The sequence below is a fragment of the Verrucomicrobiota bacterium genome (assembly GCA_027622555.1).
Taxonomy (GTDB): domain Bacteria; phylum Verrucomicrobiota; class Verrucomicrobiia; order Opitutales; family UBA2995; genus UBA2995.
This window is the reverse complement of record JAQBYJ010000015.1, coordinates 1-57671: the sequence shown is the minus strand read 5'-3', so window position 1 is coordinate 57671 and position 57671 is coordinate 1. Positions and strand designations below refer to the sequence as shown.

Here is a 57671-nt window from a genome sequence, read left to right as displayed (position 1 = left end):
ATCGAAAGTCCGTGAAGCACAACAGCGACTAACTCCTTCAAATATTTATCTTTGGAGTTTGTTTGTTCGAGCTCGCCGAAAGCAGCCCTCACGGAGGCAGTCCCCGCGTAATAGCGAAGCGTTCGTGCCGCTTCGTAAGCGACGGAGGAATCCGCATCCTTGAGTAAGGGTAATAAACTCGATGGTTCTTCGATCACTTGTTTGCTCAAACCAAGCAAAGCCTCTGCTCTCACTTCACTGGCTTGATTGGAATCCAAAGCAATTTCCCGAAACCGTTTGCCAACCTGGGGTATAGCGACCGAGGCCACCTTTTCTATGGCTGCTCTCAGGACCGCTTCTTCGTTGCTGAAAAGGAATTCCACGGCTTCTTCTTCCTTGAGACGTTTCACCGCTTCGGCTCTGACGAGTGAGGAAAGCCTTGGATTAAGGGCCAGTTTCAACAACAAGCGAGGCTCCAACTCACGGGGCACTTTCTTGGAACTGTAAGCTTTCTTTTTAAACGCTTCGATAAAGGTCTCATTCACCATCTCCACCGCTGCGAGGTAGGTATTGAACAATCGTGCTGTTACTTCGCCGGCCACCAGCACTTCATCTAACGCCGGCCTCAGCGAAACTTCCAAGGTTTCGCCAGCCCACATTAAAGCAAGCAAACGCACATCCATATCAGGATCGGCTAAAGCATTTCTGATCAAGTGATGGTCCGCTGTTTTGGTCCGCCGTAATGCCAGGAAGGCACCCAAGCGCACCAGAGGATCAGAATCCCCACTGAGTTGAATGGCCAGGGACTTTTGCTCTGGTTTCGACAACCACAACTCTCCTCGTTGCCGCACAAAGGGATCGGCGTTTTTAAAAACGCTATGGATGGATTTACGGGTTGGTGCTACTTGCCTGACCACTTTTTCCTGCTTGGGTATCGGAAGTTTGGAAACTCTCCATATCCGACCTTTGCCGTGGTTCGGGTAGTCCACCAGCATCCAGTCGCTGATGAAGAGGTTTCCTGCGCTGTCCTGATCCAACGCAACTGGCCGAAAGTTTTTTCCGCCTGACATGAAAATCGATTTCTCGACCTGATTGTTTTTTAAAATGTCATGCCGCTCGATGGTGTGCTCGTTCCAGACAGAAACCAAAACAGAATGCTTTCCCCTCGGAGAAACATCGATCAGTCCGGAGGGTGCTTCGCCCGTACCGGACAAAATAGGTAAATGCCCGGGAAAACTCCCGTCCCAACCCTGAAAAGGATGTCGCCCATCTCCGCCGAACATGTGCTTGTGCCCGTAGTCACCCCCTTCAACTATGCGAACCAGCCGGTTGGGTCCGCGAGCATCGGGGTCATTGTCGATGAGCAGCAGATTCCCTTTGTGATCGAACTTCAAGTCCATGGAATTCCAGAACCCGGTTGCCCACTCCTGAAGTTCAGTGCCGTCCGCCCTGGCACGCACCACATTGCCTCCATCACCGTATCCTTCAACAACCGAACCGTCCTTACCTTGAATTCGATAATATTCTCCGCCCACATTGCCGCGTGAAATAAAGAGACGATTTTCATCATCGAAAGTTATCCCAAGCCAACAGCCGTGTGGATTGCCCGCCTTGGTTTCCAGTTCTAGAATTAATTCAGGACCGTCACAGACACCATCACCGTCGCGATCAGGAAGCGCATACAGGGACCAGGCACAGAGAACATACAAGGTGCCATCTTTGGAAAATGCCAGATTCATGGCAGCTTCAAAACCTTCAGCAAAAACGAAATTCGAATCAGCTACACCATCTTTATCCTCATCTACAAATACTTTGATGACGTCGCCAGTAGGCCCTTTGTAATTATTTGGACGATTATGGGTATGCGATTCGATCACATAGATTTTATCGTCATCACCAACCACCATTCCAACGGGGGTAACAATGTCGGGATCCTCGGCAAACAGGGTTAAGGTCAATCCCGATTCGTGAACCTCAGGCATTTGGGCAGAAACGAATACACTACGATTCAAAAGAATCAAAAGCCCGAACAAGATTGAAAGGCGGCTGGAGATGAATGATGGCATTAGAATTTGAATACAATGATTAACTCTCGTATTTCTTAAACATTTCATAGCCTGCTCGAAGATCCTCTTCCAGAGTTTCTTGAACGATGGGTGGAGCCTGTTCGACAACCAGGTAGCCCTGATAACCATGCTCAATGAGTTTTTGAATCATTCCATTTAAATCGGTAATACCCTCTCCAAAACGAACTGTTTTGTAGGTACCAAACGTCTGACAATCTTTTAGATCCACATGCACTATTCGGCTGTGGAATTTTTCTATGACCTCCGGTATCCGCACGGCTGCTCCGTCGAAGTGTCCGGCGTCCAGACACATACCCACATAGGGAGAGTCGATCGCTGAAAATACCGCATCATAATCAGCTACATTCTCCAGGTTGTTGTTGGCGTGGTTTTCCACACAAATCAGCATCCCCATTTCTTCCGCAGCTGGTGCCAATTCCTTCAAAGTACCAATCACAGCTTGAAGTCCGCCATTGGTCCCGCGTTTCGACCCCGTAAATTTAACACGGTTGCACCCTAACATTTGGGCAGCCTGCATACACCAGAGTTTATGAGAAACATCAGGTGCTTTGCCGTCACCAAATCCATTTCCCTGAACTGAAATAGGAATCAGTCCTTTTTCTTTGCAACGTCTACCAATACTACGAATACCGTCCAGAGTGAGTGTCCTGGGATACCAGCAATTGAATTCAATATTCTTAAACCCTATTTTCGGAGCCAAGTGGAAAGAGGGCTCGAAGTTTTCATCGCCGAATCCGTCCATACAAATCGTTGCAATGGCCAATTGGATGCCACCTATTTCGGGTACATTTATGGGCGAAGCTGCTGAAGCCTGGGTTCGAAAGGTACTTGTTAAGGCTGCTCCACCCAGAGTCGCGGTCTTGAGAAAAGTTCGTCTGTGCATCATGAGTAGTGGAGCAAGTGAGCTGAACAAGCTATGGACTATTTGAGAAAGGAATCAAAAAACTTCAGCACCCGCTGCTTAACGGGAGCGGAGACGAATTGAGGTCCACCGTGGCCAGCACCCACAACTATCTCCAATTCGGAGTATACTCCGTGCGCCTGAAGTTCTTCATGTAAACGAGTGCTTTGGGAAACGGGAACTCCTGGATCCTCGTCGCCGTGCATGATGAGGAAGGGGGCATCATCACTACTTACATTGTGCAGGCCGCTTACTTGTTTTGCCAAATCCGGACAATCCTTGACCGTACAGCCAAGAAGCTTCGCTCCATTGGAATTTGCGACATCCTCTTCAGTCCGACCGTTGCCAACATTGTTGGGTGGCATGCTTAGAAGATCGGTTGGACCAAACCAATCGCAGACGGCTTGGACACGACTGGAAACTTTTTCATTGGGATCATAAGGCAAGGTTCCCATAAGCGCGACCAGATGTCCGCCGGAAGAACTTCCCCAGGCGCCAATCTTCTCGGGATTCAAATGATACGTTTCGGCATGGGACCGTAGCCACCGGACCGCATTTCGACAGTCATTGATCTGAGCGGGCCACATGGCATCATGAGACTGACGAAAATCAATGCTGGCTACCGCATACCCATGTTCCGCTAGGTATTCAGCTCTGGGCTTTTGCTTACTCCCGTTCATCCAACCTCCACCATGGACCCAAACAACCACCGGCAGTGGCTTGGCAGATTTTTTGTTTGGAAGATACAGATCTAAACCCTGAGGCTTACCTTCTCCATCAGTATAGATAATGTCAGAAATAACCTTATAGGATTTCTCAGGAGCCAATTGAGAAAACCCAATCAGAGGAATCACGAGGATTAGGGTAATGAGACGAAGATTCATAGATCATCAATATCCTGCACCAGGAGGACGGCTTCAATTCATTTCTGTGTAACACAAGGGAGACACAATGAGATTTCATTCAACCACTGATCACGCTGATTAGCACCGATACTTTTCAATCCGATTATTCGGGTTAAACCTTACAGTTACTTCAGATAAGCCGAAGCCTTTGCATTTCCAATATCAAGATTAGTTAAGAACCTTTTTTTTATCAGCGTTCATCAGTGCGATCAGCCGTGCCGTGTCGTAGCCTTGGCGAAGATTGGTGATTATTCTCTAAACTTAATCTGAGTTTATTTGAGTTCATCTGTGGTTGTTACCCTTACCACTCGCACCAGTCTTTACGCCAACCCTTGACCTCTCTAACAACTAAACTCAATTTGGAATCACACTATGGACGACAAACCGAATATCATTCTGATCAATTGCGACGACCTGGGCTACGGTGATTTAGGTTGTTACGGATCCACCAAAAACAACACACCCCACTTGGATAAACTGGCAGCCGAAGGAAAGCGGTTTACCGATTTCTACATGGCATCACCCGTTTGCTCTCCTTCGCGAGGAGCTATGATGACGGGATGCTATCCACCACGGATCGGCTTTGGTGAATTCAATGGAGAGATTGTCCTTTTCCCAGGTGATAACATTGGCATAAGCAGCAAAGAAACTACAGTCGCCAGCCAACTCAAAAAAGCCGGTTATGCGACCAAGATCATTGGGAAGTGGCATTGCGGAGATCAGCCCGAATTCCTGCCCACCCGCCATGGCTTCGACGAATACTTCGGCATTCCCTATAGCAACGACATGGGTCGCCAGTCCGACCGGCCAACGCGCCCTCCTCTTCCCCTCCTTCGAAACGAAACGGTAATTCAGGAACAACCTGACCAGAGGGGAATCACCGAGCGTTACACGGACGAAGCCCTTCAATTTATAAACAAGAACAAGGACCAGCCTTTCTTCCTTTATCTGGCTCACATGTATGTGCATGTGCCCCTCTTCGTACCCAAGCAATTTCTTGAACGCTCACGCAACGGTGCTTACGGCGGAGCGGTTGAATGTATTGATTGGAGCACTGGTGTCCTGATGGATCATCTGAAACAAATTGGACTCGATGAGAACACGTTGATCATCTTCACCAGCGACAACGGTTCACGAGCCCGTGATGAAGGAGGCAGCAACTTACCCTGTCGAGGAACCAAGGCAAGCACGTGGGAAGGCGGGCAGCGAGTCCCCTGCATCATGCGCTGGCCGAAACGTATTCAAGCATCCACCACTTCCGAAGCCATAACCAGCTCCATTGATTTCTTTCCGACCATCTCCAACCTCCTCGGAGTACCCATTTCACCTGAAAGGAAAATCGACGGCGTGGATATCCAGGACCTCATGTTCGACGACAATTCTAAAGCTCCACGAGATACCTTTTACTACTATGCTCAAAACAATCTGGACGCCGTAAGAGTTGGAGATTGGAAACTTCATTTTCTAAAAACGGGTGAACCAGTAAATGAGTTATACAACCTCCGTGAAGACGTTGGTGAAACGAACAACCTTTACGACGCTCATCCTGACATCGTAGCAGCCCTGTCCAACAAAGCTGACGAAATCCGCGAAGACATCGGTGACGCCGCAACCGGAACCATAGGCAAAAACAATCGCCCGATCGGACAGGTCGAAAACGCCAAACCGCTGACCGAATATTGTGAAGATCACCCCTACATGATCGCCATGTACGACTTACCCGACATGCCGACAATGTCTGGTTAACTCTAAGATAAGCCGCACGAATTCCGAGGAACAATCATACGGATGCCAACGATCATTTCTTTTGTCCTGTGTCACTATTATGATCATAAAAGCGCTATTGATTTTCGTGCTGATAGCAGCCGCTGAAACCATTCATGGTATTCTACGGATTCGCTATTTGAATCGTCCACTGGGTGATCGACGTGCGCGCCAAGTTAGTGTTTTCACTGGTTCAATCATTTTGAACGTTACTGCGTGGCTGGCGATTCCCTGGATTGGCGTGAGTACCTTGAGCGACTGCGTGGTGATTGGTCTTTTGTGGTTAGTATTGATGCTGACCTTTGATATTGGACTCGGGCGACTCTACTTCAAATTCTCTTGGAAGCGCATCGGAAATGATTTTGATCCGCGCAAAGGGGGATTTCTTGGATTCGGAATGGTCGTTCTGTTTTTTGCGCCTATCTTAGTCGCTAAACTTCGCGGCTTAATATGAGAACGCAGCCTAAACTTTCCGTTTCCATTGAGCTTTTCAAAGACGCAGGCTGCGACGAAAACGATCAGCAAAAAATTTTGTATGGTTCAGGTATTACTACATCTATTGAATATTGTGCAGCACACATCTGCGGGTATAAAAACATAAGACTCTATGATGAGTCATGGCAGAATGGGATTCCACCAACTCCCTACCAATTGAGATTAAAAAAACCAGCCGATATATGGACGTAACAGAATTACCATTCAATCAATTCGTAGGAATTAAGAAATGCGAAACGAAACCAGATGGCATCTTCGAGTTATCCGCAGACCCAAAGTATTTGAACCATGTTGATACCGTTCATGCGAGTGCTCTGTTCGCTTTAGCAGAAGCTTCAAGCGGTCAGTTTCTATCAGAGCACCTGGAAGAAGCTGAAGAGCGAGTTGTCCCCATCTTACGGCGAGCTGAGATTAAATATAAAAAGCCGGCTGAAGGGTACCTTTATACGAAGGGCGCTTATAAAGAAGACGCCTGGAAGTTGTTTCATGAATCATTTGATAAGAAAGGACGAGCCCTGCTCTCATTCCAGATTGATGTGTTAAATGAGGAGGATGCGGTAGTTGCTTACGCAATTTACGAATGGTTTTTTACAGAAAAAACATAGTAATTATGCAAAATAAAATTGAATGCACGGTACCCGTTCTTCCGGTAAAGAGCTTAAAAGATAGTATAAGATTCTACACAGATTCCTTAGGGTTTCAGGTCGACTGGGGTGGCGAAGAAGGAAAGCTGATTGGTTCGGTTTCCCGAGATGGTTGCACGACTATGCTTTCGGAAATGCATGGAGAGAAAAAGCCCACTTACGTTTGGATCGGGTTAACCGATGATTCCCTGTTTGCTGAGTATATGAGCAAAGACATCAAAGTAGTCCAAGAGCCCCTCAATCAAACGTGGGCATACGATATGAAAATCGAAGATATCGATGGAAATGTTCTTTGGCTAGGAACTGCGCCGAAGACGGACATTCCATTTAGCGATCAGGCTGATGGTTAACTTGCGTTGGTCAATGGAGCGACGACAAAAGATCACAACTACAGATTGCTCAGATGGAAAAAAATACTGTAACAGTTTCTCAACCACGGATGGATACTCCACGACTCAATGCAAGAAAGCCTGACAATGAGAAGGAATTTTTGAACACAAGCAAACAGAGATAACGGAGTCCGAGCCGTAATGCGACAGCCACTTAGACAAGTTCAGAAATTATATCTCAGCCAAAAAATGGCCTTTTCAGTAAACCTCTGTTTCCTCAGTTGCTCCTGTTCAAATCCTATCATTCCTCAGTCTAAAATGAGAATAACCATTCGAGGCACATGTAAGCAGCAGTGTAAAAACTTTTCTCTACCCTTGCTGAATGGCTGTGGTGTGATCAAGTGGTTTAGCCGCCAGAAGTCTTCTCTACAGAATCTCTTTTGGCATTAGCGTTATAGATGCGCATGCCGACGTAGTACAAAACGAAGGCAGTCATCAATATTAAGATCATCCACTGGCGAACCTTTGCTATACTTTCAGTCTTTGAAATCGGATTGCCCATGTTCCTTCTCCAACACCAAGCGGACAAATAGTGGTCAGCTACGCTGTCCTCGATTTGGTCACATGGCTACTTTGAAACTATTCATTTCTGTTCAGCTAAAGTTCATAGATTTCTGCTTCATCGTGATATATTCTGATCAAACATAAGCCATATTTGAACACTTTTACTCGTCTAGGACCTTTTGTAAATCTTCGCATGTTAGAATCACTGGGGATTAAATCTGCGCGGTATTCTAAATATACGCTTTTATAGATACTCTTCTCTGTAGAGTAGAGGTATGAAAACAGAAATTTGTTCTTTTCAATTCGTTGCACAGTCCAGTCGCCAATATGGATCTGGGAACCAGAATAAACTGGCTTTTCTTTGAATTGGGACTTCGTTAGATCCACACCTTGGAAGTTCTGATTCTCCTCTATCGTTTTTTCCAATACTTCGACTAGGTGTGCAGGACGGGCGAAGTGCTTGAGATGCTTCTCTTCTTTTTTCGCTTCAAGTTTACTTTTTCTTTCGGCTTCCTCATCGATTACGTAAAACAGACCCATGACGGTTGTTGTTGCCCATAAGAAAAGGATGGCTAGCAAGGTTTTCATTCAGCCTATAGTACTAAAATATCCCGCACTTTTCGCACGAATAACAGAATTGAGATTGAGGGTTGAAATTAAGAATGACATCGCAAAAACCTAATAAATTCGGGGGCTCCAGAAGGGGCAAGGTGAAAACTTAAAGGATAATAAATCCGGAAAATGCCGGAAAATCTGAATTCAAAAAACGTGAGAGGTTAGCCAATTAAGAATCTTAATTAATAACGCTTTATTGCCCAATTAATTGGTAATTAGCTTAACGAGTCGAACGCGTGTTACCACCTGTGTTGTAAACGCTACCGTCTTGGGAAGTGTAGGGATACTGGCGTGAATCACTGAAAGCACCTTCGTAGTTATTAGAAGGTGGGGAACCGAAATTATTCGAATATCTTCGGGACTTCTGGTTGAAAGCAAATTCAGCTTCGTATCGGGGGACCGCTAATACACTGAATAAATCAACAAGTTCTTGCTCCCGGTTGTAATTCACTTCGAAAGAATGCATCCCGTAAATAAAAACCACGAGTAATTGGTCACCGTGTTTTATATGTATCTGGTTGGCAATTTGAGCCAATCCGTCAATTTCGTCGATGGGGATTTTGATCACTTCTTTCTTCCCAGCTGAGTGCAAGTTTCCTTTGGCAATACTCAGCTCATCTTTCGTAACGGCAATAATACCCGGAAGCGTGTTGAAATTCTTCGTCTGCGTTTCGGGGATATTCCTTTACCCGCAGTAATTGAGAAACTGTATGCCTGTCAGTTCCACTTGCAGAGGATCAGCGAGTCGTGGGCCGTGCTCGTTTATCGCTAAAGGCTTGGTCACACAGCCCGATGAAAAGACCAGTAAGGGAAACGAGAGAATTGTGAGAGGTATCTTCATGCTGAAGTCGGTAAGGCTCCAGACCATCAAGAATCAGGTCTTTTGTCAACGACGGGGATGGTCATGCGATCCGTGAAAAATAAGCGATAGCCACATAGATTAGCGTTCATTTTAAAGAAAGCGGAAAGACCTCACCACAAAAGTTCGCGACCCAGCTCGCTCCTACCTATGCCTCAGGTTAAAACCGACTTCGGCCGTCTTCGATAATCTTCGCCAATTGGGTCTTCATGCGTTCGAAAATGTCCGGATGCACAGCCGCCAGGTTGTTTTGTTCGCTGGGGTCACTGGCGAGATTGTAGAGACGGTATTGAGCGACCTCGGAATTTGCCAGACGGTTAGTTACGACGACATTTCTGGCTTTGCCGGAATCGTGGCGCTGTAGCTTCCAATCACCGACTCGAAAACCAAAATTACCGCCGTTGCCGTTGTCTTGTTGGAGAAGATGGTCACGTCCAGGGGCACCCTTCTGTCCTAACAAGGCTCCGAGCACATTAAGACTATCGAGGCTTTCATCCGAGGTCAGTTCGACGCCGGCCATGGCTGCGGTGCTGGCGAATAAATCCACGGTGCAGACTACTTCGTCGGATACGCCGGGCTTGATGCGCCCAGGCCACCAGGAGATAAACGGGGTGCGGGTGCCACCCTCGTAGACGGAATATTTTCCTCCGGTAAATGGTCCATTGGGTGAATGGTCACCGTTTTGCTCAACGGCTCCATCAACGTAACCATCATCGAGAACAGGGCCATTGTCGGAACAGAACACCACCAGGGTATTTTTATCCAGGTTCAAGCGCTTGAGTGTTTTGATCAACTCACCGACACACCAATCCAACTGCACAATGGCATCGCCTCGAAAGCCAAGCTCGCTCTTGCCTTGAAATCGTTCATGGGGCATGCGCGGGACATGGAGATCGTGTGAAGCAAAAAACAGAAAGAACGGATTATCCTTATTCGCCTCGATCCATTCCACCGATTTTTCCACCCACATGTCGGCAAGATCTTCATCGCGGAACCGTGCGGCATGCCCACCGGTGTAGAACCCAATACGGCTAATACCATTGTGAATGGTTGAATTGTGTCCATGCGACCAATCCATCTTCAGCGTCTCGCGATGAGTAATACCGGTGGGATGATCTTCGGAAGGTGTTTTGTTTCCGACCCAGAGCGGGTCCGCCGGATCGAGATTGAGGACCCGGTGGTTTTCTACATAAACCTGCGGAACCCGGTCATTGGTGGTGGGTAACAGGAAATTATAATCGAAGCCTATCTCTCGGGGCCCCGGATTTAGATCGCCATTCCAGTCGGGGCCTTCGGGACCGCCCAGGCCAAGGTGCCACTTACCGACAACCGCTGTTTTGTAGCCGCCCTTCTTTAACATGGAAGCGATCGTGGGTGTTTCCGGCTGGATGAGCGCAGGACTGCTGGGAGCGGCAATACCATGGCCCTTCCCGCGAAACGCGTAGGTGCCAGTTAGAAATGAATAGCGGGTCGGCGTACAGGTGGAGGCAGAACAATAGCCACTGGTAAACTTGATTCCCTCCTTGGCGAGTTGGTCGATATGAGGAGTCTGAACGCCGGTAGCCCCATAAGAGGAGATGTCTCCATAGCCCAAGTCATCAGCCATAATAACAATGATGTTGGGTTTATCTGCTCCGTTTGTCAGAACGACAGCTACTAAATAATAAAGGGAGCAAGTGAGTAGTTTCTTAAATGTCATAGGTAAGTTGGAAGTGACTTTTCAATTCAATCAACCTTGCTTATAACGGGCTTTGTTAAATCATCACAAGACAATCCCTTTCCAGTTACCTCACCCGAGTTCAGCATGTATTTCAGAGAAAATAATCCCATTCCCGAAACCTTTTGGTCCTTTGAAACGAGCGAAACCTTCAAGGCCTGTTCTCTTTGCGGCAAGGATCTTATCGGGGAAGGCAGTCAATACCTGATCGAGAAGGCATTTAAAAAAACGGAAGTCATTTTCGAGTATGCCATGTGCTTCAGTTGCCGAGAGAAAACAATGGAAGATCTTTCGGAAAAAAGCCTTGAACGGATGGCTCATTACTTTGACGAACATGTAGACCTGGAAGAACGCAGTAAACAACTAGCCGAAGTAGATAGATCATCGCTGGACGCCTGGATTTCGCATTGTATTATCAAAGGAACGCCCATCGAAGACTCCGCCGAGTATCACATTTGTGGAAACTTCACGGGGCTGAATCTTATACTGGATATTTTGCCCTACGCCTTAAGCCACGAAGCAATGGAGGAAATAATAGACCTGCTTTCCCCGGAAACGTTGGGTGTTTTTAACGATCTCTCAGACAAACTCTTTGGCATAGATATGCCGAATAAAATTTTGATTCTGTAAACGTGCTCCTGAAAATCTCCTGTCAGTTTGAAAATTACCGCACTCTGCCGTTTTACTTCTGGTCAAAGCGGCGACTGATTTCATAATGCGCCCAAGATGAACACTATCTCTTTCATCACTGCCAATTTCGTCGCACGCGAAGTAGGCTATGAAATCACCGAAGGCTGGCATCAAGGCAACAATGCTACCAACGACTACTTCCGTTCAATCGATACTTTCCCAAAACGTTTCGACGCGCTTTTAAAAGAAATCAAACAAATAGGATTTGCTTCGATTGATCTTTGGGTTTCACACCTGCACTGGGCCTGGGCCACCAAAAAACATACCAAGGTCGCGAATTCTCTTATTTCAAAACATCGTTTGAAAGTGGCAAGTATGGCGGGACGCTTTGGTGCCACACGCCTGGAGTTCGAAGCGGCTTGCCAGTTGGCCAATGCGATGGAAGTTAGAACTCTCACTGGCACGGCTCCTTTTTTAAATATCAACCGTGAAGATGCTGTTTCGATACTGCGGAAATACCGTTTGGAGTTTGCCATCGTGAATCAGCAGGAAACATCCGCCGAGCAGCTCCTCAATAAAATAGGTTACGACAATCACGACATCATTGGTGTGGCGATCGATACTGGCTGGTACAGTATCCTGGGGGATGGATTGTTCGACGCCATCGAAGAATTGGCTCCCAATTTGAAAGTGGTTCAGCTGAAGAACTTGGAAAGGGCGGATAGCGGTGCAACCAGTAGCTATCATAAAGGCGGCGTCCCTATTGAAAAATGTGTCGAGAAGTTGAAAGAAATCCGCTTCAACGGGGCCATATCAGTCGAACATTATCCCTTCGATAGAAACCCCTGTGAGGAATGCCGCCAAAACCTGGAGCTTCTGAAAACCTGGTTGAAGGAATAAAGCCGCACCGTCCTACTCATTTATTTAATCTTACAAAGATGAAAAATTTCATAGCCCAAACTTTTTTAACCGTGTTTGCGTTACTACTTGTTTCTTGCAGTGAGCCGAAGAATCCCGGTGTGTTGGTCACGGAAGGATTGCTCGATTACGATTTCACTATGGTTCAGGGTGCAAAACCCGAAACAGGCAAACCGCTGGTCATCGAATTCTGGGCAACCTGGTGCGGACCCTGCCACAAGCTGTTTCCTCACCTCACCCAATTGACTGAGGAACTCGAAGGTACCGGTATCCAATTCGTGGCAGTGACCAATGAATCCTTCAAGTTAACCCAAGAATTTGTTCGGGTGAGACAACTCAAATACCCGATCGCGGTGGATATTCAAGACCTCTACGGACGCGCACTCAACGTGAGCTACATACCCTACGCTGTCATCGTGAACGTGGAAGGCGAAATCGTTTGGTCCGGTCATTCAGGGAAGCTATCCAAAGAACGGATTGAGAGAGAGTTGATGCCGAAGAAGGCTACTTCATCTTAGGGGCTTATACTCAATATTCAGTGACGTTATCTATTCCACTTTTCAAAAGTTCGCGACCCCCTTTTGTATTCTTCGTGCCTTTGTGGTTCGTAATTCTTCAGAAAGTAGCCCCCCTATGTGAACACCTCTTTTCGAAGATCTCTAGCGACCATAAATCCGGAATTCTTCAAACCACGCATCTGCCTGGCTCCCGATTTTCGACGCTCACTAAACATCTTCGGATGCGATTCGAATATTTGATTCACATACTCTTTTGAACCAAGAACCATTCCATCGGTAAAGTAACGAATCTTGAGTCGCAGCACCTGCGCCATCGGAAGCTCACCATCTTGCTCAACAACTTTTTTAACCGCCTCTCGGTCCATTGCCTTTTGCCCCTGTTGGGAAGTAGTGGATCCCATCAGAAATAGGATCTTCCGATATTCAGACAATGCGGTTTTGGTTGTTTTCACATTAAGAACCCGACACAACCCAGCCTGTGCTTCGGCATTACCTGTCACAGCTTCAGAATACCCACAATAGCGGTAATCCTTCGGATCTTTCGCCAATCCTGCTCTCACTGGATTCAGGTCAATGTAGGCAGCCACTGTTCTCAAACAAGCTGCTGTGTCTTCAATCAATACGCTTTTAAAACGTTCAGCCCACAAGGTTCCATAACGCTGATGACTTTTGTTGTACCAAATGCTAAATCGTTGCTTTAACTCCTTCATAAACAACGAAACATCTCCCATTCGCGCAACAAGCTTCTTTCGTTCAATCTCCGCCTCTTCACCTCCCTTATTTAGCAAAGCTTCCAAGGTCTCCACCTTCCCTTTGTCTTTACCATACAACAGCCTAAACCGCTCTACCAACTCAGCATCTTTGGGTATCTGCTCGTGTGGCACTCTTACCAACACATGAAAGTGATTCGTCATCACACAATACGTCAGGATTTCAACACCGCAAAAACTTGCCATATACCGTATCTGCTTCCGCAACACCTCCTTTGCCGTTTTATCCAATAGCATCGCTCCCCCAACAACCCGGGTCACGCAATGATACACTGCGCTCTGCCCTTTTACCTTCAATCTCGACGATCTCATAACCCAAAAATCTCGCGAACAAATAGAAAGCTGTCAATCATATAAATAGCCTGTCCCTTAATTATATTACCAACTGGAGCGGGTTGACTTTGGGAGAAAACGTAAGCCGTCGATGCGGAGTTCGCGAATAGAGTCCCAAAGATGAGGGTGGATGTCAGTCTCTTCATAAACGGTTTGATTTAAAATTATGCTTCGGTTGCGAATGGTTTAAACTCTTTTCAATGAAAATAGTTTTCCCGAGCGGGGTATTTATTACAGAAATCTTCAATTTTTTGGATGAAATTGGAAAAACTCAGAAGAGCATTTCTACCTTAAACCGTATATCTCACACAAAAATTCAGAAACCCCTAAAAAGTCATTGCCCCTGAGAAGAAATCCTTTTCTTAGTAAGAACTTATATGGATACATCCCAACCACCGTCCTCAGAGGAACTCGCCGCAGCGATTCAGAGGTTGGCAATAGAACTGGCAGAGGCCTATCCGGACCCGGCCAATCTGGTCATAGTAGGAATCGCGCGTGGAGGAATAGAACTCGGGAAACGTTTGGCAAAGAGTATTGGAGAACGACTCAAGCATGAGTTGCCATACGGCATCGTTGATATTTCTTTTCATCGAGATGACCTTTCTTCCAATCCGGTTCCTAATATCATGTCATTCGCCAATCTTCCGTTTGATGTGGAAGGGAAGACCATTATCCTGGTAGACGATGTCATATTTTCAGGCCGTAGCATTCGAGCAGCACTCAACGAAATTTTTGATCAAGGCCGACCCGCCAAAGTTTCCCTCGCTGTATTGGTTGACCGAGGTGGACGAGCACTGCCAATAAACCCCGACTTCACCGGACTAATGGTTAAGGCTAATCCCAATCAACATGTAAAAGTTGTGGTGAATGACAATCCTGACACACCTGACACAATTTCAATAGCTACCTAATACCTACTATGGAATGGACCCGCAAAGATCTGATAGGAATCGAACCACTTAGCAGGACGGAGATCGAAACTATTTTCCACGTATCCTCGGCGTTTAAAAGGACCTTGGCGCGAACTATTAAAAAGGTTCCCGTCCTAAGAGGAAAAACAATCGTCAATCTTTTTCTTGAGCCCAGCACACGAACACGCCTGGCCTTCGAGATGGCTGCAACTCGCCTGAGTGCAGACGTGATCTCCATGAACGCGGACGCCAGTAGCTTCGTAAAAGGCGAGACTTTGAAGGACAGCGCAAAAAATATCTGCGCGCTCAATGCGGACATGATCATCCTCCGCCATTCAGCCGCCGGCGCTGCGAAATACCTGAGTGAAATTATAGACATACCGGTGATCAATGCCGGGGATGGTTCTCACGAACACCCTACCCAGGCACTTCTGGATGGTTTCACTCTGCTTCAACATTTTGATAGCCTGGAAGGTAAGAAAATTACCATCCTGGGAGATATCCTTTTCAGTCGGGTAGCCCGGTCCAATATTTTCTCACTCACAAAAATGGGCGCAGAAGTAACCGTTGCAGGTCCCGCAACACTGGTTCCCTGGACATTTGAATCCATGGGAGTAAAGGTAGTGCACGATTTGAAAACCGCCCTCGTCGACGCGGATGCCGTCATGCTCCTTCGCATTCAAAACGAGCGGCAATCCTCGACTCACTTTCCATCGTTAGGTGAATACACGAGCATGTTTGGTCTGGATAAAAGACGAGCTGAATGGCTCAAACCGGATGCCATCATCATGCATCCCGGACCTATAAACCGGGGCGTGGAAATTGATTCCGACCTTGCTGATTCGGATCGATCCGTGATTCTGGAACAAGTCGCCAATGGCATCGCTACCCGGATGGCCGTACTTTACCTTTGCACAGGCGGTTCAATAACCGCGTTGGAGAATTCTGCAGAATGAGCATCACACGTATAATCAAAAACGGCAGGATAATAGATCCCAAGAATTCAAGAGATGAGATCGCCGACCTTTTCATTAAAGACGGGATAATTGTAGAAACCTTGTCCGAGAATGAGATAAAAGAGGCAGTCATCACCGATGCATCCGGTTTGGTTGTTTGTCCTGGATTGGTGGATGTGCACGTGCACCTGCGTGAGCCAGGCCAGACCCACAAGGAAACCATTGAAACCGGTTCCTGGGCAGCAGCGGCTGGAGGATTTACGAGCATCGTTTGCATGCCCAATACGAGCCCACCAGCCGATACAGCGGGAACGATTCAATATATGTTGGACGTGGCTAAACGATCCGCCGTGGTTCATGTTTACCCAACCGGTTGTATTACCCAAGGGAGACTGGGAGAGAAACTTGCGCCGATCGGGAGTTTGAAACGTGCTGGCGTCGTTGCCATCACGGACGACGGTGATTGCGTGCAGAACAATGAGGTCATGCGACGAGCGCTCGAGTATTGTAACATGTTTGATCTTCCCATCATGGACCACTGCCAGGATGCGGCAATGACCCGAGGCGCGGTCATGAATGAAGGCGAATGGTCGATCCGACTGGGACTGAAAGGCTGGCCAGCAGCAGCCGAGGATATTATCGTTGCTCGCAATGCTCTGCTTTCTGAGATGACGGGTGCTCATGTCCACATGCAGCATATCAGTTCGGCTGGAGCCGTGGACGTGATGCGGCGAGCGAAAGGGAGAAACGTGAACGTGACGGCGGAAGCTACGCCTCACCATTTGGCTCTAACCGATGCGTGTATTAAGGATTACGATACCAATTGTAAGATGAATCCTCCGCTCAGGACTGAAAAGGATCGGCAGGCTCTGATCGAAGGAATCAAGGACGGCACGTTGGACATTGTTGCAACCGATCATGCTCCACATACGAATTACGAAAAGGACCGCGAGTTCGACTATGCACCCTTTGGGATACTGGGCTCGGAGACTTGTTTTGCAGTCACTCAACAGGTTCTTTGCGGAGAGGCTGGCATGCCACTGAATGACGTAATTGCCTTACTGACTTATAAACCCGCTGAATTGATTAAACTTCCCGCAGGAACGCTAACACCTGGAGCAGTTGCCGATGTTGTTATTCTCGACCCTCAAGGTACCTGGAAAGTAAATGAGGAAACTATTTTCAGCAAGTCGCAGAACACACCATGGTGGGGCGATGAGCTGACGGGCAAAACCATTCAGACCATTGTTGCTGGGAAAACGGTTTTCGAATACGGAAAGATCGTAGGGTAGCTAATTCCATTTCCATGCTATAGCAAAACTACCGAGATCAAGACGGCTCGTGTTGGTGTCTCGAAACGGCGATCAAGCCCTGCCTAGTCAGCTGCTTCAGCAGTCAGTTGTTCCGCCTCGAGCTCAGCTTCGGCTTTTTGAATCAAGGTTACTTCATCCAGGAATTTTCGAAGCAATTCCGGAATACCTTCCTCACTCAAACAAGAAATTGGTGAAACAGCAACTGCGTGCCTTTTTGAAAAGGCTTTCAAGTTTTTGCTGGCCGCGTCTTCGTCCATCTTGTTAGCCACAACCAGTCTTGGTTTTTCCAATAATGCGGGATCGTAGTTCTCCAATTCGACCATAAGCTCTGCATAATCGTCGGCCGGATCTCGACCATCTATGCCAGCCATATCGACAATGAGACATAAGAGCTTGCAACGTTCAATATGTCGCAAGAAACGGTGGCCAAGACCTCGATTTTCGCTAGCGCCTGAAATGAGTCCGGGAATGTCAGCCAAAACCAGTCGTCGATATTCTTCCTTGTACTCAATGATACCAATGTGTGGATTCAGGGTAGTAAAAGGATAGTCGGCAACCGTCGGATGCGCCCGGGTAATCAGGTTGGTCAGTGAAGATTTCCCCGCGTTGGGAAATCCGACCAAGCCGATATCAGCTATGATTTTCAAGACCAACTTGAATTCACCTTGTTCTCCATCCGTACCAGGGTTGGCTCGTCGAGGCGTTTGATTAACCGAACTCTTGAAATGTGTATTGCCCCACCCTCCTGAACCGCCTTTGCAGATAATAAATTCTTCTTCGTGGGCCAGAAGCTCTTTGATGTGCATACCTGTGTTCTTATCGATGACGACTGTGCCCAATGGAACCTTTAGTACTTTGTTTGGCCCTCTTTTCCCATTTTGATCCGATCCTCGACCTTGTCCACCTGGCTTTGCCTTGTGAATGGGCGTATAGCGGAAGGCAGTTAAGTCGCCTACATTCTCATCAGCCAGAAGCACTACATGGCCGCCATCGCCTCCATCCCCGCCATTGGGACCTCCAAAAGGAATGTATTTTTCTCTCCGAAAACTGATACAACCGTCTCCACCTTTACCCGAAACCAGGGTTACGACTACCTCATCTATAAACATGGCGGCCTAATGGAGCGGAGAAAGGGGTATCAGTCAAGCAGCGTGATAGCTGCCAAATATAACAGCTCAATTCTGAAATATTGAAAATCTTCTGCCGAAAGTTGAGCTATGGTAAATAATGCCAAGCTGGGGTTTGGCGTTCCCAGGATCACCGAGCCCCAACTCGCCAAACTTCCTGAAAATATCACCGCTATCTACACACTTGAAGTCTTCGGTGTCATAATAAGACTGTGATACGAAGCATTTCTTCATACATACCGATGTCATGAGTGACTTAAAAACCATCCAAAAACACATTCGAGCATTGGCGAATCCGGTCATCGCAGAACATTCGAAACGTTTTTTCAAAACCGGTCCGGGAGAATATGCGGAAGGAGATGTCTGTCTCGGCGTCCGTGTGCCCGTGGTCAGAGAAATGGCGAAACGATTTGCGACCACTCCCTTGATCGAAGTTTTCGAGCTACTGGAATCCGAGTTTCACGAAGAGCGTCTGTTGGCTCTCATCATGATGGTCAACCGTTGCAAAAAAGGAACAAACGAGGAACACAAACTCATTTACGATCATTATCTTAGCCATACCCATTTGGTAAACAATTGGGACCTGGTGGATTGTTCGGCCCACTATATTGTGGGAGGATATTTATTGAATCGCAACCGAGGGCCTCTCTACCAATTAGCGAAATCAACGTTATTGTGGGATCGAAGAATTTCGATGGTAGTGACCTGGATTCTCATTCGAGAAAACGATCTGGCGGATGTGGTAAAGCTGGCGGAAATTCACTTAACTGATACGCACGATCTGATACACAAGGCGGTAGGCTGGATGCTCCGCGAAATGGGCAAAAAGGATCAGACTCTTGAGACTCAATTTCTGGACAAGCATTATCAGAATATGCCGCGGACCATGTTGCGTTACGCCATAGAAAAATACCCGGAAAAAGATCGCCAAGCTTATCTCAAAGGAATGCGATGAGAAAATGATTTTACCCCAAAAATTCTCCCCAAGCTTCAAACGATTAATCGTAATCCTAACACTTTTCAGTTGTTTAACTCCGGGTGTTTGGAGTCAGCGCGACCAATCGTTTATTAACTGGGTACATGAAACACCCGCTGCTAAAGATCTCCCAGTACCTGATTACTACCTGCACAAAACGTTTCAGTCCAAGTCCGCCGGACAGAAAGTAGGTTACTGCATTTATCTGCCTCCTGATTACGCTGCCAACTACAGCAAACGTTATCCGGTCATTTACAATCTTCACGGGAACGGCGGCAATGAATGGAACCGGACTCAGGAATCCACGGTGTTGCATGAAGGGATTTTGGATGGACGCTGGCCGCCAATGATCATGGTATTTCCGAACGGCGGGAAATCCACTTTCTACAAAAACTCCTACGACGGAAAGCTTCCGATTGAAACAATGTTCATCGAGGAGCTGATTCCGCACATCGATAAAACGTACCGGACGATCGCAACACGCGAAGGTCGCTGCATCGAAGGATTTTCCATGGGTGGTCGTGGATCAACCCGACTGGCAATGAAATACCCGGAGATGTTTTGCTCACTCTTTTGTCAGGCCGGAAATGTACCACGCATTTCTGAGGGTTTCGATCCGAGTTCTCCAAACGTCTATCCCAATTATTACCTGGGGCCAAACAAGCAGGCCTACATCAATGATGACGCATACCTGTTACTTGAAAAGAATCTGGAGCAAATAAAGAAGATGCGGATTTTGATAGCTTGCGGAACTTTAGACGACGGCCACATCGTAACGATCAGGGATTTCCACCAGGCGCTTCTGGACAATGGGGTAGACCATACCTATTGGGAAATGGAAGGGCTTAAACACGAACGCAGTCGGTTTATTAAAATCCTTTCCCCCATCCTCTATGATTACCACGTGGAATCACTCCGACTTGCCGGAAGCTTGAAATAGATAAAAACCTAAAGCTCTATCTCATCCCCGGTAGCCACTAAAAGATACAGCTGGCTGAGATTTCTCTTCGCAGAAGTTGCAAGGTAAAGAGACTCCACTTCTTCCAGAGCTTTCATCGCTTGCAAGGCTTCCAGTGGAAGACCTTGACCCGCATAGATACTTTCCTGGCTAAGTTCATAAGACTTTCGCGCGCGGTCGACAGCTAGTTTAAGAAATTCCACCTGTTTACTCGCTGCACGGAATTCGCTTAATGCCAAGCTGACATCGGCAACGATGTCTGATTCGGCCTGCACCTGACGGGCTTGAGCCTCGCGAAGACGAGATTGCTGTGATTGTTGTTTCGCCCAACTGGTAAAGCCGAAGTTCTCCAACTCCCAATAAAGAGCCACTGTCGATTCGTTTCTGCTTTCCCTAGATGCAGGAGACCCGGATTGGCGTCCCTTGTAGCTGGTATCCGAATAGGAGGCACCGAGTTTTGGAAACAGGAGACCCCAGGATTTCTGGTTGAGCTGGGCTTCTTCAAACTCAACCAAGGCTGAGTACCGTTGCAACTCCGGTCGATTTGACAAAGCCTTATTGATTAGAGAATCGAGCTGAGGTTCGCCGGGAAACAGGTCAATGGGAACAATCATGCTGTCGACCGGTTCAAGAACCACATCTTCACCCAAGCGAAGAAGTTGAACCAAACGCACAGAGGCAGAAACAGTTCCAACCCGAGCGGTTTCGACTTTGTTCATTTGAATGAGCGATTCAACAGCCGCCCGCTCAGCATCAGCCTGTAATCCTTCACCAGCCTGAGCAAAGTCATCTGTTACTTTGGCCAGGTTGCTGGCATTTTTAGCTGAATCTTCGGCAATACTCAGCATGCGGTTTGCCTGAACCAAATCATAGTAAGCAGCGGAGACCTTGAGCGTTGTATTCAAGCGAGCTTGCGCCTCTTCAGCTCGCGCTGCCTGAAGTTTTTGCTTGGATGCTAAAGGGCGAAAGATTCCTTCTGCCAAATCAATCTCCAAGGCCAGGCCAGGTTGTGGAGCCAAGCCGGAACCTGTGGTGGGCAAACCAAATCCACGAGAACTTGCCTTCCGGTCCACATCAATAACGGAGCCGTTTGTGTTTTGCAACAGACCATCCTGATTCGAAGAACTAAAGCCTGCCCGAACCGTGGGCAACCACTGATACCAAGCCATATTTTGGTCAAGCTCGGCCTGCTTTACGCGCTCCAATTGGATAGCGAGCTCGGTGTTTTGTTCGTGTGCCAGACGAAGTGCACTCGTCAGATCAATCTTCATGACCTCCGCCTGTATTGAACATGTCAATATACTCGAAGCGATGAAACCGATTAGGGAAAGAGAAGCAGTAAGTGTTTTTGTTCTCATGCTAATTTAAAGTGCAGGTTGCGATTGAAGGTTCAAAGCAGGGGTCTTTTTAATCAGAGCAAAGACACAGGGAATCAGCACCAGCGTTAACACCGCCGAGACCAGCATACCTCCGATAACGGCCCGAGCCAGAGGAACCATCGCCTCATTCCCGGGCAATAATGAAAAGGCAAATGGAGCCAGTGAAGCGATCAACGTGAGCGAGGTCATAATGATCGGTCGCAGACGAATTCGAGCGGCGATGTAAGCGGCTTCAAACGGAGTTTTCCCTTGTTGCAGTTGTAAGTTCGCAAACTCCACCAACAAGATACTATTGTTCACAACAACACCGATTAACATGAGAGCACCCATGAGGCTTTGAATATTCAGATTGGTGTCAGTTAAAAACAGCATCAGGATAGCGCCCGCCATAGCCAAGGGAACCGCCAGCATAATGATCAACGGATCCACGAAAGATTTGAACTGAGCCATCAGAACAAGAAAAACCAGCAAACAAGCAACAATGAGTCCGAATCCTAATTTGGAAATGCCTTCACGCATAATCATTACCGGCCCCTGTAAGGATACGGTTACGCCCGGAGGTAGCACCACATCCTTTAGCCGTTTTTCAACATCCTTCACGACAGAACCAAGGTCACGGTCTTCAACATTGATGTAGACATTGTTTACTCTGGAAATATCGGCATGGGCAATTTCTCCAGGAATATTTACGCGTTTGAGTGTAGCGATACTGGAAAGTGGAATTGTTGACGGGCCTTCATCTGTTTGAATACGCAAAGGCAGGCTACGCAACTCATCCAACGAATCCGCTTCGTTATCGCCCAGCTGAACCCCGATAAAGAAATCCGTCCCCGAATTGGGATCGACCCAAATCATCGATTGAATACTGGCACTGGAACCATAGGCCGTCAGAACATTCTTTGCGACCTCCTCCTGGGTCAGTCCGTAAAAAGCCGCCTTCGTCCGATCCACTTCGATATCGAGCTGCGGATAATCGAGCATCTGAGCGATCTGTATATCCACGGCTCCAGGGATACCCTGAACCGCAGCTTCAATCGCTTCAGCAGCGTCTCGACCCGCATCGAGTGAACCCATTTTAATTTCGATATCGATTGGGGCTGGTGCACCTTCGTTCAGGGCTGCATTTACAATACCACCGGTTACAAACAAGAACTTTTCCTGAGGAAATTCTTTGGCCCATTTTGCCCGCAGCTCTTTGACATAATCCAAGGTGCTGGAAGACCGACTTTCGTTAACTAAATTGACAATAATGTACGCTGTGTCGGGTCCGGAGTTGGAACTGAGGATCGTGGAAAATCCAGCACCCTTCCCTACCGGCATTCCGATATTGGAGATGATGGACTGTACTTCTCCTTCAGCGATAGTCTCTTTGATGGAATCCTCAATCTGCGCCACCAACTCCTCCGTCTTTTCCAAACGGGTTCCCGGAATCGTTTTGATGCGGACTTCAAACGTGCCTGCATCCACATCGGGAAACAATTCACTTCCAAGGGCCGGAATCAAAAGAAAACAACCGGCCGTGGCACCAACAATCGCGGCAACCGTGAGAAAGCCTCCGCGCATGGCTTTGTGTAAGGTGCCGGCGTAGAAACCACGAGAGCTGTATTCGGCATCATCCGATTGACCTGTGGCTTCACTTTTATTCTTTCCCAGAAATCGTGCGCAATAAGTGGGCGCGACCGTCATGGCGATAAAGTAAGATGCGGCAATGGTAATAACCGCCGCCAGAGACAAGGGAAGGAATAGGAACTTGATCATTCCCGACAGGAAAATCGCCGGCACAAAAACAGCTAATGTGGTAATTGTTCCCGCGAGCACTGGAGCGGCAACTTCCTGAGTCCCATCACCAGCAGCCGTCATGGCATCTTTGCCCATTGCGCGATGGCGCATGATGTTCTCCACGACCACAATCCCCGCATCGACAACCGTGCCAACCGCTAAGGCGAGTCCACCGAGAGTCATGACGTTGATTGTTTCGCCAGTAAAAAAGAATCCAAGTACGCCGATCAAAATCGACAAAGGCAACATGAGCAATATCGCAATAGATGCCCGCAGCTTGCGCAGAAAAAAGACGACGATGATCACGACCAGAATTGCTCCCAGGATAACCTGAGACTTCAAATTGGATATGGCAGAACGGATATAGGTAGACTGGTCACTCACCAGATCCACCTGAGTGACTTCGGGAATTTCACCCCGAGCCTTCATGGCGGGAATTTCACTGGCAATACCTTCACGAATTCGATCGACCACCTGGATGGTATTTTCACCCGGTTCCCGAAGAAGCGGCACGTAAACGGAACGACTTCCGTTGACACGGACGATGTTGTATTGGAGTTCGGCGTCATCCTTGGTTTCGCCGAGGTCCCTGATAAATATTGGCTGCCCGTCCCGCATGGCTACGACTACGTCGTCGATATCTTTGGTCGTTTGTAAGGTATTTACCGGGTGAACCTGATATTCAAAATCTCCAATCTTCAGACTACCACCTGCCATGACCAGATTCTGACGAGCCAAGGCGTCGACCACGTCCGTAAAAGTCAGATTGTGTGCTTCGAGCTTGGAAGGCTCAAGGTAGGTCATGATTTGACGGAATTTTCCACCAAAAGGGTGAGGAATCTGCACGCCCTTCAGACCACCCATTTTATTTCTGACAGCATAATAACCGATGGTATACAGCTGAGACTCGCTTAACCCTTCACCTGAGATAGCGCCCAGCATGACTGGCATATTGGAAGGCTCGCTACGCATGGTGAACGGAAACTCAATACCTGGTGGCAAGTGGAAAATATCGCTCAACTCATAGTTGAAGATATCGTTCATCGCCGCGGACGCATCAGCTCCCGCTTCAAAAGTTACCTTCAACAATGCGGCGCCCGGCATGGTGCGAGACTCGATACGTTCGCGTTTACCGGCCAGGGTCAAGGCACGTTCCACACGGGAAGTTACCGACTTCTCCATCTCCACGGTCGGCAGGCCGCGATAGGAGAAGTAACTCATGATCACCGGTTTTTTGAAATCCGGTAGAATATCAGCAGTAATCTGCGGATAAACCGCAACACCGAGAAAGGATAATCCCAAGACAACGGCCAGAATGCCAAATGGATTTTTAAGGGCAAATTTTACTAAGCTCATAGTGCTAGGTGCTTATTGTGAAGATTGCGTGCTAATTGGCAGTAACGGTGGCTCCATCTTTCAAACGCCCCAACATACCATTGACCACCTGCTCGCTCCCGGAAAGTCCGGAAAGGATTTCAACCCATTCTCCGTGATCGAGACCAATACTCACTACTTGATGCTTCACCGTGGAACCCGAAACAATATATACGTGAGAGGGACCCTGCCCAAATCGAACGGCTCCTGCGGGTAATACCAATGCACCTGCTCGTTTTTCCAAGCTGATCTTCGCTCGACCATAAAGGCCGGACATAAGCTGCCCACTACTATTATCCAAATCGACCTCGGCTTGCATACGCTGAGTGCTACCGTTTAGCGCACCTGTGGTACGAGCAATTTTCCCTGAAAAAATCTTACCAGGAAAGGCATCAAATTCCAAATCCACCGCATCACCAACATCCAACCAGACCGCATCGCGCTCTGGAACATGCGTAACGACCCGTAGTTTGTCGACTTGGGCAACCCGAATCAGTGTCTGACTGTTGCCCATGGATGACCCGGCAGAATAAACAAGATCACCCGGATCCACGGCACGGTAAGTAATGATCCCATCAAAGGGTGCAACCAGGGTGGAATAGGATATGAGTGCCTGTACTTCAGCAAGTCGGGCGGTGGCCGTTCCCAACCGGGCTTTGGCGGCGGCGACTTCGGCCTCACCCGCAATGAGGCGGTTCCTCGCTTCATCTCCCGCTTTTTTAGTAACAGAACCTTTTTTAACCAGATCCTCAATGCGGCTGGTTTCGGACTTCACAGCGGTAAGATTGGCCTCAGCCGCTTGAACACCTGTTGCATATTCGCGCTCTTCAGCTTTAAGCGCGTTGAATTGCTCATCCATTTCTGGAGCGGCGATGATCACCAAGGCTTGGCCCTTCTTTACTTTAGCACCGATATCCACCGGAACGGATTCGACGTAACCCGTCACCTTTACACCTAGCTCAGCTGAGTAAAAAGCCTCGGCGGTTGCCGGCTGGGTTGTCTCGCGGACAAGATCGCGACGCTCGGGTTTAATGGTTTTCACATTCGTGGCCGATACCATGAATACCGGAAGAATGAAGGACAAAACGAGGACAATGGTTCTTAGGGAAACAATCATTTGGGTAGTGCGTCTGTTAGCCCCAGTATTTATAGAAAACCGGGGCATTGATTTGTAAAAACCCTGCACATTTATTGTTGAAAAATAGAAGCGCAAGCCTGCAGGCGCAGAAGGTGGCCATTAAATGCAAATAGCCCCGAAAACTTTCAGTGAAGCAAGAAATACATCTATGGATTTGGTCTTTTAAAGCAGACTGAGGCATCTCCTGGATTAGGAGAAAACGAAGGTCCCATTGGCAAATTCAAAGTCACCTTTTCCGGAAAACCAAACTTCGTAACACGCCTGTAACATTCCGGACACAGAACTTTAACAATAGAGAACTATACATGGGATTTGGAGTGTGTTCTCATTTTGCAGAAATTGAGAATTAACCCTCAATCCTGATGTTCCGGTTCAATAGACACTTAAAATTTAAACCCGGAGATTGAATAATACTGCAACCTATTCGTACCGCATAAATGAAAAAGATAATTGTTATAACCGCTGCATGGCTGGCGCTCACTCAACTGACAAGCCAGGCGAACGTGGATCCTGACCTGCCTGTCTACACATCTGTATCTGGAGTATCGGGAAATCTGAATTCCGTAGGATCGGATACCCTAAACAACCTGATGTCACTATGGGCTGAATCGTTCCGCGCCTTTTATCCCAATGTGAATATCCAGATCGAAGGTAAAGGCTCATCGACAGCTCCTCCGTCACTCATAGAAGGAACCGCCCAAGTGGGACCCATGAGCCGAGGAATGAAATCGGTGGAAATAGATGCTTTCGAACATAAGTTTGGTTACAAACCAACTCAAATTGGCGTTTCGATCGATGCATTGGCGGTATTTGCTCATAAGGACAATCCGATCAAAGGACTAACCATGAAGTCGGTAGACAGTATCTTCTCCAACACTTATAAGGCTGGCGGGACGCCGATTGAGAATTGGGGAAGTGTAGGTCAAACAGGCAGTTGGGCCGATCGAAGCATCAGTCTGTATGGTCGTAACAGTGCTTCCGGAACGTATGGCTATTTTAAGGAAGTAGCTCTTAAAAAAGGTGATTACCGAGAAAGCGTGAAAGAACAACCTGGCTCCTCCGCGGTTGTCCAGGGAATCGCAACTGACCTTTATGGATTAGGATATTCCGGGATTGGCTATAAAACCTCTGGCGTAAAAGCACTGGCACTGGGAGAAAGCGAATCCACTATGTTTGAGCCTTCATTGGAAAATTGCCTTTCGGGGGATTATCCACTCGCACGTCTTTTATACGTTTATGTGAACAAACGCCCCAACGAGCCTGTGGACACTTTGACCTACGAATTCATTCGGTTCGTCCTCTCCAAGCAAGGACAGGAAATCGTGGTAAAGGACGGCTACTTTCCTCTTCCAGCATCCGTTGCGGGCGAAATGCTGAGGTTTCTTAAATAGGAGAATCCGTTCAGCGCAAAACCAGGATTCGCCTAATTTTCCTTATTTTAAGTGACGTTCAGCTTGGGTGACAAAAGCGGAGGATTTTTTTCTGGTCTAGAAGAATGATTCACGATGTAACCCTTGGTAAACTCCATCGAGAATCGGCAGTTGACCGACAAAGATGAAAAAAAAGACGAAAAAAAAGTCCAACCCTGACAAAGTTCCAAAACGGTTCCGCGTAACAAAACGGATCCTTTGGCTAGACCACTTCATGAACCATTTCATTGTGGTGGGCGGCGTCGCGGTTATCGCAGCTGTTATGGGAATTTTTATTTTCATCTTTGTTCAGATTCTTCCTCTTTTCCAAGGTGCCAAAGTCAAGCCCCTCGCCGAACATCCTCTAGTGGACTCGATAAATGAAATTATCGATTTCGATCTAGATGAATGGGCCGAGTTGCCAGTGGTCATCCGCAAAGATGGTTCCGTTCGGTATCTGGACCTTAAAGGCGATCGAGGTTCGATTGAACACAACGACGTATTTAACCCCGGCGAATCCCTATCCACCCTCAACTACAATTCGTTGAAACGACTACTCGTGGCTGGCTCGGAGTCTGGTAAATTTGCATTTTCAAAGCTAAACTACCGCTCTCAATTTGATACAGCCTCTGTCAGAACCATTCATCCGGACATTGAAAGCTCAGACTGGTATGTGCTATCAGAAAAGGGCGAATCCATTAAATTTGTCGATTATGGTGAAGGCGCCTCCAACAAAATGGCCGCAGGCATATGCGTGGATTCTAGCGGTGAGCAACATGTCAGGGCAGTAACACTCGAACAAAAGCGGTCCCTGTTTGGCGGTGGAGGAAACATCACGGTTGGTAAACGCTTTGACCTGACACCCGACATCGATCAGGAAATACAACAAGTGGACGTTAGCTCGAACGGAGATCTCATCCTGGTAACATCGACTACGGGTGAAGTGTTCTTATTTGTGTTTGAATCAGGAGAGCTCAAGCTAAGGCAACGCTTTTGGCCCTTCGAAGGCCTGGATGATAAACGAGTGCATAGTGCGGATTTCCTTATGGGCGATGTTTCAGTCGTTTTTTCCGGCACAGGTGGGGAAAATCGAATTTTCAGTATGTCGTTGGATTCTGGAAAAGGACAGCGGCTCTACTCCATGACAAAAGAGTTCGACCCATTACCGGAACCCTCCATTGATTATTACCCCGGCATTCGAAATAAGAGTTTTTTGCTTATGGGAAAGAATCATGCGTCCCTTCGCTACAGCACCACAGAGAGCATTCGCTGGGAGCAAGATTTCGATTTCGATATTGCACGAGGAGTCATAGGCGAAAAATACGACAAACTCGCTTTGTTGGACACTACCGGTATCTTGCACCTGTTTTCGCTACAGGATCCCCACCCTCAAGCAGGCTTAAAGGCCTATTTCGGAAAGATCTGGTATGAAGGCCAGCCCGAGACTGATTATATATGGCAATCAACTGGAGGAACGGACGACTTCGAACCAAAACTCTCGCTTGTTCCGCTTATCCTTGGCTCACTCAAAGGGACGTTTTATGCCATGTTATTTGCAGTTCCCATTGCTTTGCTGGCTGCCTTGTATACATCGCAATTCCTTGAACCGAAATTAAAGAATTTCGTGAAACCGACCATGGAGATCATGGCCTCACTACCGTCGGTAGTACTCGGATTCATGGCCGCACTGTGGCTCGCACCTCTGGTAGACACCCAAGTGCCATCGTTTTTGCTACTGGTGATCGGAATCCCCTTATTCACCTTCATTTTTGGATGGGGATGGTTGAAGTTACCCAAACAGGTTCGCATGAAGATTCCTCCGGGATTTGAATTTCTGATAATCGCTCCTTTTCTTTTAATCGTTTGCTATGCCTGTTGGAATCTGGGGCCGGTTTTTGAACGGATCTTTTTTGTAGTTACCAATCCTGACACAGGTGAGCAAATCGCGGATTTTAGATTGTGGTGGCCAGACTTTACTGGAGCGACCTACACGCAGAGAAACTCTTTGATAGTTGGGTTCATGATGGGTTTCGCAGTCATACCCATCATCTTTACAATCGCAGAAGATTCGATGAGCAATGTTCCCAATTCCATGCGATCCGGTTCCTTGGCCCTGGGGGCGAGTCGTTGGCAAACTGCAATCAAAATTGTTCTACCAACTGCCTCAGCAGGCATACTCTCCTCTTTGATGATTGGATTTGGACGCGCGGTGGGCGAAACGATGATTGTGGTGATGGCCACCGGGAACACACCCGTAAAAGACTTCAACATATTCAGTGGTATGCGAACTCTTTCGGCCAATATCGCAGTAGAGTTACCCGAAGCTCCTTACCACGGCACTTTATATCGTACCCTGTTTCTGGGAGCCCTGGTACTTTTCATAATGACATTTTTTATTAATACAGTGGCGGAAATCCTTCGTCAGGAACTGCGCAATCGCTACAAAACGGTAGAGTAGCCGGAAGGGATTTAAAACTGCATGAAAGATCTGGCCAAACAAAAGCAAGTCCGAGTCAAAGGAGAAATAGCCGTATGGTTTTCCTCTCTGGGCCTGTTCTTGGGCCTAGTGATGATTGTAGCGTTAATTGGAGTAATCGCCTACAACGGGTTGTCAGTTTTTTGGCCCCAACGGGTTGTCCAATTGAAGTTGGATACGGAGGCGGTAACCGGTCTGGGATCACGTTCGAAAGTTGCGGGAATAATTACTTCAGAACAGACTAAATCCCTCGATAAATCATTAACGAATCCCCAAGCTCCAGTGAAGGAGTGGCAACTTTTCCTGGGAAACAAAGATCAATTCGGATTCTCCTATAAATATTTTGATCGAAGCTCTATTCTGGAAGTTTCCGAACCCGAGGAAATTGTAATCCTGGAAAGGGCCGAGTATGGGGATGCCATCGCTTATCCCGCTTATTTAAGCTTCGTAAACGGTGAAAGGATTGAAGCGAGCAACCCGAATTTTAATGCGGCCCTAAAAGCACTCATAGAAGAATGCCGGGACCGGCGCGAAAAAATCCGTTACCTGGAATTCAATGAAATTGGAGCAATTAACAAGGCACTTGAAAAACTTCGCCTGGAAAAGCTGAAGATAGACCGATCGAACGTTCAAAGCCCTGCTGACATAGCGAGTCTGAATCGAATTGAAAATGAACGGGCTCGCCACCAATCGTTATTTACAACTCTCGCCGCTCAAGCTCGAGGACTAAGAGATTTTCAGGAGTCCAGTAAACTGGCATATACACTAGCTTCCGGCGAGCAGGTCGAACAATCCATTGGAAGTATCTATAGTTTTTACTATCCAAACCAATTAGGATTCTTTGGGAAAGCAGGGATCTTTATAAAGCACACCCTGGGATTCCTGATTGAAGAACCCAGAGAGGCGAATACGGAAGGGGGCGTTTTCCCGGCAATCTTTGGCACGTTTGTCATGACCCTTTTGATGAGTATTGCGGTAACCCCATTTGGGGTAATCGCGGCCATTTATTTAAAAGAATATGCAAGGGATGGACTGTTCGTCCGTTCTGTCAGAATCGCCATTAACAATTTGGCGGGAGTTCCATCCATCGTGTTTGGAGTTTTTGGGTTGGGTTTCTTTGTATATTTTGTCGGAGGAACCTTGGACCAATTATTTTTCTCATTGCGACTTCCTACCCCTACCTTCGGAACCGGTGGAATCCTTTGGGCGTCCCTGACTTTGGCATTGATGACTGTTCCCGTCGTAATCGTTGCCTCGGAAGAAGCACTCGCATCGGTATCCCGCGGTATCAGGGAAAGTTCCCTCGCTTGCGGGGCATCAAAATGGCAAACGATCCAACGGATTGTTCTTCCGGCAAGCGCTCCTGGAATTCTAACGGGCATGATACTCGCAATGGCTCGCGGTGCTGGCGAAGTCGCACCGTTGATGCTGGTCGGTGTGGTAAAGATTGCACCGTCTCTTCCCATTGATACACAGTTCCCATTCGTTCATTTAGAACGAAAGTTCATGCACCTCGGTTTCCACATCTACGACCTGGGATTCCAATCGCCCGACTCGGAAGCAGCCATGCCAATGGTATTCGCCACTACCTTGCTCTTAATCCTGTTAATTGTAATGCTCAATCTGGTAGCCATAATGATCCGCAATCGACTGAAAAGAAAATACAAGACCTCCACTTTTTGATTAACCATTTCATGGAAAACGTACGCGAAAAAACTTCCACCATCACCAAACAAGAAGCTACTCCTAAAGTTGAGGCCGGTAGGGAAAACTATATATCAGTCAAGGACTACAATTTCTGGTACGGAAAAGCTAAGGTACTCCACGACCTAAATCTTGAAATACCAAAACAGCAAGTGACCGCGCTGATCGGACCATCCGGTTGCGGGAAATCTACCTTGTTACGAAACTTCAACCGCATGAATGACCTGGTGATTGAAGCTCATCATAAGGGAGATATCATCATAGGAGGCCAAAGTATTTATGACCCCATGATTGAGGTTATCTCGCTTCGTAAACGGATCGGCATGGTGTTTCAGAAATCGAATCCATTTCCAAAATCTATTTACGAAAACGTGGTCTACAGCCTTCGGGTAGCCGGAAGGAATAAAAAATCAGCGCTCGACGAAGTCGCCGAGAAAAGTCTGCGAGCAGCCGCACTATGGGATGAGGTAAAAGACAGACTTGGAGAGAGTGCCTTCAGTTTGTCGGGTGGACAAATGCAACGTTTGTGTATCGCCCGTGCCATTGCAAATGAACCGGAAGTCATTCTGATGGATGAGCCTTGCTCCGCCCTGGATCCGATTGCCACGGCAAAAGTCGAAGAGCTCATCCACGAGCTCAAGCTCAACTACACCATAGTGATAGTAACTCATAATATGCAGCAAGCGGCTCGCGTGTCGGACAAAACAGCTTTCTTCTTTCTGGGGAAAATGATTGAATACAACTATACTAAAGAAATATTTTTAAATCCCCGAAATGAACAAACTGAAGCCTATGTCTCAGGACGGTTTGGTTAATCCAACAATCAATAGTTATGGAACGATTTTTTGAAGAAAACCTGAATCAGCTACGGATCAATCTCAACCGAATGGCTGAGCTTGCCTACGCAAATGTAAGCACTGCGATCGAAGCACTGATCCAAAAAGATCTTGATCTGGTACAAAAAACAATCGAAGCAGACGATGAGATCGATGAACTTAGCAAGTGGATTGATCAACACGTTGTGCAACACATAACCTTACATTCACCCGTGGCCTCTGATGTTCGTTTTCTTTATACGGCTTTAAAGGGTTCGAGAGATTTGGAACGTGCTGGAGATGAGGCTTGCTCCATAGCAAAACGAGCAAAGAAAATCATACGCTCAGGCTATGCCGGACATCTGTATAATATAGAGACTCTAGGTCGCCTGGCAACAAACTCGATCAATGAAGCGATGAGCTGTTTCCTAAAAGCGGATCTCGACTCGGCCAGAAAATTACCTTCAAAAGACAAACAGATTGATGACCTTTATAAAGCGATCAATAAGAAGATAAATGCATACATTTCAAATAGTGTTCCCGACCCCCAAGAAGTGCCAGTGCTGATCGACTTGTTGTTCATATCGAAATCTCTGGAACGCGTGGGTGATCATGCAGTAAACATAGCAGAAGAGGTTATCTACTTTCTAACGGGAGACGATATCCGCCATACCAATGATGCGTACCGGAAATAGTATTTCTCTTAATACGAAGAAATGATCCATTCTAAATATAAGATCGTAATTGTGGATGACGAAGAAGATGTAACCAGCCTACTTCGCTACCACCTCGAAGCAGAATCTTTTATCGTAGAGACCATTAACGATCCAACACAAATCATGGGAGTTGCCCGAGACTTCGAGCCTGATTTATTCATCCTGGACATTATGATGCCCGATATCAACGGCCTCCAGATTTGCCGAATGATCCGGGCTGACCAAAGAATCAAACATGTACCCGTAATATTCCTTACTGCAAAAACGGAGGATAAAGACCGAATCCATGGTCTGGAATCAGGTGGGGATGATTATATTTGCAAGCCCTTCAACATCAAAGAGGTCGTACTAAGAGTTAAAGCCATATTAAAACGCACGCGTCAATCTTCTCCGAACGTTAATACATCGAGAGTCCAAATCCGGAAAGTAATGTTGGACGAAGATCAACATTTGCTACAAGTCGAAGGCAACAATGTAGAACTGACGGCGACCGAGTTTAAATTGCTCAAACTTCTCATCGAGAGAAAGGGGCGTGTTCAATCGCGCGAAAGTTTGCTTACCAATGTCTGGCAGTACGAAAGTGATACTGAAACCAGAACCGTTGATACCCATGTTCGAAGGTTGCGTGAAAAATTGGGCAATCAAGCGGACATAATAGAAACCATTCGTGGTGTAGGCTACCGAGTGGTTGAAGCATAATGGATGTACTTCTTGTCCTGGTAATAATTGGGCTGCTGCTATTTTTTTCCCACAGGTATATATATTACAGGAATTATGTAAAACACCTGGGGGACTCATTGAAGGCGAAGCAGAGTTTTCTGCAAGAAGGAGAAACGGTATTGGCTGGCTCGAAGTACATGCTTCGGCTAACCAAAGAAATCAACAATCTGATTTCGGAAAATACCCAGCTACAACAGGGACATTCTAAACATGTGAATCAATTGGAGGCCATGCTGGGGAACATGTATGAGGGGGTTGTAATACTTGATGGAAACAGTCGGGTTCTCATGGCGAACAAGGCTCTGAAGCGTTCTTTTCACAATTGGATAGGCGGTCGAGAGATCGTAGGTCAAAGACTTGATATACTTTTTGCCAGCTCTCGGCTTTCAACGATTATTAATGAGATAAACTCTGGAAAACCTGAAGAACCGGCTGAACTAGAATTAATTCAGGCGGAAGATCGTAGATGGCTGAAAGTATCAGGCGCACCGATGCGAGCAAGCACTCGAAATGGGACAGATTTAACTTTACTCATATTCTATGACATCACGCATCAAAAGGAGTTGGAGACTATCCGGAAAGAATTTGTAGCCAATGTGTCACACGAGTTGCGAACTCCTGTGACCATAATAAAAGGGTACGCCGACACGTTGATACAAGACATAAACAAGATGCCTGAAGAACAGAAATTAAACTTTCTGAATAAGTTGGGGAAAAACGTCGATCGACTCCATGAATTGCTAGAGGACCTCCTTTCACTCTCACAAATTGAATCAACCAAACCCGGAGCATCCTGGAAAAAAGTTTCTATAAATGCGCTCATAAGTGAGGTCGTGGTACATTATTCGGAACGATTTGAAGAACGAGGAATTAGTTTGGAAATGGAATTGTCCAACGACGAAATCGAAATTGAAGCGGATCCGTCACGCTTGGTTCAAGTGTTTGAAAATCTTTTCTTAAATGTACTAAAATATACACCAGAGAAATCCAAACTCACAGTAGGGACTTCCTCGATAAAGCACCATTTGCACGCATGGGTATGCGACAATGGTCCTGGAATACCTGAAGAAGATTTACCCAGAATATTTGAAAGATTCTACAGAGTAGAAAAAGGGCGATCGCGAGAAAAGGGTGGAACTGGCTTGGGACTAAGTATCGTTAAACGTATCATAACTCTCCACGGCGGGAAGATCCGAGCAGAAAATCTTGAGGATGGCGGACTTCGAATTTCATTTACAATACCCACACGCCTGAAGTCTTAGCGTATTGGAACTACGGCCAGAAAGCGGGAATAAAATCCTACGAAAGTGTTCTTCCTAGCGATTGTAGGATTATGATTCGGGGTTCTTCCTGGACATCTTATTGACCTCGGCGGCTATCTCTTCGGGATGCTCCTCATGGCCCGTCATGATGTAGAGCCCTTGCATGACGTTGACAGAGAAATTTCCAATCATCTCCAGATGGTTGTTGATTTCCATGTTAAGAATTTCGGTTTTGAGATCGGCTTCCGGCTGGCTCATGCGAGCCATAGACAAGCGGTTGAGCCTCTTGCGCCGTTTTTTAATTTGCCCCTCCAGAACGAGGGCCTCTTTTATTTCCTCCTCATTGACGGGCTGGAACATCTGTTCGTTATAAAGGTTGATTAACTTCCCGACAACGTCGGCTAACTTGGCAACGCCTTTCATGACTTTTGGAGAGAATTCGCGCTCTTTGCGGTAACGGCGTTGCGCGAATTTCACCAAGTGATAGACTGTATCGGTGATCGTTTCCAACTCCGCCACGATACGGATCATCTGCGAGACCTCCACAGCATTCTGCTGGCCGATCTCCGCCGCTGAACAGCGAACAAGATATTCGGTGATCTCCTCCGTTGACCTGTCCGCTTGATCTTCCATGGCCTTAAGCTGCTTGACCCTCTCGGAAAGATCCTCATTGGGACGATTAAACACATCCACAAATCCATTAAACATATCCTGCGTAAGACGGGCAAGTTCCACCGTAGCCTTTTCGGCTTCCGGCAGGTTCAACTCTCCGGTATGGACCAGATTCTGAGTCATGAAAGTGAGACGTTGCCGCGGAATCGAACCCGCGGGAGGCTCCTTGACCCAACGACTAACCACCTTCGCGATCCACGGAATAAAACCGATGAGCAGGCAGATATTGCAGAAATTGAAAGCGGTGTGGAAGATCGCGAGTTTGAAACCAATGTCGCTGTCGTGCTTTGCCGTTCGGAGTGAATCGGGAAGCCCATTCGCTAATGCCTCCACCAAGTGCGAAAATAGAGGGAACATCAACAGCATCCATATGACCCCAAGAACATTGAACAGGAAATGCGCCCGGGCCGCTCGCTTCGCGTTGTGGTTACCACCAAGCGCGGCTAGCCATGCAGTAACAGTAGTTCCAATATTTTCTCCAAGGACAATGAAGGCAGATTCTTCGAAACCGATCCAACCGTTAATAGCGAAAGTCACGGTAATCGCCATGGCCGCAGAAGAGGACTGCACCATAAGTGTAAGAATGACACCGACGAAAAGGAAAACCAAATAAGACAAATACCCACGACCACTCAAACTTTGTATAATTCCCTGAAGCTGCGCTGCCTGCTCTTGTACGGCATCGACATCAGGCACAGCCTCTTTCAGTAGCCCGAGGCCGAGAAAGAGAAGTCCAAAACCAATGGTTCCCTCACCGATATTCTTCAGACGATTTTTCCCAATGAAAAATATTGGTAAGCCAACACCGATGATGGGAATGGCGATAGAAGAAAGACTGAATTTACCAACCGCTGCAATGATCCAGGCGGTAATAGTAGTGCCCAAGTTCGCACCCATAATAACCGCTATCGATTCTGTCAGTGTCAGCAAACCCGCACTGACGAAGGATACCACGATTACCGTAGTAGCTGAAGAGGATTGAAGAACAGATGTGATTCCGAAGCCTGTAAACAATCCTGAAAATCGGTTCTGCGTCATCGTGGCCATCACGTAACGCAGGCGTTGACCGGCTATCTTTTGAATCCCCTCACTCAGGATCTTCATCCCATAGAGAAACACGCCTAAACTACCTAGAATTTCAAGAAAAGTTAACATAGTTTATAGAATTTCACCAATTCGTCCCAACCACAGAAGGAAAGAGCAGAGGTGCTTTAGGGCACTTTGAATAATCAGTTTTTCTTTAGTTGAGACAAATAAAAGTTCTTGGTGGATTCGGACACACAGGATTAATACTGTAGATCCGACTGATTGTGGCTTGATTCTCGAGTTATATCTGTGTTTTTCCGGCTTTTTTGCTTTCTTTGCGTTCTTTTCCTATGCGGCGGCCTTTCGAGATGGTCTGACCAACTGGATGTAGCGTTTCATGTTGTAGGCCAAATTGCATAGTCCGATGCCCGCCGCATTGCGTTGCAATCCTATATAGCGCAGTTCGGGTCCGCCCATGCTGTTTTCTATATGGCCGAAAATATGTTCCACAAGACAGCGTATTTGCGACTTCAAGTGATTGAGTAGTTTGCTTTGCTCGCTCAAGGGATGCCCCCGCGTTGCTTTTTCATGTATGAAATTATTGATTCCAAGTTCTTCGAGCTTCTGATCTATCTCGGCGCTTTTATAGGCGCTGTCGCAGAACAATTTCCCGCCCTTGTCCTCCTCGTCAACCAAGTCGAACAGGACACGCGAATCGTGCACGCTGGCATCCGTGACCTCGTAGTCCGTCATCAGTTTGGACTCGGCGTCGGCCTTCACGTGATCCTTGTACCCATAATACGATACATTGTTTTTCTTCGTCCAGCGAGCGTCCACATCCTTCTGGCTCAGCTTATTTGGATTGGACTTCCATGCCTCGGGTGTTTGGCCGTTCTTTACCAAGTCGTTCTCCTCGCGCGTGTTGCGTTGCTTGGGCACTTCCACGAAGCTGGCGTCGACAATCGTTCCAGTCTTAGTGATGAGTCCTCGCGACTCGAGCGAACTCGTGAACAAATCGAACAGCCCCTTCACTGCGTCGGCCTGAACAAGAGCCTCGCGAAAACGCCACACCGTCGTGAAGTCCGGGGCGCAGCCTCCCAGGGGAAGCTCCAGAAAACGACAGAACGAAAGGCGATCGGTGATCTGGTATTCCACCTGCTCGTCGGAGAGATTATAGAGTCGCTGTAAAATGAGTATTTTAAACATGAATACAGGATCCAGCGGCTTTCGTCCCGCATTAGACTTCCCGGGTCTGTCGAAAACTGTTTCGAGCTTGGGCCGGAACATCTCGAAGTCAATATACTCGCTCAGCTCCAGTAGCGGGTCCTTGAGCTTGTCCAACTTGATATAACGTTCGGCTTCATCAAAAAAGGAAGGTTGATAGCATTTCATATATAACCTTCTTATTGTATATAAGCAACTGACTGTCAATGAGTTAATTTATCAAAGTGCCCTAAAGTATATTGCCAATATTGCATAAACGGGATTCCTCCTTCCATGTCTGAGTGACGAATAGCCGGGTACGCAATAAGGCTGGTCGTACTAATAAGCGGCCAGACGATCGCTGAATCAAAGTTTTTCAATCATCCGCGGTCTCCCTAAGGCTCTTCTGAAACCAGCCTTGGATTGTATTAATGGCCTGCCTGGCTTCAGACGAAATGGTAGGAGGGGGTTTATCCCCCGATCGCTTGATAGAGCTTCGAAAAATCGGGGAATAAACCCCCTCCTACAGTTCAATTTCAAACCCCTGGAACCAGAACCCCAAGAGACATCACTATGGCGAGACAGGCTTAAGTTCGCTTATGTGCTGCTCCAGTTTTGTAGGGAGCATTTAACATGAGGATACCATAAGCGTGATTAGTCCGGTCCCCAGCGACCTGTCTCGCCTAGTTGATTTCGAAGCCTGAATTCATTGTTTGATTCGAGCCAACAAAAACTTAGCATTCATCCTTCAACCTTTCTCCTTCAGCCTTTAAATAATGCTCCACCTCTTCCGTTTCATCCGCAAAGACCTCATCCAATTGAACAACGTTAAAAAGTATATCCTCTATGCCCTGGGCGAGATCCTGCTCATCGTCGTGGGTATCCTGATCGCTGTGAAGATTGGGGAAGTGAATCAGTCGAAGAGAGATCGCTTCGAGGAGCAAGATATCCTCCAACGACTCCGGGAAGAGGTTGAGCAAAGTCTAACTCGCTATCCGAGGTTTCTGGCAAATGTGAAAGAAAAGAATGAAGCTTTGGACCGAGTCGTTCAGGTGTCTTGATTCAGCAATGGCCTTATTCCCTCATTTTTTTTGCGGTATCAAAGTAACATCAGCGGATGATTACAGGGAAAGGGAGGTGCGATGGCCGTCATGTCTCAGCGTTCTGGATCGAGGCTGCCTATTCCTCAATTAGTCTTTTAATCAAAGATCGTTCGACCGGACAATCTGAAGTTGGACGGCGAGACGTGATTTGAAGGACTGTGCGAGAAACTTGAATTCGGGCTTTTGAGCAAGGTTGGTGTATTGCTCGGGATCGGATAGAATGTCGAAGAGTTCGACGCCATCGGAGGCATCTTCGCCGTATTGGATATATGAGTACTCCTGAGTTCTTAAGAGGAAGCCTTTGCGCGCGGGTGCTACCGAAAATGCTGCGTCTCGAAGTTCGATGGTTGGGTCATCGAGTAGAGAGGAGATGTCCAGGCCCTGGTTTCCTGTCGGGACTTCAAGTCCGCAGAGTTTAGCGGTGGTAGGGTAGAGGTCGATGAGTTCGGTGAGTGAATTGCAGACAGCTGGTTGTTTGCCGGGAACGCAAATGATTAGCGGAACGCCGGCAGAAGGATCTCTCAGGCTTACCTTGGACCAGAAGTCGTGTTCGCCTAAATGGTAGCCGTGGTCGCTGGTGAAGATGATGATGGTGTCGTCTTCCAAACCGGCTGATTCCAACGCGTTGAGAACCTTTCCTACTTGGGCGTCCATGTAGGCCACGGAAGCATAGTAACCACCAAGCAGTTTCTTTTGACGCCGAATGTCCATCTCCATTCCCTGGCTAGTTTTGTAATTGATGCCGGGAGTAGGAATGTCGTCCCAATCACCGGGAATCTTTGGTGGAAGTACCATTTTGTCATAGGGCTTGTAGGGCGGAAAATAATCGGCTGGTGCGACCAAGGGAACATGGGGACGGACGAAGCCAACACCTAACCAGAAAGGTTCTCCTTTACGCGATCCTGACTGTTTGTCGAATTGCTGAATGAGCTCGACTGCTTTGTCTGCCGTTCTTCCATCGGAGTGGACGAGGTCGTCTCCGTCGGCTTCAACGACCACGAAGGTGTTTCCGCCGACAGCCGGTTTCTTCCCATCAGGATTGTTTTCCAACGTTTCCGCATCACCGGGCGCGGCCCATTCTGGCCCCTGACTGTTGAATCGCTCGGTCCAGGAAAGTTCGTCGTCCGCTCCGTGGCTTCCTTCCTCAATTCCACCGGGTACTCCCATGTGGTAGATCTTGCTAACGCGAGCGGCATAGTAGCCGTTGTCCTTGAACAGTTGTGACCAGGTCTGACGGTCGCCAATGAGAGGACGCGGGTTTTTGTAGCCCAGTTCTCCAGAGGCATGCGGATAATAGCCTGACATAAATGATGCCCGAGACGGTCCACAGTAAGTTCCCTGGCAGTAGGCCCGGGTGAAGCGGACGCCCCGATCTGCTAAACGGTCGATGTTCGGGGTTTGGCACACTTGGTTACCGTAACAGGAGAGGGCGGTGTAGGTCAGATCATCAGAAATGATGAATAGAACGTTGTATTTTTTATTTCCTTCTTCGGCTTGTAAAGAGGTGACCCAAGCTGCTGCGGCCAGAGAAAGTAATAGAAAAAATACTGAGGAAAATTTGTTACGCACTAGAGCTATGTTCGATAAACGTTACCTCGATTCGCTCATGATTAGATTGCCAGTTTCGGAGGTCGGAAGGCAAGCTTGATATTTGCCAGGAATAGGATCGTACCAAGTTACATTTTTGCATACTTCCTCTGACTTAAAATAACCCACAATAGTGAGTTCACGAATTTGAGTTAAAAATGCTTTTTGAGTTTTGCCAGCGCTTGCCACGAATGCTGTCATGGCAGCGGCTTGATCTGTATCTGACATGTCATGGAATCCTGATTTGCTGAATTGTCCCAGACCGGTTGTAAAGGTAGCCTTTTCATCCGCATCCATATACTTCCCGTATACGAAGTCCATGAATTGAGGTACTCCTACATCTACGGCACCGGGCGTATTCGTCTTTGGGAAAATTAAATTCGCTACCGCTTTGGCAACCTTGCCCTGAGTTCCGCTGAGGAAATCGGGTTTCCAATTTTCGCCAGCGTTAGTCTCGCTGCTACCACCTCCCAGGCATCCTGCGATGGTTGAGGAGGAAACGGCGACACCTAGAAGTATGGATGCCCGTTTAATTGCATCCCGCCGATTCATCATAACTGCTGAGTTTTGATCGTCTATTGAATTCATCCTAAATATTTCCTTTCTGAAGTTGTTTAACTGCATGGTCAGCTGCCCTGGCTGTTAATGCCATGTAGGTGAGTGAAGGGTTTTGGCAAGCCGATGAGGTCATGCAGGATCCATCCGTCACAAACACATTGGGGGAGGCGTGAACCTGATTGAATCCGTTTAAAACGGATGTTTTCGGATCACGACCCATGCGGGCGGTACCCATCTCGTGTATACAAAGACCGGGTGCACTTCCATCGTCGAAGCCTTTGACATCCTTCAGGCCTGCCGCTTCAAGAATCTCAATGGCGGATGCCTGTGCATCTTTACGCATGGCCATTTCGTTTTCTTTGTAATCACAATCAAAGGTAACAGTAGGCTGGCCCCACTTATCGAGCAGATCATGATTCAAATACATTTTATTGTCGTGATAGGGAAGATGTTCTCCCCAGGCTCCCATTCCAAAACGCCATGGCCCTGGCTCTAGCATGTCGGCCTTAAACTCTGCTCCAAATCGATTAAACTCAGCAATGCCACGAGCCCAGTCAACGCGACTGGCGCCGCCTTGGTAGCCAAAGCCACGGATATAATCTTTTTGCGTCGTTTCTTTGCTAACGTTTCTAAAGCGTGGCACATAAATACCGTTGGGTCTCCGGCCCTTATAGTACTGGTCTTTAAAATCATCCGTGTGCCCACTGGCACCCACTTTAAAATGGTGGTCCATGAGATTGTGGCCGAGCTCTCCGCTATCGTTTCCGAATCCTTCCGGGAATCGATCCGATTTCGAGTTGAGGAGGATCGAGGTGGAAGCAACTGCCGATGCGCAGCAGAAGATGACCTTGGCGTAAAACTCTATGACTTCATTGGTTTCTGCATCGATGATTCGAGCGCCAATCGCTTTGCCTTTTTCTTTATCGTAAATCAACTCGCTAACGATTGAGAAAGGGCGAAGAGATAGATTTCCCGTTGCGAATGCGGCAGGTAAGGTGGAGGCGTTACTGCTGAAGTAAGCTCCATAGGGACAACCGCGAATACAGCGATTGCGCGATTGGCAGCCCCCACGTCCGTTGTGTGGTTGTGTTAAGTTAGCTGACCGGCCAATCGTCATGATCCGATCGGTGAACTTTTCCCTGATCTGTTCCGAAATATGGATTTCCAGGCAGTTCATTTCCCAGGGCGGGAGAAATTTTCCATCTGGCAACTGAGGCAACCCTTCGGCTTTTCCGCTGATGCCCGCAAATTCTTCTACGTGGCCATACCAAGGTGCGAGGTCTTTATAGCGGATGGGCCAGTCAACGGCCCAACTATCTTTTAAGTTTGCTTCGAAATCGATATCGCCGATCCGGTAGGATTGACGGCCCCACAAGATAGAACGTCCACCTACATGGTATCCACGCATCCAATCGAACTGTTTAACTTCGCTGTAAGGATTGTCTATATCATCCACAAACCAGTGAGCTGCCGCAGGGTGGGTGGTGTAGCCGGTACGGTTTTGCTTGGCCTGTCGTTCCAGGGTTGCCGGGGCGACTCTTCCCCCTGCTTCAAATTCCCAGGGCTCCATCATGGCAGTGGGATAATCGCCGTGTTTCACATCACGACCTCTTTCCAAGACCAATGTTTTGAGTCCCTTTTCGCTAAGCTCCTTTGCTGCCCAGCCTCCACTAATTCCTGAACCTATGACGATAGCATCGTAGGTGTTTTCTGCTGTTCCTTTACCTTGTATATTCAATTTCGGGTATGATTGGAGTTTGATTTTGGTTCTGCAGCCTTTGGCTGAGAAAACAGATTGGGTGATAAGAACAGAATAGTCCTTTCGTCCTATTCCTGATTTAACCAATCATCTTGGTCCCGCGTATAGCAAATCTAATCTTTTTTAAATAGATCCCTCCATCCTGGAAATAGGCGACTTCCTAAGAATATTAGTGATCCTGGATCGCGAGGGTTATGAGAGGCAGGTATAGATTATTCTAAGGGAAATACAGCGTTGGACTATAAAGGACTCGACGATACCAACCCAAGGGACTAGGTCTTCAAAGCTTGGCTAAGTATCCCATTTTTGTCGTCTGGATGGTCCTGGTTTTCCTATCAGGCTGTGCCTCCTTTTCTAATCGTCAAAGCGTTCGAAGTCTCGAGGAGGGTCGTGGTACCTTGGTTCAATTTTCAAGCAGAGCCCACGTTGGCGAAGTAAAAAGAGGCGATCAGCAAATTCAGTTTTTTGAAGAAAGCCTATCCCTGAATGGTACCGAGCTTTTGCTATCCAGCGGATCTTCGAATTCGAACCAGGCTGCAGGCCAGCGCCAAATGCCAATTTCGAAAATGGAGAGTGTTGCTCTTTATCCCGGAAATGTGACCCATCCCAATCAACTCCAATTGAGGTATAAAAAGGATTTGATTTTGATACAGGTTTTGGGGACGAATCGAGCGAATGACGATATTCGTACTCAGCGGCTTTACGAACTGCTGATTTCAAATGGAGTGTCGCGGGGAAGAACCGACCAATTTTATTATGTGGGTATGGATCTTTCAAAACCAGCCAAGAATTCCGATTCGAATGAAAGTTTCTTTACGGCTGCTGGAGTTCGGTTAGGAGAATTGGTTTGGGATTCCATAAAAGGCTTGGGAAGTTTGGCTATGAAGGCTGCAAAACTGTACTAACTTTTTCCCGTAGTTTCGAAACTCTTAAAATCCTGATTTAACTCAATGAAATCGTTCCCCTTTATAGTGTGTATCGTCGCTGGCCTCTATGTCGGTTATTTTATTGGAAAAAATAATCCTGTTGAAGTGCAAGTTGATAACAGGAAGCAATCGGAAGCCATTACTTCAATTGATGAAAACGCGTCTGAGGAGATTGGTTTGTTAAGAAAGCAGATTGCGGACCTCCAACAGGAGCAGACTAGTTTGACTGAGCAACTTCATGGTTACGAAGAAATGAAGCTTGAGAAATCGGCTGCTCGGGTGGAGATGAAAAGAAAATTTATCGAAATCAGAATGAAGGACTATGAAGGGATACTCGATCTTACTTCTGATCAGAAAGAACGTATCGGTGAGATTGAATGGGCACAATTCGATTATAACCGAAAATTCCGTAGCGGTGAATACACCGTGAAGGATAAACCGTTTGCGAATGAAAGAGAAGAAATAGAAAGACTACTTTCAGATGGCCAGCGCAAGATTTACGCCGACTACATTGAAGCGAGAATTGTTACCGCATTCGAATCGATAGTTGTTAGTAAGATAGGCCAAATTCCGGTGACTGTTGGTATTTCGATTGAGCAGAGAAAAGAGATCTCTGAGATTCTGTATGGGTACCTCCATCCGGATTCAGGCGCTGAAGCGAGACAACGTTGGGAGAATTTGAAACAACGTTCCTATGACAGAGAGGATCAATTACTTCTCTGGGCAGCCAAGGATGTTTTGGAAGAAGAGCAATACTTGGCTCTGCTACAGTCGTTGAAGAAGTAGGATCCGTAGGTCTTCGAATTGAGTTTACCTACGTCTGATGTAGGAGACAGCCAGCTTGCTGGCAAAATAAAAACCTGGATGTAGTCGAAATCGCCAGCAAGCTGGCTCCTACAATTGATTTCGATTCAAAAAGACGGCTTATACTTTTCGCGAAATTTTGCGTATTTCGTAGTTTAAAAATTACATGTCGAAAGTTTACCGCCTCCATAATGTGGTGGCGCGCCTTTAGACGAAGAGACAGATCAAGATGAAGAGGAGTTGTATAGCGATTCTCAGTGTTTTATTCCTGACACCCGAACACAGAAACCTGAATCACTTACCTGCCTACCAATCAACAACCGAGCCATCATCCGCATCGTATTGAGTCCTATACTCCTGCGGCTCGCCGACTTCATCCATCAGCTTGTGCTCGTCGATGGTGATGCCCAATCCCGGGCCGGTAGGAAGGGGACGATAACCGTCTCTTACGGGTGGGAGAGGTTCAGCTAAGAGCTCATGTTCGCGGTCACCACGTTCCTGGACCAGGAAGTTGGGCACGCAGCCCGCGACTTGCAGGCTGGCAGCCAACGAACACGGGCCATTTGGATTGTGCGGAGCTATCGGGGCGTAGTAGGCCTCTGCCATACCTGCGATTACTTTCAACTCGGTAATCCCTCCGGCATAGTTTACGTCCGGTTGCAGGATCATGGCGGCCCCTTTTTCCAGGATTTCGCGGAATCCCCATTTTAGGAAGACGCGTTCACCAGTTGCCAAAGGAATATGGGTCTTCTTGGCGATATCTGCCATGACGTCTACGTTCAGGGCCTGAACGATTTCTTCATAAAACCAAGGTCGGTAAGGTTCGAGTGCTTTTACCAATATGCTGGCCGTGGTTGGTTGAACGGCACCATGGAAATCAATCCCGATATCTACGTCTGGATATTTGTCGCGAAGGGCTGCAAATTTCTCCACCGCTTCATCCACCATCTTATGTCCTTCCAGGTACTTGTGGAGCTTGCGACTACCGCTGGGTCCGACCTTCATTGCCTTAACACCGGTAATTGGATCCGGTGTTCCATAAACAAATACCTTATCACGTGTCGGACCACCGAGTAATTTATAAACCGGTACGCCATAGCATTTACCGGCTATGTCCCAAAGTGCCTGGTCAATTCCAGAGGAAATGGCTGACTTGATGGGGCCGCCGCGGTAGAATGCTCCGCGATGAATAGCCTGCCAGTGATGGACCACAGGACGTGGATCTTTTCCAATTAAATAATCGCCGACCTCGAGCGCTCCAGCAGCACAAGCCTTGGCGTCGTCCTTCAGCATTTCACCCCAGCCGGTGATTCCCGCGTCGGTGGATATTTTTACGAAAACCCAGGAATTTTTTAGGACAAAGGTCTCTAGCTTGGTGACCTTGATGTTGTCGTTTGGGTTGATGGGTGCGGCTTTCGCGATTGAACTCATGGCGTTCAATCCGACCAGGGCGGGAGGTGCCATGAGCATAGAGCGGAGCCAATTACGGCGAGAAGATTTTATATTAAACATGGTGTGCTTTTATTTTAGGGTTATTGATTATTAAACTAAGAAGCGGGGGAGGTTTTGTTATTTTTTAGACAAGGCGCTTTCTCGGGCAGCTTTCATCTTTTGTTGTTTTTCTTTTGCTTTGGTGACTGAGTTTCTTGCGGCTTCGGTCACCTTAAACATGTCGAGTTCTTCTTCCAATTTGTCGATGACGGGAGTTGTTGCAAGGTCGATGTATTCCTTCTTCCTGGGATCGCGATGAACCTTCCACCATAGGAGCAATAATTTGCCCAAAAACCAGGCTGCTGGGACATAGGTTTTAACCACTTCCCAAACACGTTTCGGGTAATAAACTGGGATTGATTCTCTCTTAAATTCCGGTCGACGTTGGGTGCGGCTTTTGCGTCGAATAAGTCCTCCCTGCAAAGGGTGCAAATGTTCAAAGCGATAGCTGCCATAAAATTCAAAAATCAAGGAGATCAACCGCGGCACGATCATGTTCACCGCTGCGGCACGCCGGACGAGTGTTTCGATGTGGTCCCAGGAATAATAAATGTGCCAGGCTCGATCGTAGATACCTTCCAATTCATCTTTGCTAATGCCATCGAATTCACGGCACGCATGTTCCAGGTCGTACTTGTTCAGGTCGGGGTCCAACCAAACGCCTTTAAGGTAAAGCTCACGATGATCCACAGATCCCGGCAGCGGGGTAAGAATAAAAAACTCGAGAAGATCAACCGGGAGTTCTTTCTGAATGATTTTTATATCTCGCTCGATCGTCGTCGGTGTATCCCCTGGAAAACCTAGAATGTATCCGCAATAGGTTATCACCCGAACGCTGTGCCACGCCTGGAGCATTTTCCTGTACTCGGTGATGCGATTCTGGTTTTTCGAAACACCTTTCAAACTGGCCGGATTGATATTTTCCAATCCTAGAAAAACAAAGCGGCAACCTGCGCGCTGAGCTTTCACAATAAAATTTGGGATCGTGTGGCAAAGCGTGTCCACCTGCATGACGAAGTAGACTTCCAGTCCTTCCACTTCCCGCAAATGCGCCATGCGATCGAAGATGTCTTCCCAGTTTTTGTTTCGCGCAAAATTGTCGTCTGTGATGAAAAAAGTATCGACGCCCTCGGCTATGTGAGACCTTACGATTTCTTCCACATCGTCCGCATTGCGGAACCTGGATTTCTGTCCCTGCACATTGATAATGGTGCAAAAGCTGCAGGAGAAAGGACAACCGCGACCCGCGTCGAAGCATCCAATGGAGCGTGCATACCGACGCACGTTTTCCTTGGGTAGAAACGGCAGTGGTTCATCCTGTAAATCTGGAAGATCCTTTAGGTAATTGTAAATGGGTTTCATCTCCCCGGCATCGGCCGCCTTAAGCAGGTCTTCCAGTCGGCCTTCTGATTCGCCCGCAAACAGAGTGATGCCGAGATCCACGGCTTCTTGCAACTCAGGGGTCAAATCAGGGATCATGGATAAACAACCGCTTACGTGGAATCCACCCATGGCTACCTGGATACCTGCATCACGGAATTGACGTGCGATCGCCATGGTCCGAGGGAACTGATTGCTTTGCACACCTACCAGGCACACGAGGCCTCGGTTGTTGTTCTTCTTGAATCGTTGGATGATCTTCTTGATCGGTACCCGGGTATTGGTTTCGTCGTAGGCAGCGATCTGGAAATCTGTTTCAGGTCCGAGGATATTTCGTTGGGCGGCATCCAAGGTTAATCCGTGCAGGACCGCGAGTGAGTTGGACGGAATCCATGCTTTCCACCAGCGGATCACATAACCATTGTCATCGTAGTGAGATGGCTTGATCAGTTCTACGCAGAAGGTCTGGCGGTTCTTTACCGGAGTCATTGAAGCACTAAATATATGGATGTAGTGGGGTTAACTGGCAACCTTGGTGGGTTCGGAAACCTCTGGCAACTATTTCATCGGCAATCCAGGTGAAAATTTTTCATTTCCGATTGGTTCAACCTTTTAGAGAGCAGTTTAAACAAATATCTGGTGGAAAACCTAGACATAACCAGGGATACGGTTTTGCTCTTTGCCACAACTTACATTGATCAAAAAGCTTCCCAATACCAGATCGCTATAAAATATATACCTTTTCTTTGGATCTCCCCAGGCACCTTTTTATCTAAATAGTCCATTATGATTCGTCTCGCACATACTCTTACTAAATTGATTTACCCTACGTTGGTCCTGTTGGTGGGCGTCGGTTCACTACAAAGTGTCCAAGCCGCGGATAAGCCTAATATTATTTTCATTTATGCTGACGATATTGGCTACGGTGACTTCAGTTGCTATGGTGGCACTGGCGCTGATACGGCCTATACCGACAAATTGGCGGCGAACGGCTTACGCTTTCTATCCGGTTACTGCTCCGCTGCTACTTGTACGCCGTCCCGGTATTCTCTCCTTACAGGCCAATATGCATTTCGTAACAAGAACGCAAAGATTCTACCTGGGAACGCCCCACTCATTATTGATCCCCAAAAACCAACCATAGCCAGCTTTCTCCGGGACGAAGGTTACGCAACCGCGCTCGTGGGTAAATGGCACTTGGGATTGGGAAGTGCCGCTGAACCTTTGGATTGGAATGGTGAGATTAAACCGGGACCGCGTGAAGTAGGTTTCGAATACTCTTTTCACATTGCCGCCACCGGCGACAGGGTTCCTTCGGTTTATATCGAAAACGGATTCATCCAGGACCTGGATCCCAATGATCCCATCTCAGTGAGTTATGGGGATCCTGTAGGTAACGAACCAACAGGCATTTCTCATCCGCATCTGCTAAAAGTCCAGGCTGACGAACAACACTCAGGAACGATCGTCAACAATGTCAGCCGCATTGGTACGATGACTGGTGGACAAAAAGCACGATTTAAAGATGAAGATATGGCTGACCGGTTTGTTGAAAAAGCGGTCGGTTTTATCGAGCGCGAAAAGGACAAACCTTTCTTTCTGTATTTCGCGACTCACGATAATCATGTCCCGCGCTTACCGCATCCGCGTTTTCTAGGTTCCTCCAGTCTGGGACCCCGTGGTGATGCGATCATGGAGTTTGACTGGTGCGTGAAACAGATTGTTCTTGCGGTGGAAGAAAACGGACTCACCGAGAACACCTTGATCATTCTTTCGAGCGACAATGGCCCAGTGCTTTTTGATGGCTATTGGGACAGTGCCATTGAAATGCAGGGAGACCACAAGGCCGCCGGCCCGTGGCGCGGAGGAAAGTACGGTCGTTGGGAAGGTGGCACCCGCATGCCATTTATTGTATCCTGGCCTGGTACTATTGAATCCGGAATCTCGGAGGCTATTGTAAGCCAGGTAGACCTCTTTGCTTCCATCGCCGCGCTGGTTGGTAAGAAGCTACCCAAGGGTGCTAGCGATGATAGCCAAAATATGTTACCGGCTTTATTAGGAGAATCACCGACTGGAAGAGATTATCTGGTTGAAGAAGCGCTCGAGGACATCGCTATTCGGCAAGGAAATTGGAAATACATACCACCCGGAAAGTCTGGCACCGTACGTCATCGTCTTGGGATCGATAAGAATGAAAATACACCTGTTCCAAAGGGAGGCTTCTTGTTTCATCTGACCGAAGATCCTATGGAGCAAAACAACTTGGCAAGCCGGTATCCTGAGAAGGTTAAGGAACTGAGGGCGATCCTTGAAAAAGAGGCTCCTGGTAAGCTTTGAGATTTAGGAATTAATGCAGCGCTTGGTTGCCGATTTCAAATCCTCCGTCGATGAGCAGTGTCTGGCCGGTTACCAAGTCAGAACCTGTAATAATGCTAAGAATGGCATCTGCCACATCTTCTGGTGCACAAACGTTTTTCAGTGGGGTTACGTTTTCTTTTTGAGCAATTTTTTTGTCGTAGTTTTCACCGAGTCCTTTTCTGAGCCAGTCTCCCTTGATGATGCCGGGAGCCACGGAGTTTACTCGCGTTTGTGGTCCAAACACTCGAGCTAACGAAATGGTCATATTAACCACGGCCGCTTTTGAGCAAGAGTAGGGGATGCAGCTACCAGCAGCGTTAAAGGCTGCCGCGCTTGATACGGTGACAATTTCTCCGTTTCCAGAGGCATCTAAAAATGGCTTCGCCGCCCGAGCACACTGGAAGGGGCCCTTCAGGTTTACGTCCATGATACGTGACCAGACGTCGTCAGTCACTGCTTCCAAATCAGAATGAGGAATAAAGTCCGTTGTTCCGGCATTGTTCACCAAGATATCGAGCCTCCCAAAGGTGTCAGCGGCCATTTGCATCATTCCGCGGCATACGGAATCGTCCGCGACATCGCCTTGATAAAGGATGGCTTTGACTCCCGAGCTGTCCGCCTCAGCACGCACCTTTTCCGCTGCTTCCTTTGAATTGCCGTAGTTAATCAGAACGGAACAACCGCCTTTCGCCAGGGCCAATGCTGTTGCTGCGCCTACACCTCGGCTTGCTCCCGTAATCACTGCTGCTTTGCCTTTGATATCCATAATGTAAATCTTGCCTAAAATCTTTGTAGCTTAACTTCTCTTTGCGAGCACTTCTTTCTCATACGAATCAATCGGTGTCATTAAACCTAGATCCACCGGCGTCTCCTGGGATTCGCAATAGTGATTCCATACGGCACCGAAGGGCATGGACTTGAGTGATTCAAATAGCGCCATTCGGGAAGTATAATTGCCTTCACTTTCCAGGTTTTGCAATTTCGTAGTTGGCTCAAGCAAAGCTATCAATAAAGCGCGCAGAATGTTGCGGGTGCCAATTGACCAGGCAGCTACCCGGTTAATGCTGGCATCAAAGAAATCAAGTCCAACATGAGTGCGCTCCAGGTAGTTCCCAACTACCAATTCTCGTGCGATTGACTGTAGATCGTCGTTCAGAACGATTACGTGGTCGCTGTCCCAGCGTACACCTCGGCTGACGTGTAACAAGAGTCTGGGTACGTAGAGCATGACCGACGAGATTTTGTCCGCAATCGATTCAGTGGGGTGAAAGTGGCCTGCATCGAGACAGAGCACGGTCTGGTTTTTAATGGCATAACCCAGGTAGAATTCATGGGAACCAACCACGTAGCTTTCTGATCCCAGGCCGAAGAGTTTGCATTCTACTGCATCCAAATTGTGGGCCGGGTTCAGTTTTTCTTCCAGAGTGGCGTTAAGAGATTCTGTGAGTAACTCGCGTGGGCCTCTTCTATCTGCCGGCGTGTCTTTAAGTCCATCGGGTATCCAGATATTAGTGACGCAAGTGTTGTTGAGTTCGCGGCCAAAGAATGCACCAATCTTTCGGCTTCGTTTACCATGCTCGATCCAGAAATCACGTATATGTTTGTCGGGGTGGGAGAGGGTAAACCCATCGTTTGCGAGAGGGTGGGAAAAGTAAGTGGGGTTGAAGTCGAGTCCGAGTTCCTGTGCTTTGGCCCAGTCGACCCAGGATTGGAAGTGAGATTCTTCAATCTCCGTCCTGTCTATCTTTTTACCGCCATGATCGAGGTAGCTGGCGTGCAGGTTGAGGCGGTGTTTACCTGGCACTAAAGAGTAAACCATTTCCAGGTCGCTGCGCAGTTCATCAATTGTTCTGGCCCGACCCGGATAGTTCCCGGTTGCCATGATGCCTCCTCCGGTTATGGCTGAGTCACCTTCAAAGCCAGCAACATCATCTCCTTGCCAGCAGTGCACAGAAATCGGAATCTTTGCCAGTTGTTCAAGGGCTGTATCAGTATCTACACCGATGGTTGCATATTGTTCTTTTGCGGATGCGTAATTGGAATCGGTTGTCATAAAATTGTTGAGATTTCTGGAGGAATGATGTGTTAGGCGAGCAAAATTTCCACGCCTTGTTTCTTTATGTGGGTAATGAGATTTTTAGGTGCCTCTTTGTTTGTGACCAAGACGTCGACCGATTTCCAGCCACATAAATGTGTAAATGAATGTCGACCAATTTTGCTGGCATCGAGGCAGAACACGATCTTTTTGGCTGATTCTATCATAGCCGTTTGAATATCTATTAAAAGCATATGCGAGTTCATGATTCCGTCCTCGGTTGCACCGCCTCCACCGAGTATGGCTATGTCCGCGCTTAATGATCGGTAGGCTTTTACTGCCAATTCGCCGACAAGCACTTGCAGGCGTGGGTAGATTACGCCTCCTGTCACGACGACCTCAATTTCCCGGTGGGCCGCGTAGTGATTGGCGATGGATAAACTGTTGGTTACTATGTGTGGCGTTTTATTCTCAAGCTTCCGAGCGACTTCAAAGATGGTCGTTCCAGCATCGAGAAAGACGTTCTGATTCGGAGGGATCAAACTGGCGCACAACACTGCAACCCGTTCCTTCGCGTCTCTTTCAACCTTCTGGCGCTGAGAAAAAATAAACTCCTTGTTGGCCGCTTGTATGAGCCGCGCTCCGCCATGCGTGCGCTTGATTCGTCCGGTATCGGCCAGCTGGCCTAGATCCCGCCGCACGGTTGATAGGGAAGCATCAACCTTTTCCGATAACTCTTCCAAGGAAGCGAATTCTACTTTTTGTAGGTATTCTTCGATTAACTTGTGGCGGTGCTCGGCTTGCATGATATGGCCGAAATTGGAAGATTATGAAAGATATTGCAAACTTTTGATTTGACTATTTTTCGCCTATTAGCCGATATCTTGCAAACAATGAACGAAGCATCTTTTGAATCTCTTTTGAGTTTATGTCACCAGTTGGGTAGTCCCGAGTGGCACCTGGCAATTCTTGGTGAAGGCAATGCTTCCACACGTTTGAATGACTCCGCTTTTGCAGTGAAGGGAAGTGGGCACTCGCTTGGATCTCTGACTCGTGATGGGATCGCTATTTGCAATTTTGAAAAGCTTATCGAAGCTGCCGAATTGTCCGAAGCTATTACAGACTCTGATGCAATTCTACTCGAATCGCGAGTAAATCAGACAGGGGTAAAACCTTCTGTAGAGGCTATGTTTCATGCCTGGCTCCTTACATTGCCCGGAGTTAAATTTGTCGCGCATACCCATCCGGTTGCGGTGAATCAGATACTCTGCAGCGAGCACGGACAAATTTTCGCTGATCAACGTGTTATACCGGATCAGGTGGTCTGCTGTCAGGCCAAGTCGCTGTGGATCCCTTATGTCGATCCTGGCGTGGACCTGGCTCGGGAGATTGCAAAACGGACACGTGTTTTTATCGCCGAAAACGGAATAGCGCCGAATTCGATTCTCTGCCAAAATCATGGACTCATAACCCTGGGGCCAACGGCCGATGCAGCGTGGGGTGCCATGATCATGATGGAAAAGACAGCCCAGGTTTTTGTCGGAGCAGCATCAATCAGCAAAAACGGATTACCGGTTTTCATGCCACCAGAAGAAGTGGCCCGTATCGTGGGTCGCCCTGACGAGGAGTATCGCAGACAGATTTTAAATTTCTTATGAGCACATCTAATTATAAGCATGTAAACTATCTATGGGATGATTCTGTTGTTGAGGGGATGACTCCCCTGCAGCGACTGACCTATCGATCAAACATCCTGGGATCAGATCTACGGATCACCAACACGGGCGGTGGAAACACCTCAAGTAAAGCCGTTGAGAAAGATCCTCTTACCGGAGCTGAGGTCGATGTGCTTTGGGTAAAAGGATCCGGAGGTGATTTGCGCACCTCCAAGGATGAAAACTTCGCGTCCTTGTATATGGATAAGGTCTTCAGCCTCGAAGGTATTTACAGAAATGCTCCCGTGTCTGGTGTGAAAACCGATATCGAGGATGAGATGGTAGCGATGTATAAACACTGCACTTATGGCCTCAATCCGCGGGCATCCTCCATCGATACACCCTTGCACGCTTTTATTCCGGGAAGGCACGTAGACCATATGCATCCGAATATGGTGATCGCCATTGCAGCTGCTGAAAGAGGCGCACAGTTGACTGAGGAGATTTACGGCGACGACATGGTGTGGACTGAATGGCAACGCCCGGGGTTTGATCTCGGTTTGAGTTACCGTGATGTCATCGCTAGTAATGCTCGATGTAAGGCGATCATGATGGGGCAGCATGGGGTTATTAATTGGGCGGATGACGACAAAGCCTGTTATCAATTAACTTTGGATCTCATTGAGCGGGCATCTGCTTTCATTGAAAAAGCCTCCGAAGGGAAGCCGGTATTCGGTGGTATGAAATACGGTCAGGTATCCGAATCCCAAAGACGTAGCTATTTTGTTAAGCTGTTGCCGTGGCTTCGTGGGAAGGTTTCAAAAGACCAGCGCTTCATTGGAACGATTCAGACGGATGAAACGATGATGCAATTCGTAAATTCTTTCGATGCGGCACGGCTGGCTGAATTGGGCACGAGTTGTCCGGATCATTTTTTACGAACGAAAATAAAACCGCTCTATATTGATTGGGATGCATCGTCCGAATCGTTCGATCAACTTAAGGGAAAAATTGAAGAAGGGTTGGCGAAGTATGTAGAAGACTATCAGGCCTATTACGATCGTTGTAAGCATGCCGACTCACCGGAGATTCGCGCCGCGGTGCCTACGGTGGTTTTGATTCCGGGTTTGGGAATGATCGCGTGGGGTAAAAACAAAAGTGAATCGCGCGTTACCGCGGAGTTTTATAATTGTGCTATTGAAGTAATGCGTGGTGCTGAAGCAGTAGACCGTTACCGTGGATTGCCCGAGCAGGAAGCATTTGATATTGAGTACTGGCAACTTGAAGAAGCAAAACTTCGTCGTATGCCTCCGGAACAGTCCTTGGCTCGTCAGGTGATTGCAGTAGTTGGTGCCGGAAATGGCATCGGTCGTGAAATTGCGGAACGCATCGTGCCGGAAGGTGCTCATGTTGTCGCAGCGGATCTTAGTTTGGAAGCTGCAGAGAGCACGGTGGTAGCGATTACCGCTAAACATGGGGAAGGTATCGGAGTAGCCGGTAGCGGAATATCTTCGTGTGGACCAGCTATCGCATCGGCGGTGAATATTACTGATCGCAATTCCGTAGAGGCAATGATCGAAGAAGCCATTCTTGCCTATGGCGGCGTCGATTCCGTGGTGGTGACCGCTGGTATTTTTGTGCCACCTGACAATACCGGGCATATTGCTGACGATCGTTTTTCTCAGACGTTTGATATCAACGTGAAGGGTAGTTACATTGTGGTCGATGCGATGAAGGAGCACGTGTTTGATCTTCAAGGTCTCACGGGCAATGTGGTCCTGACTACCAGCGCCAACGCGGTGGTATCGAAGAAAGGGAGTGTGGCCTACGACACCAGTAAGGCTGCCGCTAATCACCTGGTTCGTGAACTTGCCATTGAATTGTCCCCAAACATTCGCGTAAACGCGATTGCACCCGCTACCGTGGTCAAAGGAAGCACGATGTTCCCTCGTGATCGTGTCATATCTTCATTGATTAAATACGATATCGTGTTCAACGAAAGCGATGACGATAACAGCTTGCGAAACAAGTTGGCGGAATTCTACGCTCAGCGAACTCTCACTAAGTCGCCCATCACACCTGCCGATCAAGCCGAAGCAGCTTACCTCTTGCTTACCGGAGCTCTTTCGAAAACAACCGGTCATGTCATCCCCGTCGATGGTGGCCTTGCGGATGGATTTCTGCGATAGTTTGAAGTAATTATTTTATTTATTCCCAACAGCCGATACCAACCGATAATGAACCCAGCCTCCGTTTACCTAGCGATTGATCTCGGGGCAACGAGTGGCCGGGTTATGGCTGGAATCGTTGACGATCAACGAATCGAACTTCAGGAAATGAATCGTTTCCCGACGAAGGGAATTGAAGATTCGGGCTCCTGGCATTGGGATGTGGAGAATATCCTTACCCATGTTATTGAGGGGCTAAAAAAAGCCTGTGTTACCTACGGCGACCGCATTGCAGGTATTGGAGTTGATACGTGGGGAGTGGACTACGCGCTGCTCGATAAAGAAGGTCGTCTTCTTGGGAATCCGTTTATGTACCGGGACAAGCGAACCGAAGGCATCGAGGAGCGTATCCAAAAAATAATCTCCCGCGAAACCATATACCAGGAGACCGGTATCCAGTTCATTTTTTTCAATTCGATTAACCAGCTGTTTTCTGAAAAAGAATTGCGAAGCGAAGTACTTAATCAAGCGAGTGACTTATTGTTTATGCCTGACCTCTTTAACTACTGGTTGTGCGGCGAAAAAATCCAAGAACGCTCCATGGCCAGCACTAGCCAATTGCTCAATCCAAAAACGGGAGCTTGGTCAGATGTTCTGATCGAGGCACTAGATTTTCCAAAACAGTTGTTTAAACCCATCACTGAACCCGGCACGAGAATCGGGACGCTCCTTCCTTTGATTCAGGAACAGACAGGGCTTGGTCCTGTTCCGGTTTTTGCCGTCGCAGGACACGATACCGGATCCGCGGTGGCTGGGTCGCCATTAAGAGCAGATGCCCCTGCATTCCTGAGCTCGGGTACATGGTCCCTGATGGGAATTGAGTCGGAGGTGCCTATTATAAATCAGGATTCGCGAGTCGCCAGTTACTCCAACGAAGCGGGGGTGGAGGGAACCACGCGGTTTCTGAAAAATATTTGCGGGATGTGGCTGGTGGAACTGCTGAAAGAAGAATGGCATGCTGCCGGCGACCATATTGATTACGATGGGATGATGGACCTCGCCCGGGAAGCCGAGCCCTTCCGGTCCATTATTGATCCTGATGACGCTTCCTTTGCGAGACCGGGACCTATTACTGGCCGAATTCAGCATTATTGCCGAAGGAACAAGCAGTGCGTGCCCGAAAGCAAGGCACAGTATATCCGAACTGTATTCGATAGCCTGGCCTGTAAATACCGAATTGTCTTTGATCAGTTGAAGGATTTGTCGGGAAAGTCCTTGACCGAACTTCGTGTCGTGGGCGGAGGTAGCCAGAATGACTTGTTAAATCAATGTACCGCAAATGCGCTCAATTGTCCTGTTTACGCCGGACCTATTGAAGCCACTTCTTTCGGGAACGTCCTCATGCAATTGCGGGGAGCTGGAAAAATCGGTTCTCTTGCATCTGGTCGTCAAATGGTTGTTGAGTCATTCTCTGACAAAACGTATAAGCCCATTGAATCAGGTTGTTGGGTCCGTCCTGTCATAGTACTGAGAGAGTTGATAGGGACAAAATGAATTTTATCCCGGATTATCGGAGGTATACGAAAATAGTGAATGGTTGATTTGCTCAATTGGAGGGTTTGTGAACAAATGTTTCCAAAGAGTTAGATCTGCCGCAGTTGGAAAACCTTGTGGAAGTTGAATTGGTGCATGGTTGAGGATCGTTTTCTAAACCGTAGCTTTTGGTGATTAGCCTACGGGGATTTGATAGGTGTCCGTTTCCCGCCGTTTCAGGTCGGTTTTTTGTTAAAATATTTCATTAAACTAGTTGTAATCATGATAAACTTCTCTGAGAACCCCACGGTATTTTTATTTGGCACGGTGATTGACGAGCATTTGGAATGGGATACCTAGATCATGCTGGGA

The 57671-nt window shown here is 47.6% G+C and carries 47 protein-coding genes (1 of these 47 running past the window's edge); 26 read left to right on the top strand and 21 right to left on the bottom strand.

Annotated elements, in window-relative coordinates:
* The 3 genes in view from O3C43_06230 to O3C43_06220 are tightly spaced (at most 35 nt apart) and all read right to left on the bottom strand, a layout consistent with a single transcriptional unit that may run on beyond the window.
* Positions 1–2045, bottom strand: the 5' portion of a protein-coding gene (locus O3C43_06230; GenBank protein MDA1066083.1) for a c-type cytochrome. Its footprint begins 472 nt before the window's first position; 2045 of the gene's 2517 nt are visible here — the first part of the coding sequence; the start codon lies at positions 2043–2045; its stop codon lies beyond the left edge, outside the window.
* 19 nt (positions 2046–2064) lie between these two features.
* A complete protein-coding gene (locus tag O3C43_06225; GenBank protein ID MDA1066082.1) occupies positions 2065–2952 on the bottom strand; it encodes a sugar phosphate isomerase/epimerase in 888 nt (295 codons plus the stop codon).
* Between the two features lie 35 nt (positions 2953–2987).
* Positions 2988–3851 carry an alpha/beta hydrolase gene (locus O3C43_06220; GenBank protein MDA1066081.1) on the bottom strand — a complete coding sequence of 288 codons (864 nt, stop codon included), beginning with the start codon at positions 3849–3851 and terminating at the stop codon, positions 2988–2990.
* Between the two features lie 393 nt (positions 3852–4244).
* On the opposite strand from O3C43_06220, the gene O3C43_06215 reads away from it, so the two are divergent.
* The 4 genes from O3C43_06215 (at position 4245) to O3C43_06200 (ending at position 7125) form a co-directional block, all read left to right on the top strand.
* Entirely contained in the window at positions 4245–5618 is a 1374-nt protein-coding gene (locus O3C43_06215; GenBank protein ID MDA1066080.1) for a sulfatase, read from the top strand.
* Positions 5619–5697: 79 nt separating this feature from the next.
* Positions 5698–6090, top strand: coding sequence for a hypothetical protein (locus tag O3C43_06210; GenBank protein MDA1066079.1), 393 nt, complete (start codon positions 5698–5700; stop codon positions 6088–6090).
* 223 nt (positions 6091–6313) lie between these two features.
* Complete coding sequence (locus O3C43_06205; protein MDA1066078.1) at positions 6314–6736, top strand: YiiD C-terminal domain-containing protein; 423 nt, start codon at positions 6314–6316, stop codon at positions 6734–6736.
* A gap of 5 nt (positions 6737–6741) precedes the next feature.
* A complete protein-coding gene (locus tag O3C43_06200) occupies positions 6742–7125 on the top strand; it encodes a glyoxalase superfamily protein (protein ID MDA1066077.1) in 384 nt (127 codons plus the stop codon).
* 636 nt (positions 7126–7761) lie between these two features.
* Here the strand turns inward: O3C43_06200 and O3C43_06195 are convergent.
* The 3 genes from O3C43_06195 to O3C43_06185 all read right to left on the bottom strand — a co-directional run bounded on the left by O3C43_06195 (position 7762) and on the right by O3C43_06185 (position 10841).
* A complete protein-coding gene (locus O3C43_06195) occupies positions 7762–8256 on the bottom strand; it encodes a hypothetical protein (GenBank protein ID MDA1066076.1) in 495 nt (164 codons plus the stop codon).
* A 247-nt stretch (positions 8257–8503) separates the two neighbouring features.
* Entirely contained in the window at positions 8504–8851 is a 348-nt protein-coding gene (locus tag O3C43_06190; protein MDA1066075.1) for a hypothetical protein, read from the bottom strand.
* A 451-nt stretch (positions 8852–9302) separates the two neighbouring features.
* Entirely contained in the window at positions 9303–10841 is a 1539-nt protein-coding gene (locus O3C43_06185; GenBank protein MDA1066074.1) for an arylsulfatase, read from the bottom strand.
* 105 nt (positions 10842–10946) lie between these two features.
* Here O3C43_06185 and O3C43_06180 point away from each other — a divergent pair, with 105 nt between their 5' ends.
* The 3 genes from O3C43_06180 to O3C43_06170 all read left to right on the top strand — a co-directional run bounded on the left by O3C43_06180 (position 10947) and on the right by O3C43_06170 (position 12925).
* A complete protein-coding gene (locus O3C43_06180) occupies positions 10947–11489 on the top strand; it encodes a hypothetical protein (protein MDA1066073.1) in 543 nt (180 codons plus the stop codon).
* Positions 11490–11585: 96 nt separating this feature from the next.
* A complete protein-coding gene (locus O3C43_06175; protein MDA1066072.1) occupies positions 11586–12389 on the top strand; it encodes a sugar phosphate isomerase/epimerase in 804 nt (267 codons plus the stop codon).
* Positions 12390–12427: 38 nt separating this feature from the next.
* Positions 12428–12925, top strand: a complete 498-nt coding sequence (locus O3C43_06170; GenBank protein ID MDA1066071.1) for a TlpA family protein disulfide reductase — start codon at positions 12428–12430, stop codon at positions 12923–12925.
* 113 nt (positions 12926–13038) lie between these two features.
* Here O3C43_06170 and O3C43_06165 read toward each other — a convergent pair whose 3' ends face one another.
* Positions 13039–14007 (bottom strand): transposase, encoded by a 969-nt coding sequence (locus O3C43_06165; protein MDA1066070.1) that lies wholly within the window; start codon positions 14005–14007, stop codon positions 13039–13041.
* Positions 14008–14405: 398 nt separating this feature from the next.
* Between O3C43_06165 and pyrR the strand changes: the two genes are divergently transcribed.
* From pyrR to O3C43_06150, 3 genes are read left to right on the top strand one after another with little or no spacing between them, the layout of a single operon-like run.
* A complete protein-coding gene (gene pyrR, locus O3C43_06160) occupies positions 14406–14939 on the top strand; it encodes a bifunctional pyr operon transcriptional regulator/uracil phosphoribosyltransferase PyrR (protein ID MDA1066069.1) in 534 nt (177 codons plus the stop codon).
* Positions 14940–14947: 8 nt separating this feature from the next.
* Positions 14948–15895, top strand: a complete 948-nt coding sequence (locus tag O3C43_06155) for an aspartate carbamoyltransferase catalytic subunit (protein MDA1066068.1) — start codon at positions 14948–14950, stop codon at positions 15893–15895.
* The gene (locus tag O3C43_06150) at positions 15892–17187 is read left to right on the top strand and encodes a dihydroorotase (protein ID MDA1066067.1); all 1296 of its coding nucleotides are present in this window, start codon (positions 15892–15894) and stop codon (positions 17185–17187) included. Before O3C43_06155 ends, O3C43_06150 begins: the two co-directional genes overlap by 4 nt.
* An 83-nt stretch (positions 17188–17270) precedes the next feature.
* On the opposite strand, the gene obgE is transcribed toward O3C43_06150, so the two are convergent.
* Positions 17271–18317 carry a GTPase ObgE gene (gene obgE / locus O3C43_06145; GenBank protein MDA1066066.1) on the bottom strand — a complete coding sequence of 349 codons (1047 nt, stop codon included), beginning with the start codon at positions 18315–18317 and terminating at the stop codon, positions 17271–17273.
* Between the two features lie 265 nt (positions 18318–18582).
* Here obgE and O3C43_06140 point away from each other — a divergent pair, with 265 nt between their 5' ends.
* Together O3C43_06140 and O3C43_06135 are read left to right on the top strand one after the other, a co-directional pair.
* Positions 18583–19290, top strand: a complete 708-nt coding sequence (locus O3C43_06140; protein MDA1066065.1) for a DNA alkylation repair protein — start codon at positions 18583–18585, stop codon at positions 19288–19290.
* A gap of 4 nt (positions 19291–19294) precedes the next feature.
* Positions 19295–20251 carry an alpha/beta hydrolase-fold protein gene (locus O3C43_06135; GenBank protein ID MDA1066064.1) on the top strand — a complete coding sequence of 319 codons (957 nt, stop codon included), beginning with the start codon at positions 19295–19297 and terminating at the stop codon, positions 20249–20251.
* Between the two features lie 8 nt (positions 20252–20259).
* Here the strand turns inward: O3C43_06135 and O3C43_06130 are convergent, their stop codons facing one another.
* From O3C43_06130 to O3C43_06120, 3 genes are read right to left on the bottom strand one after another with little or no spacing between them, the layout of a single operon-like run.
* Complete coding sequence (locus tag O3C43_06130) at positions 20260–21627, bottom strand: TolC family protein (GenBank protein ID MDA1066063.1); 1368 nt, start codon at positions 21625–21627, stop codon at positions 20260–20262.
* 6 nt (positions 21628–21633) lie between these two features.
* Positions 21634–24783 (bottom strand): efflux RND transporter permease subunit, encoded by a 3150-nt coding sequence (locus tag O3C43_06125; protein ID MDA1066062.1) that lies wholly within the window; start codon positions 24781–24783, stop codon positions 21634–21636.
* A gap of 31 nt (positions 24784–24814) precedes the next feature.
* Positions 24815–25918: an efflux RND transporter periplasmic adaptor subunit gene (locus tag O3C43_06120; protein MDA1066061.1), complete on the bottom strand. Its 1104-nt coding sequence runs from the start codon at positions 25916–25918 to the stop codon at positions 24815–24817.
* A gap of 458 nt (positions 25919–26376) precedes the next feature.
* Between O3C43_06120 and O3C43_06115 the strand changes: the two genes are divergently transcribed.
* The 7 genes from O3C43_06115 to O3C43_06085 all read left to right on the top strand — a co-directional run bounded on the left by O3C43_06115 (position 26377) and on the right by O3C43_06085 (position 35041).
* Positions 26377–27330 carry a phosphate ABC transporter substrate-binding protein PstS family protein gene (locus O3C43_06115; protein ID MDA1066060.1) on the top strand — a complete coding sequence of 318 codons (954 nt, stop codon included), beginning with the start codon at positions 26377–26379 and terminating at the stop codon, positions 27328–27330.
* Positions 27331–27583: 253 nt separating this feature from the next.
* Positions 27584–29806 carry an ABC transporter permease subunit gene (locus tag O3C43_06110; GenBank protein ID MDA1066059.1) on the top strand — a complete coding sequence of 741 codons (2223 nt, stop codon included), beginning with the start codon at positions 27584–27586 and terminating at the stop codon, positions 29804–29806.
* A 21-nt stretch (positions 29807–29827) separates the two neighbouring features.
* On the top strand, positions 29828–31507 hold the full coding sequence (pstA, locus tag O3C43_06105; protein ID MDA1066058.1) for a phosphate ABC transporter permease PstA: 1680 nt from the start codon (positions 29828–29830) through the stop codon (positions 31505–31507).
* An 11-nt stretch (positions 31508–31518) separates the two neighbouring features.
* Positions 31519–32343, top strand: coding sequence for a phosphate ABC transporter ATP-binding protein PstB (gene pstB / locus O3C43_06100; GenBank protein MDA1066057.1), 825 nt, complete (start codon positions 31519–31521; stop codon positions 32341–32343).
* A 17-nt stretch (positions 32344–32360) separates the two neighbouring features.
* Positions 32361–33038 carry a phosphate signaling complex protein PhoU gene (gene phoU, locus O3C43_06095; protein ID MDA1066056.1) on the top strand — a complete coding sequence of 226 codons (678 nt, stop codon included), beginning with the start codon at positions 32361–32363 and terminating at the stop codon, positions 33036–33038.
* A 21-nt stretch (positions 33039–33059) separates the two neighbouring features.
* A complete protein-coding gene (locus O3C43_06090) occupies positions 33060–33758 on the top strand; it encodes a response regulator transcription factor (GenBank protein MDA1066055.1) in 699 nt (232 codons plus the stop codon).
* Positions 33758–35041 (top strand): ATP-binding protein, encoded by a 1284-nt coding sequence (locus O3C43_06085; GenBank protein MDA1066054.1) that lies wholly within the window; start codon positions 33758–33760, stop codon positions 35039–35041. The genes O3C43_06090 and O3C43_06085 overlap by 1 nt, the downstream gene beginning before the upstream one ends.
* 69 nt (positions 35042–35110) lie before the next feature.
* On the opposite strand, the gene O3C43_06080 is transcribed toward O3C43_06085, so the two are convergent.
* Both O3C43_06080 and O3C43_06075 read right to left on the bottom strand, forming a co-directional pair.
* Entirely contained in the window at positions 35111–36868 is a 1758-nt protein-coding gene (locus O3C43_06080) for a Na/Pi cotransporter family protein (GenBank protein MDA1066053.1), read from the bottom strand.
* A 219-nt stretch (positions 36869–37087) separates the two neighbouring features.
* Entirely contained in the window at positions 37088–38131 is a 1044-nt protein-coding gene (locus tag O3C43_06075) for an IS5 family transposase (protein ID MDA1066052.1), read from the bottom strand.
* 587 nt (positions 38132–38718) lie between these two features.
* On the opposite strand from O3C43_06075, the gene O3C43_06070 reads away from it, so the two are divergent.
* Positions 38719–39003, top strand: a complete 285-nt coding sequence (locus tag O3C43_06070) for a hypothetical protein (GenBank protein MDA1066051.1) — start codon at positions 38719–38721, stop codon at positions 39001–39003.
* Positions 39004–39144: 141 nt separating this feature from the next.
* Here O3C43_06070 and O3C43_06065 read toward each other — a convergent pair whose 3' ends face one another.
* The 3 genes from O3C43_06065 to O3C43_06055 all read right to left on the bottom strand — a co-directional run bounded on the left by O3C43_06065 (position 39145) and on the right by O3C43_06055 (position 42928).
* Positions 39145–40572, bottom strand: a complete 1428-nt coding sequence (locus tag O3C43_06065; protein MDA1066050.1) for a sulfatase — start codon at positions 40570–40572, stop codon at positions 39145–39147.
* Between the two features lie 63 nt (positions 40573–40635).
* Positions 40636–41220: a gluconate 2-dehydrogenase subunit 3 family protein gene (locus O3C43_06060; GenBank protein ID MDA1066049.1), complete on the bottom strand. Its 585-nt coding sequence runs from the start codon at positions 41218–41220 to the stop codon at positions 40636–40638.
* Between the two features lies 1 nt (position 41221).
* Complete coding sequence (locus O3C43_06055) at positions 41222–42928, bottom strand: GMC family oxidoreductase (protein ID MDA1066048.1); 1707 nt, start codon at positions 42926–42928, stop codon at positions 41222–41224.
* 308 nt (positions 42929–43236) lie between these two features.
* Between O3C43_06055 and O3C43_06050 the strand changes: the two genes are divergently transcribed.
* Both O3C43_06050 and O3C43_06045 read left to right on the top strand, forming a co-directional pair.
* Positions 43237–43854, top strand: coding sequence for a hypothetical protein (locus O3C43_06050; GenBank protein MDA1066047.1), 618 nt, complete (start codon positions 43237–43239; stop codon positions 43852–43854).
* Between the two features lie 45 nt (positions 43855–43899).
* On the top strand, positions 43900–44661 hold the full coding sequence (locus O3C43_06045; protein MDA1066046.1) for a hypothetical protein: 762 nt from the start codon (positions 43900–43902) through the stop codon (positions 44659–44661).
* A gap of 324 nt (positions 44662–44985) precedes the next feature.
* On the opposite strand, the gene dgoD is transcribed toward O3C43_06045, so the two are convergent.
* Together dgoD and O3C43_06035 are read right to left on the bottom strand one after the other, a co-directional pair.
* Positions 44986–46191 (bottom strand): galactonate dehydratase, encoded by a 1206-nt coding sequence (dgoD, locus tag O3C43_06040; protein ID MDA1066045.1) that lies wholly within the window; start codon positions 46189–46191, stop codon positions 44986–44988.
* A gap of 57 nt (positions 46192–46248) precedes the next feature.
* Entirely contained in the window at positions 46249–48039 is a 1791-nt protein-coding gene (locus O3C43_06035; protein MDA1066044.1) for a radical SAM protein, read from the bottom strand.
* Between the two features lie 297 nt (positions 48040–48336).
* Between O3C43_06035 and O3C43_06030 the strand changes: the two genes are divergently transcribed.
* On the top strand, positions 48337–49887 hold the full coding sequence (locus O3C43_06030; protein MDA1066043.1) for an arylsulfatase: 1551 nt from the start codon (positions 48337–48339) through the stop codon (positions 49885–49887).
* A gap of 10 nt (positions 49888–49897) precedes the next feature.
* On the opposite strand, the gene O3C43_06025 is transcribed toward O3C43_06030, so the two are convergent.
* From O3C43_06025 to O3C43_06015, 3 genes are read right to left on the bottom strand one after another with little or no spacing between them, the layout of a single operon-like run.
* Positions 49898–50674, bottom strand: a complete 777-nt coding sequence (locus tag O3C43_06025; GenBank protein ID MDA1066042.1) for an SDR family NAD(P)-dependent oxidoreductase — start codon at positions 50672–50674, stop codon at positions 49898–49900.
* Positions 50675–50704: 30 nt separating this feature from the next.
* Positions 50705–51961: an L-rhamnose isomerase gene (locus O3C43_06020; GenBank protein MDA1066041.1), complete on the bottom strand. Its 1257-nt coding sequence runs from the start codon at positions 51959–51961 to the stop codon at positions 50705–50707.
* Positions 51962–51993: 32 nt separating this feature from the next.
* Positions 51994–52749: a DeoR/GlpR family DNA-binding transcription regulator gene (locus tag O3C43_06015; GenBank protein ID MDA1066040.1), complete on the bottom strand. Its 756-nt coding sequence runs from the start codon at positions 52747–52749 to the stop codon at positions 51994–51996.
* Between the two features lie 87 nt (positions 52750–52836).
* Between O3C43_06015 and O3C43_06010 the strand changes: the two genes are divergently transcribed.
* The 3 genes from O3C43_06010 to O3C43_06000 are packed head-to-tail and all read left to right on the top strand — an operon-like array spanning position 52837 to position 57320.
* Complete coding sequence (locus O3C43_06010; GenBank protein ID MDA1066039.1) at positions 52837–53601, top strand: class II aldolase/adducin family protein; 765 nt, start codon at positions 52837–52839, stop codon at positions 53599–53601.
* Complete coding sequence (locus O3C43_06005) at positions 53598–55787, top strand: bifunctional rhamnulose-1-phosphate aldolase/short-chain dehydrogenase (GenBank protein MDA1066038.1); 2190 nt, start codon at positions 53598–53600, stop codon at positions 55785–55787. The genes O3C43_06010 and O3C43_06005 overlap by 4 nt, the downstream gene beginning before the upstream one ends.
* Before the next feature lie 48 nt (positions 55788–55835).
* Positions 55836–57320 carry a rhamnulokinase gene (locus tag O3C43_06000; protein MDA1066037.1) on the top strand — a complete coding sequence of 495 codons (1485 nt, stop codon included), beginning with the start codon at positions 55836–55838 and terminating at the stop codon, positions 57318–57320.
* Positions 57321–57671 lie beyond the last annotated feature (351 nt).

Excerpts from the sequence above, each read along its gene's own strand:
- O3C43_06070 (MDA1066051.1), top strand. The coding sequence starts at position 38,719 with ATGCTCCACCTCTTCCGTTTCATCCGCAAAGACCTCATCCAATTGAAC.
- O3C43_06075 (MDA1066052.1), bottom strand. The coding sequence starts at position 38,131 with ATGAAATGCTATCAACCTTCCTTTTTTGATGAAGCCGAACGTTATATC.
- O3C43_06130 (MDA1066063.1), bottom strand. The coding sequence starts at position 21,627 with ATGAGAACAAAAACACTTACTGCTTCTCTTTCCCTAATCGGTTTCATC.
- O3C43_06045 (MDA1066046.1), top strand. The coding sequence starts at position 43,900 with ATGAAATCGTTCCCCTTTATAGTGTGTATCGTCGCTGGCCTCTATGTC.
- O3C43_06025 (MDA1066042.1), bottom strand. The coding sequence starts at position 50,674 with ATGGATATCAAAGGCAAAGCAGCAGTGATTACGGGAGCAAGCCGAGGT.
- O3C43_06185 (MDA1066074.1), bottom strand. The coding sequence starts at position 10,841 with ATGACATTTAAGAAACTACTCACTTGCTCCCTTTATTATTTAGTAGCT.
- O3C43_06215 (MDA1066080.1), top strand. The coding sequence starts at position 4,245 with ATGGACGACAAACCGAATATCATTCTGATCAATTGCGACGACCTGGGC.
- O3C43_06110 (MDA1066059.1), top strand. The coding sequence starts at position 27,584 with ATGAACCATTTCATTGTGGTGGGCGGCGTCGCGGTTATCGCAGCTGTT.
- dgoD (MDA1066045.1), bottom strand. The coding sequence starts at position 46,191 with ATGTTTAATATAAAATCTTCTCGCCGTAATTGGCTCCGCTCTATGCTC.
- O3C43_06060 (MDA1066049.1), bottom strand. The coding sequence starts at position 41,220 with ATGAATTCAATAGACGATCAAAACTCAGCAGTTATGATGAATCGGCGG.
- pstA (MDA1066058.1), top strand. The coding sequence starts at position 29,828 with ATGAAAGATCTGGCCAAACAAAAGCAAGTCCGAGTCAAAGGAGAAATA.
- O3C43_06135 (MDA1066064.1), top strand. The coding sequence starts at position 19,295 with ATGATTTTACCCCAAAAATTCTCCCCAAGCTTCAAACGATTAATCGTA.
- O3C43_06005 (MDA1066038.1), top strand. The coding sequence starts at position 53,598 with ATGAGCACATCTAATTATAAGCATGTAAACTATCTATGGGATGATTCT.
- O3C43_06195 (MDA1066076.1), bottom strand. The coding sequence starts at position 8,256 with ATGAAAACCTTGCTAGCCATCCTTTTCTTATGGGCAACAACAACCGTC.
- O3C43_06150 (MDA1066067.1), top strand. The coding sequence starts at position 15,892 with ATGAGCATCACACGTATAATCAAAAACGGCAGGATAATAGATCCCAAG.
- O3C43_06165 (MDA1066070.1), bottom strand. The coding sequence starts at position 14,007 with ATGAGATCGTCGAGATTGAAGGTAAAAGGGCAGAGCGCAGTGTATCAT.
- O3C43_06200 (MDA1066077.1), top strand. The coding sequence starts at position 6,742 with ATGCAAAATAAAATTGAATGCACGGTACCCGTTCTTCCGGTAAAGAGC.
- O3C43_06220 (MDA1066081.1), bottom strand. The coding sequence starts at position 3,851 with ATGAATCTTCGTCTCATTACCCTAATCCTCGTGATTCCTCTGATTGGG.
- O3C43_06115 (MDA1066060.1), top strand. The coding sequence starts at position 26,377 with ATGAAAAAGATAATTGTTATAACCGCTGCATGGCTGGCGCTCACTCAA.
- O3C43_06000 (MDA1066037.1), top strand. The coding sequence starts at position 55,836 with ATGAACCCAGCCTCCGTTTACCTAGCGATTGATCTCGGGGCAACGAGT.
- pyrR (MDA1066069.1), top strand. The coding sequence starts at position 14,406 with ATGGATACATCCCAACCACCGTCCTCAGAGGAACTCGCCGCAGCGATT.
- obgE (MDA1066066.1), bottom strand. The coding sequence starts at position 18,317 with ATGTTTATAGATGAGGTAGTCGTAACCCTGGTTTCGGGTAAAGGTGGA.
- O3C43_06180 (MDA1066073.1), top strand. The coding sequence starts at position 10,947 with ATGTATTTCAGAGAAAATAATCCCATTCCCGAAACCTTTTGGTCCTTT.
- O3C43_06020 (MDA1066041.1), bottom strand. The coding sequence starts at position 51,961 with ATGACAACCGATTCCAATTACGCATCCGCAAAAGAACAATATGCAACC.
- O3C43_06175 (MDA1066072.1), top strand. The coding sequence starts at position 11,586 with ATGAACACTATCTCTTTCATCACTGCCAATTTCGTCGCACGCGAAGTA.
- O3C43_06085 (MDA1066054.1), top strand. The coding sequence starts at position 33,758 with ATGGATGTACTTCTTGTCCTGGTAATAATTGGGCTGCTGCTATTTTTT.
- O3C43_06080 (MDA1066053.1), bottom strand. The coding sequence starts at position 36,868 with ATGTTAACTTTTCTTGAAATTCTAGGTAGTTTAGGCGTGTTTCTCTAT.
- O3C43_06210 (MDA1066079.1), top strand. The coding sequence starts at position 5,698 with ATGATCATAAAAGCGCTATTGATTTTCGTGCTGATAGCAGCCGCTGAA.
- O3C43_06120 (MDA1066061.1), bottom strand. The coding sequence starts at position 25,918 with ATGATTGTTTCCCTAAGAACCATTGTCCTCGTTTTGTCCTTCATTCTT.
- O3C43_06010 (MDA1066039.1), top strand. The coding sequence starts at position 52,837 with ATGAACGAAGCATCTTTTGAATCTCTTTTGAGTTTATGTCACCAGTTG.
- O3C43_06225 (MDA1066082.1), bottom strand. The coding sequence starts at position 2,952 with ATGATGCACAGACGAACTTTTCTCAAGACCGCGACTCTGGGTGGAGCA.
- phoU (MDA1066056.1), top strand. The coding sequence starts at position 32,361 with ATGGAACGATTTTTTGAAGAAAACCTGAATCAGCTACGGATCAATCTC.
- O3C43_06125 (MDA1066062.1), bottom strand. The coding sequence starts at position 24,783 with ATGAGCTTAGTAAAATTTGCCCTTAAAAATCCATTTGGCATTCTGGCC.
- O3C43_06090 (MDA1066055.1), top strand. The coding sequence starts at position 33,060 with ATGATCCATTCTAAATATAAGATCGTAATTGTGGATGACGAAGAAGAT.
- O3C43_06140 (MDA1066065.1), top strand. The coding sequence starts at position 18,583 with ATGAGTGACTTAAAAACCATCCAAAAACACATTCGAGCATTGGCGAAT.
- O3C43_06155 (MDA1066068.1), top strand. The coding sequence starts at position 14,948 with ATGGAATGGACCCGCAAAGATCTGATAGGAATCGAACCACTTAGCAGG.
- pstB (MDA1066057.1), top strand. The coding sequence starts at position 31,519 with ATGGAAAACGTACGCGAAAAAACTTCCACCATCACCAAACAAGAAGCT.
- O3C43_06205 (MDA1066078.1), top strand. The coding sequence starts at position 6,314 with ATGGACGTAACAGAATTACCATTCAATCAATTCGTAGGAATTAAGAAA.
- O3C43_06030 (MDA1066043.1), top strand. The coding sequence starts at position 48,337 with ATGATTCGTCTCGCACATACTCTTACTAAATTGATTTACCCTACGTTG.
- O3C43_06035 (MDA1066044.1), bottom strand. The coding sequence starts at position 48,039 with ATGACTCCGGTAAAGAACCGCCAGACCTTCTGCGTAGAACTGATCAAG.
- O3C43_06170 (MDA1066071.1), top strand. The coding sequence starts at position 12,428 with ATGAAAAATTTCATAGCCCAAACTTTTTTAACCGTGTTTGCGTTACTA.
- O3C43_06015 (MDA1066040.1), bottom strand. The coding sequence starts at position 52,749 with ATGCAAGCCGAGCACCGCCACAAGTTAATCGAAGAATACCTACAAAAA.